Origin of the sequence: Kitasatospora sp. NPDC058162, from assembly GCF_042884005.1 — a bacterium.
GTDB lineage: Bacteria > Actinomycetota > Actinomycetes > Streptomycetales > Streptomycetaceae > Kitasatospora.
In genome coordinates this window covers 57,672-113,358 of the sequence record NZ_JBHVUS010000021.1, presented here as the reverse complement: position 1 = coordinate 113,358, position 55,687 = coordinate 57,672, and the positions used below count along the sequence as shown (strand labels likewise).

The window sequence follows — 55,687 nt, the reverse complement described above, 5'->3', positions numbered from 1 at the left end:
GGATCGATCGCCCGCTCGCAGCACATCTCGGTGCGCTACCTCCACAAGCTCTTCCAGCAGGACGGGATGACCGTGGGCCAGTGGGTGCGGCGGCGTCGGCTGGACGCCTGCCGCCGGGAGCTGGGGCGCCCGTCCCGTCGGCAGGCCAGCGTGTCCGCGGTCGCGCACCGCTGGGGCTTCGTCAGCCACTCCCATTTCAGCCGGGCGTTCCGCGACGCCTTCGGCGTCTCGCCCCGCGAGTGGCAGGCCTACGCCGCCCGGACCGAGAGCCGCGATCCCGCTTCCTGACCCCTCGACCGGGTGCGACCCCGAAGGACACCGGCTGACGATCCGCCCGCCGCCGGGGCCGGAATCCGTGCACGGACAGGCCACTGCGGCGGCCGTCCCGGCAGTACGGTCGAGCGGCGTGCACGTCGTGCTCGTCCGACCATGCCAGGAGCGAAGAGTTGTCCGACACCACCCCCTCGCACGGCCGACGACCGGCGTTCGACCGGACGCTCCAGGAGTTCCTGGACACTGCTGCCGCCAAGGGGGCGACGGAACGACCGGACCTCTCCTTCCTCACCCCGGACCACGAGAAGGACGCCGCCGTACCGGCCACCGCGTCGGTCGCCGGGTCGGTCGTCGCGTCGGTCGCCGGGGAGCTGGACGATCCGTACGGCACCACGGCGGAATGGCTCGCCCTGCCCTGCGGGCCGACCGGGCGGGTGCACGTCCAGGTGACCAGACCCGTCGGCGCCGCCGAGCCGAGCCCCGTGGTGCTGTTCCTGTCCGGGTTCGGCTGGTCGCTCGGCGACGCCGTCTCCTACGGCCGGCTCATCCGGGAGTTCGCGCTGGGGACCGACGCCGCCGTGGTGTACGTGGACTACGCCCGGGCACCCGCGGCCCGCTACCCGGTGGCCCTCGAGCAGTGCTACGCCGTAGCCCGCTGGATCCAGGCGCACGGCCACGAGATCGGGCTGGAGGGAGAGCGGATCGCCGCCGTCGGCGACTCCGCGGGGGGCAACCTGGTGGCGGCCCTGACGCTGATCGCCCAGCAGCGCGGGGACGTCCGGCTGGTGCACCAGGTGCTGCTGTGCCCGGTGACCGACGCGGACTTCGACACCCCGTCCTACCGCCGGTTCGCGACGGGGTACTTCCTGCAACGCGACCACATGCGCCGGTTCTGGGACGACTACCTGCCCGAGGCGCAGCGGCGCCGGGAGGCCACCGTCGCGCCGCTGCGGGCCACCCTGGAGCAACTCGCCGGGCTGCCCCCGGCGCTCGTGGTCACCGCGGAGGCCGACGTGCTGCGGGACGAGGGCGAGGCCTACGCGGCCCGGCTCCGCCTGGCGGGCGTTCCGGTGGTGGCGATGCGCTACCAGGGCGCCCTGCACGGCTTCCTGCTGCTCGACGCGCTCCACCCCACCGGCACCGCGCGGGCCGCGCTGATCCAGGCCGTCGACACCGTGCACATGGCCCTGCACCGCCGTTCCTGGTGAAGCCGGGGGCGGCGTGCGCGGACCGGCCGGAGGACGTGCGCCGTCAGGACAGGCCTCCGGCCTGCGCGTTCCTAGTCTGATGACCACCCCACAGGACGACGAACCCCGAGGTGATCACCATGACCGAGCAGTACGCCGCCGGCACCGGGCCGACCCTGGAGCCCGAGGCCCTCGCCTTCGCCGAGGCCACGGCGAACCCGCCCTACCTGTTCGACCTGGGCCCGGTCGAGGGCCGCAAGGCGGTCGACGAGGTGCAGTCCGGCGAGATCGCCGCGCCGGACGTCGACGAGGAGTGGATCGAGGTGGCCGGCGGCCCGACCGGTCGCGTCCGGGCCCGCATCGTGCGCCCCGCCGGGGTCACCGGCCCGCTCCCCGTCGTCCTCTACATCCACGGCGCCGGCTGGGTGTTCGGCAACGCCCACACCCACGACCGCCTGGTGCGCGAGCTGGCGGTCGGCGCGCGGGCCGCCGTCGTCTTCCCGGAGTACGACCTGTCGCCCGAGGCCCGCTACCCGGTCGCCATCGAGCAGAACTACGCCGTCGCCCGCTGGATCGTGACCGACGGGGCTGCCAAGGGCCTGGACGCCACCCGGCTCGCCGTCGCCGGCGACTCCGTGGGCGGCAACATGAGCGCGGCGCTCACGCTCATGGCCAAGGAGCGCGGCGACGTCCCGCTGGTGCAGCAGGTGCTCTTCTACCCGGTCACCGACGCCGCCTTCGACACCGAGTCCTACCACCGGTTCGCCACCGGCTACTTCCTGCGCCGTGACGCCATGCAGTGGTTCTGGGACCAGTACACGACCGACCCCGACCAGCGCGCCGAGATCACCGCCTCCCCGCTGCGCGCCACCGTCGAACAGCTCCAGGGGCTGCCACCGGCGCTGGTCATCACGGGCGAGGCCGACGTGCTGCGCGACGAGGGCGAGGCGTACGCCGTGAAGCTGCGCCAGGCCGGAGTGCCCGTCACCGCCGTCCGGTTCCTCGGCACCATCCACGACTTCGTGATGCTCAACGCGCTGCGCCCCTCGAAGTCCGCGCAGGGTGCCATCACCCTCGCGATCGAGACGCTGCGCGAGGCGCTGCACCAGGGCTGACTGCCCGCCACCGCCTCCGCCGCGCCGGACCCCGGTGCGGCGGGGGCTCCGAAGAGCCCGGTGAACCCAAGGAACAAGGAATGACGACGAACGACACACCCACCATCGTGCTGGTGCACGGCGCCTTCGCGGACGCCTCCAGCTTCGCCCGGGTCATCCCCGAACTGCTCGCCGACGGGCTGAAGGTGGTGGCACCGGCGGTGCCCAACCGCAGTCTGCTCGGTGACTCGGCCTACCTGGCCTCGGTGGTCCGGCAGATCCCCGGCCCGGTGGTGCTGGTCGGCCACTCGTACGGCGGCGCCGTGATCACCGTGGCGGGCACCGAGGAGAACGTCAAGGCCCTGGTGTACCTTGCTGGTTACGCGCTGGAGGAGGGGGAGAGCCTGGGCGAGCTGCAGGGCCGCTTCCCCGCCTCCGAGCTCGCCTCCGCCCTGGTGTACACACCGTTCCCGCTGGAGGGCACGGACGGCCAGGGCACGGACGGCCAGGGCACCGATGTCTCGGTCGAGGTCGACCGCTTCCCGGCGATCTTCGCCGCGGACGTCGACCCTGCGCTGGCCGGGGTCCTCGCGGTCTCGCAGCGCCCGCTCGCAGCTGCGGCCTTCGGCGAGGCCGCGCCGGCCGCCGCGTGGAGGAGCAAGCCCTCCTGGGGGCTCGTCGCCGCCGCCGACCGGACCATCAACCCCGAGGTCGAACGGTTCGGCTACCGGCGTGCCGGGATGACCACCGTCGAGGTCGACTCCTCGTACCTGGTCATGCTCGCCCACCCCGAGCAGGTCGCTGACCTGATCCGTGCCGCCGTCCGCTCCCTCACCAACTGACCAGGAGAACCATGAGCAGCCAACCGCACCTCCACCGGCACAGCCCCGAGATCCAGACGTTCGGCACCGTCACGCAGCTGCCGATCGCGCTGTCCCACGACGCCCGGCTGTACTCCTGCCAGCGGCTCAACCGCATCCTCGCGGACACCCAGTTCCTGTACGCGCTGTACAAGAAGCACCACTGGGGCATGCACGGTCCGACCTTCTACCAGCTGCACCTGCTCTTCGACAAGCACGCCCAGGAGCAGCTGGCGCTGGTCGACGAGCTCGCCGAACGGGTGCAGAGCCTGGGCGGCGTCGCGGTGGGCGATCCCCGCCACGCCGCCCTGATCACCGGAGTCCCGCGCCCGCCGGACGGGGTCGAGGACGTGCAGGCGATGATCTCGCGGCTCCTCGAAGCCCACGAGATCATCCTCACCGAGGCCCACGACGCGGCCACCCGCACCGCGCAGCTCGGTGACGACGGCACCCAGGACCTGCTGGTCTCCCAGGTCATCCGCACCGGTGAGGCCCAGGTCTGGTTCCTCGCCGAGCACCTCGTGGTCACCCCACAGGCCGGGGCGTGACGCACGGGCGGGGCCCGTCCGCTGACGGGCCCCGCCCGCCGACCCCGCCAGCGGGAAAGCCCGCGGCGCCGACCGGGCACTGTGCCGTACTCGTGCGGCCCCGCTCAGCCGCGGTAGGTCTCCAGCAGGCGCAGCCAGACCTCGCTGATGGTCGGGTAGGCGGGGACCGCGTGCCAGAGCCGACTGAGCGGAACTTCCCCGACGACGGCGACGGTCGCCGAGTGGAGCAGCTCCGCGACCCCGGACCCGACGAAGGTCGCCCCCACCACGGTCTCCCGGTCCAGGTCGACCACGGCCCTGGCCTGCCCGCGGTACCCGTCGGCGTACAGCGCGGCCCCCGCGACATCGCCGATCCGGTAGTCGACCGCCCGCACACGCCGGCCGGCCGCGGTCGCCTCGGCGAGGGTGAGCCCGACCGAGGCGACCTCCGGGTCCGTGAAGACCACCTGGGGCACGGCCGCGCGGTCGGCGGTCGCGACGCCGCGCCCCCAGGGTGCGAGGTCGAGGGCACGGCCGGCCGCCCGGTCGGCGATCACGGCGCCGAAGACCCGGCCCTGGTACTTGCCCTGATGGGTCAGCAGCGCGCGACGGTTGACGTCGCCGGCCGCGTAGAGCCAGCCGCCGGCCACGCCCGCGGCCAGCCCGGTGTCGTCCACCTCGATCCAGCCGCCGGGCTCCAGCCCGACCGTCTCCAGTCCCAGGTCGCCGGTCGCGGGCCGCCGCCCGGTGGCGAACAGCACCTCGTCGGCCCGCAGTTCACCGTGCTCACCGAGGTCCAGGACGACCCCGCCCTCCCGGGCCAGGCCGGCCACCGACGCTCCGAAGCGCAGGTCGACCCCGGACTCCCGAAGCGCCTCGGCCACCAGCTGACCGGCGAAGGGCTCCAGTCGCGGCAGGAGGGCCTGATCCCGGACCAGCAGCGTCACCCGGCTGCCCAGCGCACTCCAGGCCGTGGCCATCTCCACCGCGACGACGCCGCCGCCGACGACGGCCAGTCGGCCGGGGGCCTCGGGCGCACTGGTCGCCTCGCGACTGGTCCACGCACCCGCGTGTTCGATGCCCGGCAGGTCGGGCAGGGCGGCACCGGTGCCGGTGCAGACAGCCACGGCGTGACGTGCGGTCAGGATGCGGCGGCCGGCGTCGGGGAGGTCCACCACCACACGCCGCTCGCCGTCCAGTCGACCGTGCCCGCGGACCAGCGTGACCCCGGCGGAGTCCAGCCAGGCCACCTGGCCGTCGTCCCGCCACAGCGAGGCGAAGTCGTCCCGGCGCCGCAGCACCGCGTCGGCGTCCGGCCCGCCCGAGATCGCAGCCCGCGCGCCGGGCAGCCGCTGCGCTTCCCGCAGTGCGGCCAGCGGCCGGAGCAGCGCCTTGCTCGGCATGCACGCCCAGTACGAGCACTCGCCGCCCACGAGCTCGCGTTCGACGATCGCCACGCTCAGCCCGCCGGCCCGCGCGCGATCGGCGAGGTTCTCCCCGGTCGGACCGGCACCCAGCACCACGAGGTCGAACTCGTCGGTTCCGCTCATCTCTTCGCCCGTTCCCTCACGCCATCTGATGGTCATGCACCGGCAGTCCTGCGGCAGGCAGGTCCGGCCCCTGAAAGACGCTAGGCAGTCCGACCGGGTCGGCGTGTTCTCTGCGTGCTCAGCACTGGCCCCAGGAGGCACGGAGTGTCGTCGGAGTGCTGTGCTGCCCTACTGCCCCTTCATCCGGGGCTGGATCGCCGAGCACCCCGAGTACGCCGACCCGGTTCCCGCCGGCCACCCACCGGGCACGGTTCGGCCACTGGGCCACCGCACACCGGCGTGGCGACTCCGGCGGCGCACGCCGGCCCGGATCCGGCTCATTCCCGGGCCGGCACGGCGTGCGTCACCACCGGCTCGCCCGGCGCGAACTCGCGGGCCGAGCGCTCGAATTCGCGGTCGATCCCGGTGTAGCGCACGTGGTGCTGGGCACAGTGCTCCGCCCATGAGGTCACCGTGACGACCTCGATGAAGCGGTCCGTTTCGGCCGCGTCCCGTTGCGAGACGAACTGGGCCAGTCACAGCGCGCGGAACGCCTTCTCCCGCAGGGGGCTCCAGGCGGAACCGCCGGAGTCCGGGACGGTGTTCGGCTTCAAACTCGGCTTCATGATCGGCTTCATCGACCCTCCTCGGGTGACGAACGGGCGTGGGCCCCGGGGCGGATAGCCGCCCCGGGGCCCACGCGGTCGGGAGGTGCCCGGCGGTCAGGCCCGGTGCAGGGCGAGCCGGGTGGCCAGGCCGCCGCCGACGCCGGCGACCACCGCCACCGGCAGCCACCACAGCGGCCAGTGCGCCAGGCCGAGGGCGCCGTCCAGCGACCACTGGCCGGGGCCGGTGGCGGCCAGCACCGCGCCGATGACGATCAGCACGAGGGGGTACTCGTACCCGTCGTGCTGCACCCACAGCCCGTGCGGCCACTTGACGGTGAGGGCGACGGTCATCACGCCCATCACCCCCGCGCCGGCCAGCGGGGTGAGCAGGCCGAGGGCCAGCATCAGTCCGGCCCCGATCTGGGTGCCGCCCGCGGCCAGCGCGGTGAGCTTCCCGCCGCGGAAGCCGTCGCCGCGGAACTCCGCGGTGCCGCCGGTCAGTCCGCTGCCGCCGAGGCGGAAGCTGACCTTCTGGACGCCGTGACCCGCGATCAGCAGGCCGGCGACCACCCGCAGCAGGAGAAGGCCCGTGTTCATGAGGGACTCCGGTCGAATTCGGTCTGGTTCAGTCGGGTTCGGTCGCGGCCCGTCAGCCGGCGGCGTGCGGGTCGATCATGGCCTGGGCGTAGGCGACGCCCAGGCCGTAGGCGCCGCCGTGCTCCTTGACCAGGTCCGTCACCGCGACGTAGGTCTCGGTGCGGGCCCAGTCGCGCTGGAGCTCCAGCAGCACCTGGACCCAGGTGACGGGCACGGCCCCGGCCGCGGTCATCCGCTGCAGGGCGTGCTCGTGGGCCCGCGGGCTCACACCGCCGGAGGCGTCCGCGACCACGTACACCTCGTAGCCCTGCTCCAGCGCCGAAAGCGCCGGCAGGACCAGGCAGACCTCGGTCCACAGGCCGGAGAGGATGATCTTGCTGCGTCCGGTCGCCTTGACCGCCTCGACCAGCGCCTCGTCCTCCCAGGCGTTCATGCTGGTCCGGTCGACCACCTCCTGCTCGGGGAAGACCGCCCGCAGCTGCGGGAGGAGCGGCCCGGAGAAGGACTCGGCCGCCACGGTGGAGAGCACCACGGGCACGTCGAATATCTTCGCGGCCTTCGCCAGGCCGACGGTCGAATTGATGATGGAGGTGCGGTCGCCGCTGCCGGTGCCGAAGAACATCTGCGGCTGGTGGTCGACGAACAGCATCATCGCGTTGTCCGGGGTGAGCAGATCGGGGCTCGGGGCGGCGTGGACCGTGGCGAAGTCGACCATGGTTCTTCTCCATTCAGGGAGTTGTGGGATGGGCGGGCGCCGGGCTGGGCCGTCGGGGCGCCACGTTCGACGACGCTAGTCCCGGCCGGCCCGACCCGGCTGCTCGCTGCGCGCCCGGGACTGTTCCGAGACTGCACTGCCGGCGCGTCCACGGATCGGCCGCACGCGCCGTGCGCTGCCAGGCAACCGACGATGCGCTGCCGAGGCACTCCGGACGCGATCGGCGGCCTAGGTTCACCGGGCGCCCCACCGGCCCGCCCGAAAGGAATTCCGTTGTCCAGCATGCCCGTCGCCGGCCTCCGCCCCGGCACCCCGGACCAGCCCGCCGACCTGGTCATCCGCAACGCCAAGGTGCACACCAACGACCCCGGCCGTCCCCGGGCGACCGCCCTGGCCGTCCGGGACGGCCTGATCAGCGCGGTCGGCGACGACGCGGACGTCGTCCCGCTGGTCGGCCCGGACACCCGGGTCGTCGACGCACTCGGCCGCCGGGCCGTCCCCGGACTCAACGACTCGCACCTGCACGTCATCCGCGGCGGTCTCAACTACGTGCTGGAGCTGCGCTGGGACGGCGTTCCGACGCTGCGTCAGGCGCTCGCCATGCTCCGCACCCAGGCGGAGCGCACCCCGCCCGGCCAGTGGGTGCGGGTGGTCGGCGGCTGGTCCGCCGACCAGTTCGCCGAGCGCCGCCTGCCCACCCTGGACGAGCTCAACGCCGCGGCGCCCGACACCCCCGTCTTCGTGCTGCACCTCTACCAGTCGGCGCTGCTCAACCGGGCGGCACTGCGCGCCGCCGGCTTCACCAGGGACACCCCGGACCCGGTCGGCGGCCAGATCGTCCGCGGCCACGACGGCGAACCCACCGGCCTGCTGATCGCCGCTCCGGGCGCGCTGCTGCTCTACTCCACCCTGGCCAAGGCGCCGGCCCTGGACGAGGCGGACCGGGCCGGCTCCACCCGGCACTTCCTGCGCGAGCTGAACCGCTTCGGCCTCACCTCGGCGATCGACGCCGCGGGCGGCTTCCAGAGCTTCCCCGAGAACTACGGCACCGTCATGGAACTCGCCCGCCAGGGACAGCTGACCCTGCGGATCGCCTACCACCTCTTCCCGCAGACCGCGGGGCAGGAGCTGGACGACCTCACCCGCTGGGTCAGCACCGTGCGCCCCGGTGACGGCGACGCGTGGCTGCGCCTCAACGGCGCCGGCGAGAACCTCACCTGGGCGGCCGCCGACTTCGAGAACTTCACCGAGCCGCGGCCTCACCTGGGCGGCTACGAGACCGAGTTCGAGAAGGCCGTGCGCCTGCTGATGGAGAACGGCTGGGGCTTCCGGCTGCACGCCACGTACGACGAGACCATCCGCCGCGACCTCGCCGTGTTCGAGAAGCTCGCCGCCGAGGGCCTCTTCCCGCACGGCAACCGCTGGCTCTTCGACCACGCGGAGACGGTGAGCCCGGACAGCCTCGACCGGATCGCGGCCCTGGGCGGAGCCGTCTCCGTGCAGAACCGCCTGTCCTTCCAGGGCGAGGCGTTCGTCAACCGCTACGGCGCCCCGGCCGCCGCGGAGGCGCCCCCGCTGCGCGCCATGCTGAACCGCGGCCTCACCGTCGCGGCGGGCACCGACGCCACCCGGGTCTCCTCCTACAACCCCTGGGTCGCCCTGCACTGGCTGGTCTCCGGCCGCGCGGTCAGCGGGCGGCGGCTCGCGGCCGAACACAACCGGCTCAGCCGCGAGCAGGCCCTGGAGCTCTACACCCTGGGCGGCGCCCGGCTCACCGGCGAGGAGGACGTCAAGGGCCGCCTGACCGTGGGGAGTTACGCAGACCTCACGATCCTCAGCGCCGACTACTTCACCGTGCCGGAGCCGGACATCCCGCACATCGAGTCCGTCCTCACCGTGGTCGGCGGCCGGATCGTCCACGGTACCCAGGAGCACCAGGGGCTGGCCCCCGACCTGCCCGCGGTGACGCCGTCGTGGAGCCCGGTCACCCGGTTCGGCGGCTACCACGCCACCCCCGCGCCCGGCCTCGCCGGCTCCCACCAGGCCGAGCGGGTGGCGGAGGCCGCCGCGGCCTCCGAGGAGCAGCGCGCCTGGCGCGAAGCCCGCGGCCTCGCCCTCCCGGGCCAGGGCGCGGCGCCGCTGGATCCGTGCTTCTTCTGATGATGCGTCGATCCGGACAGGAGACCTCATGACCGCGCCCGCAGGCGACGCCCGCACCGCACCGCCACAGCTCCCCGGACCGCAGGTCCACGACCGTCATCCGCTGGCACTGGCCCTGTTCGCCCTCACCGCGGTCAGCGGCCTGATCGACGCGGTGAGCTACCTCGGCCTCGGCCACGTCTTCACGGCGAACATGACCGGCAACGTCGTCGTCATCGCCTTCGCCCTGGCCGGAGCCCCCGGGTTCTCCGTCGCGGGCTCGCTGACCTCCCTCGCCGCCTTCCTGGCCGGCGCGGTCCTGGCCGGCCGCCTCGCGGGGCGGCACACCACCGCGCGGCGCGGCCGATGGCTGCGCACGGCCCTGGTCCTGGAGGTCGCGCTGCACGGTGCGGCCGCCGCCGTCGCCTTCGGCTGGGGCGCGGACGGATCCGTGCGGTACACCGTGATCGCCCTGGTGGCAGTGGCGATGGGCATCCGCAACGGCACCGTGCGCGGCCTCGGCGTGCCGGACCTCACCACCACCGTGCTCACCCTTACCCTGACCGGTCTGGCGTCCGACTCCCGGCTCGCCGGCGGCACCGCGCCCCGCCAGCGGCGCAGGATCCTCGCGGTCGCCACCATGCTGGCCGGCGCCCTGCCGGGCGCGGTCCTGGTGCTGCACGGGCAGATCGCCTGGGCGCTGGTGGCCAGCGCGGTGCTGGCCGGCGTCACGGTGCTGCTCTACCGGGAGTGATCCACCCGGCGCGCGCCGATCCGCGGACCACCCCGCGCCCTGACACCCGTGCCCCTGACCCCGCACCCCTGACCCCCGCACCCGCCCGTTCCACGTACTCGCCCGTTCCACGTACCTTCCGGAGACCCGATGGCCCCACCGGCCGCCGTAGAACTGTCCAGGTGGCAGTTCGCCATCACGGCGATCTTCCACATGTCCTTCCCGGCCCTCACGGTCGGCCTCTCCGTGCTGCTCGCCGTGGTGCAGACCGCGTACGTGCGCACGGGCAACCCGCTCTACCAGCAGATCTTCCGCTTCTGGAAGAAGATCTTCGCGGTCGGCTTCGGCCTCGGTGTCGTCGCGGGCACCGTCATGACCTTCGAGTTCGGCCTCAACTGGGGTGTCTTCGCGCACGCCGTCGGACCGGTCATCGGGGTCACCATCGGCATGGAGGTCATCACGGCCTTCTTCCTGGAGGCCGGCTTCATCGGCGTCATGCTTTACGGCGAGGGCCGGGTCCGCCCGCGCACCATGGCCTTCGCCTCCTGGATGGTGGCCCTCGGCACCCTGCTGTCCACCACCTGGATCATGTCCGCCAACAGTTGGATGCAGGACCCGGTCGGGTACACCGAGACGGCTGGGCAGTTCCGTCCGGGCGACTGGACCGAGATCCTGCTCAACCCGGCCTTCACCTACCGCTTCCCGCACATGCTGCTGGCCGTGCTGATCAGCGCGAGCTGGTTCGTCGGCGGCATCTCGGCCTGGTACCTGCTCAAGCAGCGGCGGGAGGCCCTGCCGTTCGCCCGCCGCTGCCTGTCCATCGCCCTCGGCGTGCTCGCCGTCCTGATGCCGGTCCAGCTGTACATCGGCGACGCCACCGCCATCTTCATGGCGCAGCACCAGCCCGCGAAACTCCAGGCGTTCGAAGGGAACTGGCGCACCGACAACAACGGCTACAACCTGGTCGTCGTCCCCGACACCGACCGGGGCGCGAACGACCTGCGGATCACCGTCCCGCACCTGGGCGCGGTGATCGGCCACGACCTCACCGGCGAGGCCGCGGTGCCCGGCCTGCTGCAGACCCCGCCCGACCAGCGGCCCAACATGTGGAGCGCCTTCTACGGCTTCCGCGCCATGTACTTCACCGCCCTGGCCATGTTCGCCACCGCCCTCGCCGGGCTGGTGCTGCGCCTGCGCAGACGCCTGTTCGACTCCCGCCGCTTCCTGCGCTGGATGGTCTGGATGACACCCGCCGGGGTCATCGCCATCACCGGCGGGTGGATCACCGCCGAGACCGGGCGCCAGCCCTGGGTGGTCTACGGCAAGCTGCGCACCGCCGACGCGCTGTCGCACCTGACCACCGCGCAGGCCGCCACCACCCTGGCCGCCTTCGTGCTCCTCTACGCGGCCCTGCTGGCCATCTGGGTCCGCTACATCGTCCGTACCGTCAAGGCCGGCCCCGACCTGCCCGCGGACCCCGCCGCGGCCACCGCCCCCGGAACGGAGGCCCCCGTTGCTTGAGTACGCCACCTACGCGCTCGTCCTGCTCTCGCTCGGCATGTACGTCGTCCTGGACGGCTACGACCTGGGAGTCGGCACGCTCAGCCTGTTCGCCAGGGGGGAGGACCGGCGCGAGTACAGCGAACTGATCGCCACCGCCTGGGACGCCAACGAGAGCTGGCTCGTGCTGGCCGGCGTCGCCCTGTGGGCCGGGCTGCCCGGCGTCTACGCGACCGTGCTGCCCGGGGTCTACCTGCCGCTGATCGGCATGCTCCTCGCGATCATCCTGCGCGGCATGGGACTGGAGTTCCAGAGCGCCGCCGCCGGTTACCGGCGCGGCTGGGCCCTGCTGTTCGGCGCCTCCTCCCTCGCCGCGACGCTCTGCCAGGGCCTGGTGCTCGGCGGCGTGCTGACCGGGCTGGAGCAGCGGGACGGGTCGTTCAGCGGCGGCGCCTTCGACTGGCTCACCCCCTACAGCGTGCTGTGCGCCCTCGGCCTGACGGCGCTCCACCTGCTGGCCGGCGCCGCCTGGCTGCAGGACAAGACCGAAGGCGCCGCCCGCGAGCGGGCGGGCCGGGCGGGGCGCCCGCTCCTGGTGGCCACCGCCGTGGCCGCGCTGGTCCTCGGGTTCGGCCTGGAGGTCGCCGATCCGCAGGAGTTCCGGTTCGATGAGCCCGTGCGCGCGGCGCTGTTCTGGACCGCCGTCGCCGGGGCGGCGGCCGCGGGCGCGGTGGCCTGGCACGGCTTCGGACGGCGGCCGGACTGGCGGCCCTTCGCGGGTGTGGTCACGGCCCAGGCCTGCGGCCTGCTCGCCCTGGTGGCCGCGACCGCACCGGTGGTCGTCCCGCCCGGGCTGACGCTCCATCAGGCGTCCAGCCCGCCCGGCTCGCAGGCCTTCCTGGTGGTCGGCGTGGGGCTGTGCATGCCGGTGGTGTTCGGCTACAACGCGTACGCCTGGTGGGCCTTCCGCGGCAAGTTCACGGAACTCCCCGAGGCGCCGCTCGCCCCGCTGCGGGTGCGGGCGGGGGCACTGCGCCAGGTCCGGCCCGAGCCCGGCGGCCTCGTGGTCGTCCTCCGGCGCGTGCTGCTCACCGTGCTGGGCGTCGGGCTGGCGGCGGTGTCCCAGGACGTCTTCGGCGGGGTCGCCGACTGGATCGACCCCGTCGGCATCGCCCTGCTCTCGACGGCGGCCCTGGCCGACTGGCTCCTCGGCGACCGGCGCGACCGGCGGGACGGGGTCTTCGACCTCGACCCGGTCGGCGCCGCGGACCCGGTCGACCCGGTCGACCTGGCAGGCCTGGCGGGTCCGGCCGATCCGAGTGATCCGGACGCGCCCCGGGCCGACGCATGAGTACCTCGGCCGCCCTGCTGACCGAGCTCGGCGACGAGCGCGCCGGGAGCCGGGACGACGAGGTGTCGGCCCGGCTGCACGCGTGGGCCGAACCCGGCCGCGGGGAACTGCGGCGGGCCGGGCTGCTGCGCGGGCTGGCCCCGCTGGGCACCGTGCTCTGGGCGGCCGGACTGGCCTGGGCCGCCCAGTGCGGGCTCACCGGCCGGCCCGGCGGGGGCGTCATGGCGGAGGTCCTGCTCGGTGCCGGGCTGGTGCCGGCCGGCCTCGCGCTCCGGTCCGTGCTGCTGTCCGCCGCCGACGCGGCCGCCGCGCGCGGCGCCCGCCTGGTGCGCGCGGCCCTGCGCGAGCGGCTGCTCGCCGCGGCCCTGCCCGCGCGCGGCCCCGCCCGCCCCGGCGTCGGTGACGCCGCCCTCGCCGAGTCCCTGACCGGCGAGGTCGCGCGGCTGACCGAGTGGCTCACCGAGTACGTCCCGGCCCGGACCACGATGCTGCTGGGCAGCGGCCTGACCCTGGCCGCCATCGCGTCCCGGAGCTGGTTCGTGGCCCTGATCCTGGTCGCCGCCACCCCGCTGCTGCCCGCCAACCTCAAGGTCATCGGCCTGGGTACCCAGGCCGCCGTCCACGCGCAGCTCACCGCGGTGCGCCGGCACGGCGCACGCCTGCTCGACCAGCTGCGCGGCCTGCCCACCCTGATCGGACTGGGCGCCCGGGACACCGCCGCGAGCGCGCTGCGCGAGGACGACGAGGAACTGGCCCGCCGCACCCAGGCGGTGCTACGGGTCGCCTTCCTCTCCACCGCCTGGATCGAGCTGCTGATCACCGGCACCCTCGCCGTGGTGGCGACCTACTGCGGCCTGGTACTCCTCGACTACCTCCAACTGCCGCTGGTGCCGGGCCGGATGAGCCTGGCCACCGCGCTCTTCGTGCTGGTCCTCACCCCCGCCTACTTCGCCCCCGCCCGCGACCTGGCCCGCGGCTACCACGCCCGCGCGGAGGCCCGCGCCGCGGCGGAGCTGATCGACGGGGTCCTCGCCGGAGCCGCCGACGGCGCTGCGGATCCGGACCCGCCCGCGCCGGCCCGGCGCAGCGGCGGTGCCATCGGCGTACGGCTGGACCGCGCGACGGTCCGTCACCCCGACCGTGAAGACCCGGCACTGGACGGCGTGAGCCTCCACCTCGCCCCCGGTGAGCTCCTCGCCGTCACCGGGCCCAGCGGCGCGGGCAAGTCGACCCTGCTCGCCGTCGCCGCGGGACTGGCCGAGCCCACCGCCGGAACCGTCACCCACGCGTGGGAGGGCACGTTCCACCCGCCCTCACCCGCCTCCGTCGCCTGGGTCGGCCAGCCCGCGCACCTGCTGCCCGGCACCGTCCGGGACAACCTGCTGCTCGCCCGGCCCGAAGCCACCGACGCGGAACTCGCCGACGCCTTCCGCACGCTGGGCTTCGGCGCCCTGCTCGCCGACCTGCCCGGCGGACTGGACACCCCGCTCGGCGAGCGGGGCAGCGGGCTCTCCTCCGGACAGTCCCAGCAGCTCTCCCTGGTACGGGCCCTGCTCCGGGACGCCCCGCTGCTCTGCCTCGACGAGCCCACCGCCCACCTCGACCCGGTGGCGGAGGCCCGCGTGCTGGCGGCCCTGCGCACCCTGACCCGCGGCCGGACCGTGCTGCTCGCCACCCACAGCCCCGCGCTGCTCCCGCTCGCGGACCGCACGATCCGCCTGGACCACGGCAGGCCCCGATGAACACCTGGAAACTGCTGCGCCACGCCGTGCCCCGCCGCGACCTGGCCGCTGGCATCGCGCTGGCCGCGGCGGCGGAACTGAGCGCGGCCGCCCTGCTGGGCCTGTCCGGCTGGTTCCTGACGACCTGCGCCCTGGTGACGCTGCTGGCGAACACCACCTGGTCGTGGATGTACCCGTCGGGGACGGTCCGCGCCCTCGCCCTGCTGCGCACCTCGCTGCGCTACCTCGAACGGCTGGTCAGCCACCGGGTCGTCCTCACCACGACCGTGACCCTGCGCGGCCGCCTGGTCCGGGGTGCGGGCGAACTGAGCGCGCGCGAGCTGCGCGCCCAACGGGACGGAACCCTGCTCGCCCGTCTGACCACCGACGTCGAGACGGTGGCCGGCCTGCCCGCCCAGGTCATCGCACCACTGGCCGGCTGCGCCGTCACCGCGGTGCTGGTGGAGGTACTGCTGCTGCGGGCGAGCCCGATCCTCGGCGCGGCCGAGCTCGCGGTGCTCGCGGGCGGCGCCTGGTGGGCGGTCCGCACCGGCCGCCGGGCCCGGCGCCACCTCGCGAGCGCCGCCGCCGCCCGGACCGGCGCGCGGACGGACCTGATCGCCGCCCGGGCCGCCTTCAACGAACTGCGCTGCCTGGACGCGGTGCCGCAGACCCGAGGTGCCGTCGCGGCGGCGCTGGAGCGCGAGGAGGCGGCTGCCGCCGCCGCGGCGGCCGAGCAGCGTTCGGGCCGCCTGGGCCTGCGGCTGCTCGCCGCCCTCGGCCAGGGCCTCGCCCTGCTGCTCGCGCTGCGGGCGGACGGCTGGTCGCAGCCGGTGGCCGAGGTCGTCGGCGAGGTGCTGCTGCTCGCGGCGGTGGGGGACCTGCTGGAGCGCCTTCCGCAGCTGCTCCAGGAGCTGGCCGCCGCCCAGGACGCGGCCGCGCGCCTCGGCCCGCTCGCCGTGACCGCCCCCGACCGGCAGCAGCCCGCCCCCACCTGGGGCACTCCGGTGCTCACCGTGGCGGACCTGCCCACCGCCGACGGCGGACGGCCGCTCTCCTTCACCGTCGAAGCCCCCCGCCTGGTCGTCGTCACCGGCCCCAACGGCAGCGGGAAGTCCACCCTCCTCGGGCAGTTGGCCGGGCGGCTGCCGACCACCTCCGGCTGGGTACAGCTGGGCGGCGCCCCCGTCGCGGACCTGCCCGCCGAGGCCGCCGCCGACGTCCTCACCCTGGTCGAGGCCGACGACTGGCTCGCCGACACGACCGTAGCGGCCAACCTGTGCCTGGCCGCCCCCCGCGCCGACCCGGAGCGACAGCGTGCCGCACTGGCGGCGGTCGGCCTCGCCGCCCTGCGCCTGGACACCCCGGTCGGCCCCGGCGGCCGCGCCCTGTCCCAAGGACAGCGGCGCCGCCTCGCCGTCGCCCGCGCGATCCTGCGCCGACCGCGCATCCTGCTGCTCGACGAACCCACCGCCGGACTCGACCACCCGACCGCCCGCGCCCTGCTGCACGAGCTGCGCCGAGCTCTGCCCGACTCGGCCCTGGTCCTCGCCCTCCAGGACCAGGACCTCGCCCTGCTCCCGTGGCGCCCGGACACCACCGTCTCCCTGACCGGCGCGAGGGCTGACCGCGGGTCCGTCCCGAGCGAGCGCCCGGTGCGTGCGGTCCCGGCGCGGTGACCCGTGGGCGCTGGGTCAACGGCCGGTGCACGAAGAGGGGAGCCGGCGTCCGACGAAGGAGATCCGCTTAGCGCTGCGGGGCGGCGTCCGCCAGGACGCCCGGCGAACGCGTCCCGTTCCTGCCTTCGACCCGCCACCCGACGCCGTCCAGGTCCCGTCGCTCCGCGAACACCGCCGCGACGTTGCTCACCGGCACGGTCGGCGGTTCGCCGGAGGCGGCGTCGGGCGAGGGTCAGCCGACCGGGAAGCCGTCCGTGCCGAGGACGGTCAGCAGCGCCAGCTTGTCGTGGCTGTCGGTGCCGGGCTTCGCGGTGAAGACCAGCAGGGACTGGGCCTGGTCGGGGTCCTGGAGGGTCTGGCAGTACAGGTCGATGCGCCCGACCTGCGGGTGGACGAAGCGTTTGGCGTCGCTCCAGCGCGGGCCGACCTCCTGGCGGTCCCACAGCGCGGCGAACTCCGTGCTCAGGTGCAGCAGGCTCGCCACCAGACGGGCCGCCTGCGACCGGGGGCCTTGCCGGGTGGCCGCCGCCCGCAGGAGTGCGACGTTCACCCGGCTGTTGAGAGCGTGGTCCTCGGGGAGGTACCGCTCGCGGGCGGCCGGGTCGGTGAACCAGCGGTAGGGGGCGCTGCGGTCCTCCCCGGTGTAGTGGGTCTGGTCTCCGAGCAGGGCCACGGCGGGAGGCGTCTGCAGCAAGGTCTCGCCGAGCGGGCCCATGACCTGGGCCGGGGTGTCCCGCAGCCGGTCCAGGATGCGCATCAGCCCCGGGCTGACGTGCTCGTCGAGGATCTGCCGCAGCGGGGTGCGGTGCCCGCACAGGAGGAACAGGTGATCGCGCTCGTCCGGGGTGAGGCGCAGGCCGCGGGCGATGGCGGCCGCCATCTGCTGCGAGGGCTGCGGCCCGTCACCGCGCTCCAGACGGGCGAAGTAGTCGGCCGACATGTCGCACAGCTCGGCCACCTCCTCCCGCCGCAGCCCGCGGGCGCGCCGCCGCGATCCGCGGCGTAGCCCCACGTCCTCCGGCTGCAGGGCCTCGCGCCGGGCCCGCAGGAAGGCGCCCAGTGACGCGCGGTCCACCGTCTGCTCCATGGGTCCGCCCCCAGGGGTCGAGTGCCGTGCCTCCGCCATCGTCGCAGCCGGCGTCGACCGCAACCACTGACTGCCGATCAGTGGTTGAGCGGGTCCTTCACCCGTGCTCCCCGGCGTCGTCCACTGGTGGTGGCGGAACGACGCAGCGCATCCGCGCGGCGGCCGGCACCGCGGCGACCGAGAGGAGAGGAGCCCCATGGCCAAGTGGACAGCTGCCGATCTGCCGGGCATGACCGGCCGGACGGTGCTCGTCACCGGAGCCGGCCGAGGCATCGGCCTGGTCACCGCCCGCGAGCTCGGGCGCATCGGCGCCCGGGTCGTGCTGGGGGTGCGCAGCCCCGAGAAGGCCCGCCGGGCGATCGCCGGGCTGCCCGGCGACTTCGACGTCCGGCAGCTGGACGTCGCCGACCTGGGATCGGTCCGGAGCTTCGCCCGGGCGTGGACCGGCGACCTGGACATCCTGGTCAACAACGCGGGTGTGATGGACGTCCCGGCGGCGCGGACCGCGGACGGCCTCGACGTGCAGACCGCGACGAACTACACCGGCCCGTTCGTCCTGACCAACCTGCTCCTGCCGCACCTGACCGACCGCGTCGTCAGCGTGACCAGCCAGCTGCACCGGCAGTCCAGGCTGAACATCGACGACTTCGACTGGCGCGCACGCCGCTACCACCCGATGAACGCCTACCGGGACTCCAAGCTCGCCCTCGTCCTGTTCTCGCTGGAGCTTCAGCGGCGGCTGACCGGGTCCGGCAGCCCGGTGAAGTCGCTGCTGGCCCACCCCGGCATCGCCACGACGGACCTGGCCGCCCACTCCTCGGCCAACGTGATCAACCGCTTCGGGTTCCTGCTCAACGACCCCGACCACGGAGCCCTGCCCACCCTGTACGCCGCGACCCAGGACCTGCCCGGCAACGCCTACGTCGGCCCGGACGGCCTGGGCGGCATCAAGGGCCACCCCACGGTGCGCAGGCCCGGCAGAGCCGGCCTGGACGGGAGCAAGGCCAATGACCTGTGGCTGGCGACCGCCGCGCTGACGGGCACCGGCCGCTGAACCGTGCCCACGCTCGGGTAGGACCTCAGAGGAGTGGAATCGGTGCATCCGGCGGTCCTCCCAGGCCCCGCAGGCCCCGCAGGCCCCGCAGGCCGCGCAGGCCGCACGGGCACCGGGTTTTCAGTCGATGTGCAGGGTGAGCTGGGCGGTGTGCAGCTGCCCGGCGGTCTGGAACTGGAGGAAGACCCGCCAGTTGCCCGGCTCGGGGAGCAGGGCCTGGAACGTCAGCGTCGGCCCGCCGCCGTCACCGTTCACCGCATCGGCCGGGTGGAGGTGGGCCAGTGCCTGGTCGGCCTCGTGGAAGGCGCTGAGGTGGGCGTAGGCGTCCAGGTACGGCTGGAGGTCGGTGACCGGGCGGCCGTCCTGGCTGATGGTTGCCGTCAACTGCTGGGCGCCGGAGAACGGTTGGGCGTGCAGGGAGACGGTGTAGCCGTCGACCGTGGTGCTGTCGCTCGGGGCGGGCAGGGGCACCGGGACGGCCTCGCCGGGCACCGTGACGGTGCGGCTGAGGACGAGCTCGGCGGCGTGGGCGCCGGTGTTCGGGATGAAGTCGGCGTACAGCCGCCAGCTGCCCGGGGTGAGGGCTGCGAGGTCGGCGGTCCAGGTGCCGTCGTTGGCCGGCTCCGGGTGCAGGTGCTGGAAACCGGTGAGGTCGGTGCGGATCGCGTAGAAGTGCAGCTTCTTGGTCTGGTGGACGGCGAAGTCGGTGACCGGGGCGCCGTCCGGGCCGGTGACGGTGAACCGGAACGCGGTCGGTCGCCCGGCGGGCACGCCGCAGGTCGCGGTGGAGAGCCGGTAGCCGTCCTGCTCGGCGGCGAGCCCGCGGCCGAGACCCTGGGTGGTGCCCGCAGCCTCAGCCATGCCGGGCATCGGCGGCATCCCCGCCGTCGCGGCCCGCGGCGGACCGGAGGGGACGGACGGGACGGCTGCGGCCATCCCGAGCACGAGCAGCACGGGTACGCAGGATGCGAGCAGCCAGCCTCGGGAGAACGGACGAGGAGGCGAAGCGGTCATGGGCAGGCCCTTCCGGTTGCGGGCGCGTCGGAACGGACGCCGTCCGAGACCGAGGGGATTCGGCCTCGCTGCACAGGAGACCGGTGACGCCGAGCGCGATAACCGAAAGCCGGCGTCCGCCTCACCGCCCCGCGGACGGGCGCCCCGCGGACGAGACGGTCGACGGCCTGACCCGGCGCAAGGGTGCGGTGTCCGTTCGTGGGCGGACCGTCGGTGGGCCTCGCCCGGGTTGTGGCTCTGACCAGGGCGGATCCGGTCGCTGGGGGTCTGGCAGGTTGTAGTATCGGGTGCTCGCCGGACGGGTCGGGCAGACCCGAGGGGGCGGTAGTGGCGGACGGTGGGCGGGGCCAGGCCCTGGTCGGGCGGCAGCGGGAGACCGAGGTGCTCACCGCGGCCCTGGTGCAGGCGGTCGACGGCCGGAGCGGTTCCACGGTGCTGCTGCGCGGCGAGGCGGGCGTCGGCAAGAGCACGCTGCTGGCCTGGGTCGAACGCGCGGCGCGGGAGCGCGGGTTCACCGTGCTGCGGGCGGTCGGCGCGGAGGCGGAGACGGACCTCGCGTTCGGCGCCCTCCACCAGGCCTTCTGGCCACTGCTCCGGCGCTCCGGCGCGCTGTCGGACCACCAGCGGGAGGCGCTGGAGAGCGCCTTGGGCGTCCGGTCCGGCACGCCGACCGGTTTCGCCGTCGGCGCCGCCGCGCTCGCGCTGCTCGACGAGGCGGTGCGGACGGCCCCGGTGCTGCTCGTCCTGGACGACCTGCACTGGATCGACTCGTCGAGCGCGACGGTCTTCGCCTTCCTGCACCGGCGCAGCGCCGACCTGCCGCTGGTGATCGTCGGGGCCGGGCGGCCGGACGGCCCGGCCGCCGAGACCTGGTCGGCCGAGGCGTGGTCGGCCGAGGCGCTCGACCTGCGGGCGCTGCCCCGGGCCGACGCGGCGCTGCTGCTGGGCGCCCACCATCCCGACCTGGCGGCGACCACCCGGGAGCGGGTCCTGACCGAGGCGGCCGGCAACGCCCTGGCGCTGGTGGAGCTGCCGCGCCAGCTGGCGGCCGCCCAGCAGCGGGGGACCGCGCCGCTGCCGGAACTGCTGCCGCTGGGGCGCAAGTTGGAGCGGCTGTTCGCGGACCGGCTGGAGGCGATGACGCCGGAGGTCGGGCGGCTGCTGCTGCTGGGCGCACTGGCCACCGGCCCGGAGTTCGGCGGGGCCGCGTGGCTGCGCGCGGTCGCGGACGACGGCGCGCGGGAGGCCCTGGGCCGGGTCGAGGCGGACGGTCTGGCCCGGCTCGACGCGGCCGGCCAACTGGCCTTCCGGCACCCCCTGGTGCGCGCCGCCGTGGTCTCGGCGGCCTCCGACGCCGAGCGCCGAGCGGCCCACCGCAGCCTGGCCGCGGTGCTCGCACCGGACGACCCCCGGCGGCTGAGCCACGAGGCGGCGGCCGCCTGGCTGCCGGACGAGGACCTGGCGGGCCGCCTGGAGCGGGCCGGGCGCGAGCTGGCCCGGCGCGGGGGTGACGCGGAGGGCGCGCTGCTGCTCGAACGCGGCGCCGGTCTCAGCCCGGGTTCCTGCGACCGTGTCCGCCGGCTCACCTGGGCCGCCGTGATGGCCGCCCGCGGTGGTCAACTGCGCCACGCCGCGGCCCTGGTGGAGGAGCTGCGGACCAGTACGGTGCCCCCGGACATCGCCCCGCTGTTCGCGTACGCGGTGGTCTACGTCGACCAGAGCCACCTGGTCGAGTTCGAGTCCTCCGCCACCCTGCTGCCCGCGGCCCTGGACGCGTTGGCCGCGCCGGGCGCCGACACCTTCGGCGGTCTCACGGAGCAGGTCTTCTTCAAGCTCCTGCTGGCCGCCGGCTACACCGACGACCCCCGGATCTGGCGCGCCCTCGAACGGCACCGGGACGACCTCTCGGAGGTGGGGCGGCTGTGCCTGCGGGCCTGGACCGACCCGGGGCCGGACGCGGCCGCCGCGCTGCGGCGGGTGACCGAGGGGATGACGGAGGAGCAGGAGGCGGGCGCGGCCTGGCTGGTGCTGTGGACGGCGTCGGCGCTCGACTGCCCGGAGAGCGACCTTTGGCAGCGCGTCGCCGGGCTGCACGGCTACGCCACCCAGGGCTCGGTGGCGAAGGCCAAGGCCCACCAGGACTTCCTGCTCGGGCACTGGGACCAGGCGCCCGTCAGCCTGCGCGAGGCCGAGATCGCGGACGAACTGGGCTACCACACCAATGCGTTGATGTTCCGGCAGTACCACGCCCACTTCCTGGCCGGGCGCGGCGACGAGGCCGGGCTACGGGCGGTCGACGAGGCCGTGCGGCCCGCCGCCACCCGGGGCCGGCTGCGGTACGTCCTCGACCGCCTGACCCACCTGCGCGGCCTGGCCGCGCTCGCCCACCGGCGCTACGAGGAGGCGTACGGGCACTTCTGCGGGCTCACCCCGCCCGGGCAGCTGCCCGCGGGCCCGCCCTGGTACCACGCGCTGGTCTTCGACCTGGTGACGGCGGCCGTGCACACCGGACGGCGGGACGAGGCCCGGGCCCACCTGGCGGCCGGGCGGGCGGCCCGCTCCGCGGAGATCTCCGACCGGCACGCCTTCCTGTTCGCGGCCGCGCTCGCCCTGGCCGCCGAGGACGACGAGGTCGAGGAGGCCTACCGGGCCGCGTACGCCGTGCCGGGGGCGGAGCGCTGGGCGTTCGACCTGGCCCGGCTTCGGCTCGCGCACGGCTCGTGGCTCCGGCGGCGCCACCGGCCCGGGGCCCGGGAGGTGCTGCGGGTGGCGCACCACGTGTTCGGGCGCCTGCGGGCCGACCCGTGGACGCGGCACTGCGAGGAGGAACTCCGGGCCGCGGGCGACCAGGTGGCCCTGCCGTCGGTCGGCTCGCGTGGCCCGGGTGGCCCGGGCCGACGCGCTGACCCGGTGTCCGCGCTGACCGGCCAGGAGCTGCGGATCGCCCGGCTGGCCGCGACCGGACTGACCAACCGGGAGATCGGGCAGCAGCTCCAGTTGTCGCCCCGTACGGTCGGGGCGCACCTCTACAAGATCTTCCCGAAGCTCGGAATCACCTCGCGGGCCGCGCTCGCGCACGCCCTCGGCACCGGCTGAGCCGCCTGCCCGGGCCGCCCGCTCGGCCCCCGCCGCAGGACGACAGTCAGATGACCTAAGCCCCCGTTCCGACGGTCCGCCACGCTGGTCGTTTGGGAGGTCGGCGGAAGGGCGGTCAGATGGACGTGCGGGTGACGACCGCGTGGGTCGGGGACGAGGAGAGGACGGAGTCCTGGAGCCGGGAGCTGTCGCGGACGCTGGTCCCGGTGGAGGTGGTGCCGCTCACCGGGCGGCCGCTCGACGGACGGTCGGTGTCGCACCGGCTGGGGTGCGTGCGGATCTCCACGGTGGAGGCGGACGCCGCCCGGGTCTCGCGCACCGCCGCGCTGATCGCCCGGGCACCGGGCGGCGAGGCGCAGGTCGGCGTCGCGGTGCAGGTGTCCGGCCGGGCCGTGCTGGAGCAGGACGGGCGCCGGGCCGAAGTGCCGCCCGGCGGGCTGGTGCTGTACGACACCGCGCGCCCGTACTCCGTCGACTACCCGGAGCGGTTCCGCACCCACCTGTTCCACCTGCCCAGCCGGCTGCTGGCCGTACCCGAAGGCGACCTGCGGCACGCGGTGGGGACGGCGGTCGGCCCGGGGGAGGAGTGCGGGGCGCTGCTGCTGCCCTTCCTCGGGGAGCTCGCCGCGTCCGCGGACGACTATTCCGAGCCGGTCGGGGACCGGCTGGCCGGCGTCGTCGCCGACCTGGTGAGCGCCCTCGTCGCCCAGCTGGCCGGGGACCGCCCGCCGCCCGGGACCGGCGGCCCGAACGAGCACCTGCTCCGGCGGGTCCGCGAGTACGTCGAACGCCATCTCGGCGAGCCCGAGTTGACCCCTGAGCGGATCGCGGACGCCCACCACATCTCGGTGCGCTACCTGCACCGGCTCTTCGAGGGGGAGGAGGTGACGGTGAGCCGGCACATCCAGTTGCGGCGGCTGGAGGAGTGCGCCCGCGAGCTCTCCCGCCGCGGCCGCACCGCCCCCACCGTGTCGGCCGTGGCCCAGCGCTGGGGCTTCGTGAGCGCCAGCCACTTCAGCCGTGCCTTCCGGGCCGCCTACGGGGTCTCGCCGCGCGAGTGGCAGGCCGGTTCCGGCCCGGGCTCCGCCCCGTAGGCGGAGCCCGGGCCGCGGTACCGGCCCACCCCCGCCGGGGAGGTCGGTCAGCGGGCGGTGTGGAGCTCCGCGATGTAGCCGCCCGGGAAGCGGACCATCGCGCTGTCCCGGCCGCCCGCCGTGACCGGCCCCCACAGCACCGACGCGCCGGCCGCCTTCGCCCGATCCAGGGTGGCGCCGAGGTCGGGCACGCCGTAGCCGGTGAGCTCGCGGCCGAAGGGGTGCGGCAGGTGGCCGTCCGTCACGGTGACCGTGGTGGTGCCGAAGCCGGAGGTGAGGCGCAGCAGCCGGTAGGTGGTGCCGGGCAGGCCGATCGCGGCGCCGTCGGCCCGGCGGTCGTCGGAGGTGATCCGGCCGCCGGTGAAGGCCAGGTAGCTGTGCAGGAAGGAGCCGACCGCGTCCGGGGACAGGTAGAGCCGGTTCTCCGGCACGCTCGCCAGGTCCGGGTAGGACGGCGGGGTGGTGTGCACGTAGAGCTGGGCGCTGATCCCGCCGGGGAACTGGACGACGGCGTCCCGGCCGATCGGGTCGGCGAACGGGGCCACCGTCACCGACGCGCCCTGCGAGCGGGCGGCCGCGACGGCCCGGTCCAGGTCGGTGACCAGCCAGCCGGTGCGCTCGGTGCCGAACGGGTACGGGACGGGCGTGGTGAAGTCGAACACCGACAGCGTGCCGACGGGGGAGAGCACCAGCTCGGAGAGCGTCCGGCTGGGGGTGGGCGTCACCTGGGTGGCGGTGGGCCCGATCGTCCGGCCGCCGAAGGTGGCGACCCAACTGGCCACGAAGGCCTGCTCGGTGCCCGGTTCGACGTAGACGTGGGTGGAGTCGTACTGCGGGCCGACGGCGAACTGCCGGTGCGTGCCCGCTGGCCGGGCCGCGTCGCCGTAGGCCACCGAGGCGGTGGGGACGGCGGTCAGCGCGGCGATCGCCGCGGCCAGCGGGACCAGCTTGCGGGCGAAGCCCTTCATCATGGGGGGCCTTTCTGGTTCTCGGTGCACTGCGGGAGGTCCTGCGCACGGGGGTCCGGACCGCCGCCCGGTGCGGGCGGCGGGTGGCAGCGGCCGGGCGGGCCGGAGGCGGATCCGGTTCGCCCGGGAACATGACGGAACGTTAGATCCGTTGCCGGGGCGGGAGTTGGCGCACAGCGCACGGCCTCCGGTCCGCCAGCGCACCGGTGCACCGGGGCCGGTTCCGGACGGTCCGCGGAACGGCCTGAGCCCCGGCCTCCTCCCGTCCGGCAGGACGTGGAGGAGCCGGGGCTCAGGGCCGGGAGCGGCCCGCGGTCACTTCGCGAGGAAGGCCAGCAGCGCCTCGTTGACCTCCTCGGCGTGGGTCCACAGCAGGCCGTGCGGCGCGCCCTCGATCTCCACGTATTCGGCGGAGGGCAGCGCGCGGTGGAACGGCCGGCCGGTGTTGTCGATCGGCAGGATGCGGTCGGCGGTGCCGTGCACGATCAGGGCCGGCACGTCGATCCGCGGGATGTCCGCGCGGAAGTCGGTGTACCAGGTGGACGGCGCGGCGGCCGAGGCGTGGGAGCCGCTGCCGGCCGCGGTGTTCCAGCTGTTGCGGACGGCCTCCTCGCTGATCCTGGTCCCGAGGTTCTCGTCGAGGTTGTAGAAGTCGCGGAAGAACTCGGTGAAGTAGGCGTAGCGGTCGGCCTTCACGGCCGCGATGATGCCGTCGAAGAACTCCTGCGGGGCGGCCCCGTCCGGGTTGTCGGCGGTCTTGAGCAGGCAGGGCTCCAGCGAGCCCAGGAACGCGACCTTGGCGATGCGCGCGGAACCGTACGCGGACACGTACCGGGCGACCTCGCCGGTGCCCATCGAGAAGCCGACCAGGACGGCGTCGTGGAGGTCGAGGGTCTCCAGCACGGTCTTGAGGTCGGCGGCGAAGGTGTCGTAGTCGTAGCCGGTGACGGGCTGGGAGGACAGGCCGAAGCCGCGGCGGTCATAGGTGATCACCCGGTGGCCGGCGGCGAGCAGCGCGGCGCTCTGGCGTTCCCACGAGTGCCCGTCGAGCGGGAACCCGTGGATGAGGACGACCGGCTGCCCGGAGCCGTGGTCCTCGTAGTAGAGCTCGATGGGGGCGGTGTTCTCCTGGCCGACGGTGATGAACGGCATGGGTCGTGCTCACTTTCTCTCGCGCGTAGCGGGCAGCGCGTCCGGCTGCGGTGGTCCACACGCTAGGACCGGCCGCACCCGGACGGTTGCCCCTGCGCGCACCGCGTGTCGTCCGAGAACGCCGTCGGCGGGTACCCGGACCCGGCGGGACGTTCCTCGGCTGACCGCCTGCGCCCACGTCGTCGCGAAGCGCGGGTGCTCTCGGGATCGCGCGTCGGCGTCAGGAACGGAGGGGGCGCAGGCCGGTGCGGATTTCGCCGACCAGGATCCCGGGCTGTTCGAAGGCCGCGAAGTGTCCGCCCCGGTCGGCCTCGCCGTAGTGGATCAGATTGCTGTAGGTGTCTTCGATCCAGCTTCGCGGCAGGCGTGGGACGTCCTTCGGGAAGACGGTGACCGCGACCGGAAGGGTCAGCTTCGGGCCGGAGAAGGTGAGCGCCCTGTTCTCCCAGTAGATGCGCGCGGACGACGCCGCGCTGTTGGTGAACCAGTGGAGGGATATCGCGTCGAGCATGTCGTCCCTGCTGAGGGCGTCCTCGGCGAGGCCGTGGTTGTCGGTCTTGGACTGGAACTTCTCGTAGATCCAGGCCGCCTGGCCGGCGGGAGAGTCCGCCAGGGCGAATCCGACGGTCTCCGGCCTCGTGCCCTGGAGGTGGTTCGACCCGCCGAGCTCGCCGGTGTAGCGGGAGAGGGTCTCCACGGCGTGGCGCTGTTCGGGCGACAAGGTGTCGGGTATCCGTGCGGGAAACGCGAGCTGGGTGTTCAGGTGGATTCCGACCAGCCCCTCGGGCTCCATCGCCCCTCGCGCCTCGACCTGGTCCGGACGCTCACGGAGCGAGCCGTCACCGAGATGACAGCCATACTCGGCGCAGTCAACGCCTCCGGCGCGGAAGCGGACGCGGCGTGGGTGGAGTTCGTCGCCCGCGTCTGGCCGGTGGCGCACCGGTACCGCGTGTTGCTGGCGCTGCGCCGTGGCGAGTACGGCGAGGCGATCCACAGCCTGCTCGGGCCGGTCGACGAGCTCCTCGCCGGCATCGTGGAGCGGGGCCAGGCGGGCGAGGTGTTCGCCCGGCACCTGCCGGCGGGCCTGCTGAGCCAGGTCGCCTACGGCGTCGTGTTCGCCATCGCGGACGGCGACCTGTCGAACGGGACCCTCGGCGCCCGAGCGGCGACGATCACGAGCCTGCTGATGCTGGGAGTTCCGGAGGCGCGCGCCATCGCTCTCGTGGATGACCGGCCCTGATCCGGGGCCGGCCCGGCTCAGCGGGCCGACGGCGAGGGGGCGGCGGGAAGGGGCCGGTCGAACATGGCGCAGACGGCGGCGTCGACCAACGCCCGGTGGGCGGCGGCCGCCTGCGGCCGGGCCAGGTCGAAGACGGTGGCGGTGAGCACGGCCACGGTGCGCGTGCCGCTGCCGTCGGTGTAGGTCTCGCTGGAGTAGCCGGCCGCCTGGCCGTCGTGGCCCCAGACCGTGCCGCAGGGGAGGACGACCTTGCGCAGGCCCAGGCCGTAGCCGTCTCCGTTCGGGGTGTCCGGGTCCTCGGGGACGGTGGTGCGCATCTCGGCGAGCTGGGCGGCGGGGAGCAGCTTGCCCGAGAGCAGGGCGCTGTCGAAGCGGGCCCAGTCCTCGGCGGTGGAGACGATGCCGCCGGCGGCCCACAGGGTGCTCTGGTTGACGACGGTGGTGTCCACATCGGCGGGGCCGCGGTGCGGGCCGGCGAACGAAGTCCCGGGCGGGGTGCCCTGGGGCAGCAGCGGGGCGAGGTGGGCGGCGTCGGGTTCGTAGCCGTGCGCGAGGTGCGGGTCGGCCGTGCCGGTGGTGGGCAGGTGGGTGTCGTGCAGGTGCAGGGGGCCGGCGATGCGCTGCTGGATCAGGTCCCCGAGGCTCTGGCCGGTGGCCTTCTGGAGGATCAGGCCGAGGGCGATGTAGTTGGTGTTGCTGTACGAGAAGCGGGCACCGGGGGCGAACAGCGCGGGTTGGGCGGTGCCGGCGGCGAGGAGTTCGTCCGGGGTCCACCGGTGGGCGTCCTGGCCGGTGAAGGCGGCCAGGACAGCGGGGGTGTAGAGGTAGTTGGCCAGGCCGCTGGTGTGGTCGAGCAGCATCCTCACGGTGATCGCCGACCCGTTGGGGACGAGGCCGGGCAGCCACCGCTCGACCGGGTCGGTGAGGGCGAGGCGGTGTTCGGCGACCAGCTGCAGGACGAGCGTGGCGACCATGGTCTTGGTGTTGGAGCCCATCCGGAACCCGTCACCCGCCGTGAGGCGGTGGTCGGCCATCGACCAGGGGGCCTGATCGGCGATCGTGAGCGGGTGGTGGCCGTCGTCGACCCGGACGATGACGCCCGGCACGCCGGCGTCGACGGCCTGCCGGGCGAGCTCGGCCAGCGGACTACGCGGGTGGGCGGGAGCTGCGGTCGCCGCGCAGGCGCTGAGCGTGACGCCGAGCGCGGCGGTGAGCGCCAACGCCAGGATGCGGTGACGGCGCGGCGTGGTCGGGTGGACAGTCATGGCGGTGTGCTCCTCGTTCGGCGGGAGTTCTTCGGGTACGGCAACGAGCCTGCTGGCAGCAGGTGCGGAGCACACGGGTGCTGGGGAGCCGTCCGGAGGTGGAGTAAACCCCACCGGGGCCGGGGGGAAACCCCAGTGTGCGAGGGCGGGTTGATCGGCCAGGCTGGAGGCGGGCGAGAGAAGGAGGTGGCCGTGATGGCCGGATCGGGCGAGGGGTGCACGGTCACCCACCCGGGCGCGGCGGGCCGCTTCGCACTACTGGGCCACGCCCTGCTGTTGCCGCTCGTCTCGACGGTCGGCGCCGTCCTGGGCTGCCTGTGGATCGCGGCGGTGGCGCTCGTCCCGTTCGGGCTCGGGCTGCCGATGACCCTGCTGTGCGCGGTCGCGGTGCGCCGGTTCGCCGACCGGCACCGGCAGTGGGCCGCCCGGCGACTCGGGACGCCGATCGCCCGTCCCTACCTGCCGACCCCGCCCGGGAACCGGCTGACCGAGCTCCAGGCGCTGCTGCGCGACCTGGCGAGCTGGCGCGACTGCGCCTGGCTGCTCGCCAACTCCGTGGCCTGCTGGCTCACTTCGGGGTTGTCGCTGATCCTCTTCCTCGCCGGACTGTTCTACAGCGGCTACCCGCTGCTGGTGGCGGTGACCCCGCCGGAGGTGTTCCGTGAGCCGTTCGGGTTCTTCGCCGTGCACGGCCTCGGCCAGACGCTCCTGGTCGCCCTGGCGGGGCCGGCCTTCCTCGCGGCCTGGTACCTCTCCTGCGAGCCGCTGGTGCGGCTTCACGCCCACCTGGCGCGCGCCCTGCTGGCCCCGACCGGTAAAGCCGAACTGCTCGCACGAGTAGGCGAGTTGACCGAGTCGCGGGCCGACGTCGTGGACGCCGGAGCGAGTGAGCTGCGCCGGATCGAACGGGACCTGCACGACGGCGCCCAGGCCCGCCTGGTCTCCCTCGGGATGAGCCTCGGCCTGGCCGACCGCTTCGCGGACGACCCCGATACGATCCGCAGACTGCTCGCCGAGGCCCGCGCCTCGACCGCCGACGCGCTGACGGAACTGCGCGACCTGGTCCGCGGCATCCACCCGCCGGTGCTGGCCGACCGCGGCCTGGACGGCGCGGTCCAGGCCCTGGCACTGGCCAACCCGGTACCCACCGAGGTCGCGATCCGGCTGCCGGGACGGCTGCCCGCCCCCGTCGAGTCGGCGGCCTACTTCGCCATCGCCGAAACCCTGACCAACGCGATCAAGCACGCCGGGGCCGGCCGGATCCGGATCGCCGTCGCATTCGCCCACCCACCCGGCCGGACCACCGGCGAGCTGACGATCACGGTGACCGACGACGGCCGCGGAGGCGCCGGAATCGACGACGGCGGCGGACTCCACGGCGTCGCCCGCCGCCTCGCGGCCTTCGACGGCACCCTCACCCTCGACAGCCCCGACGGAGGCCCGACCGAAGTGAGGATGTCACTGCCATGCGCGTCGTCATAGCCGAAGACCTCGCCCTCCTCCGGGACGGCCTGGTGCGCATCTTCCAGGCCTACGGCTGCGAAGTCCTGGACGCCGTCCGCGACGCCCCCTCGCTGCGCCGCGCCCTGACCGTGCACCGCCCGGACATCGCCGTGGTCGACGTCCGGCTGCCGCCCACCTTCACCGACGAGGGCCTGCGTACCGCGATCGAGGCCCGCGAGCGCGTCCCCGGCCTCCCCGTCCTGGTGCTGTCCCAGTACGTCGAGCAGCTCTACGCCCGCGAACTGCTCTCCGACCGGGCCGGGGCGGTCGGCTACCTGCTGAAGGACCGGGTGATGGAGGTCGACCAGTTCATCGGCGCGGTCCGCCAGGTCGCCGCCGGCGGCACGGTGATGGACCCGGACGTGGTGACCGCACTGCTCGACCACCGCTCCACCGACCCACCGCTCCGGGCCCTGACCCCGCGCGAGCGCGAGGTGCTCGCCCTGATGTCCGAGGGGCGCACCAACGCGGCCATCGCGAGCCGACTGCTCATCTCGGAGAAGGCCGTCAGCAAGCACAGCAACAACATCTTCACCAAACTCGGCCTGGAGCAGTCCGAGCACGACAACCGCAGAGTGCTCGCCGTGCTCGCCTACCTCCAGGCCTGACGGGCAGCCGGACTCTGCTCGGCCTTACCGATTGCTTACGCCCCTGGTGGGCGCTTGACCTGTCGGCACCCGCTGGATTGACTCGACGTCACCGACATCGGTGCGGGCGGGGGGCGGGGGGATCATGGACTGCCGTGCCGTGCTCGAAGTGGTCGTCGGCGCGGCTCGGTCGGCTGCCGGGCCGCTGGATCCTCAGGAACCATGGAATCACCCTGGCCGGCCCCCCGGTCACGGACCTCGTCGACGTAGTGCCGCCCCAGGCCCTGCGCGAAACGATGCGCGAGATGCTGCCGGGCCTCATGGAAGACCTGCGGACCTGGGCCCGCTTCGACATTGCCTGGAGTCAGCGCTACGCGGTGACCACCTACTGCCGGGCACTGTTCACCCTGCACACCGGCGAGGTGACCTCCAAGCGCGGCGCACTGGAATGGGCGCGCGAAACCCTTGACCCGCGCTGGCGCCCCCTGCTCACGCAGGTGATCCAGGACCGGGAGCTGGGCTGGGACCCGACCGACCCGCCACGACCGGGCAGCCTCGAAGCGATGTACGCCTTCGGCGTCTACGCGGAGTCTTTCGCCGGCTGAACGGAGCCGGGCCGGGCCGGAGGGTGTGCCCGGTGCGGCCGGCGCCGAGCGATTCGGCGGGCGCGTCCGTCAGTCCTGCCGGGTCAGCCCCTGCAGCAGGTAGTGCAGTCCGGCGTCGATGGCCGTTTCGCGCTCCGCGGGGGAGCGGTGCGGCTGCAGGTCGAGCAGAATCGTGGCCAGGCCGTGCACGGTGGCCCAACTGGCCATGACCGCAGCGGCGGTCTCCTCGGCGGGCAGGCGCCCGGCCGCGGTGAGGCGTTGCAGTGCGGCCAGCAGCAGGGCGTCGGGCTTCGGGCGGTGGTCGGCGCCGGGGTCCGGCCGGTCCTCCCCGTGGCCCGGGGTGCCGACTCCGGCGGGGTTGCCGTCCATCGCCATCCGGAACAGGCCTGGTTCGGCGAGCGCGAAGTGCACGTACGCGCGCCCGACGTCGCGCAGGTGCTGGGCGGCGGCCGCTTGCCGGTCGGCGGGCTCGGTCACCCCGGCGAGTTCGGCGGTCATCGCGGCGGCCATGTCGCGCAGTGTGTGCTGGGAGACGGCGGCCTTCAGCTCGGCCAGCGTGCCGAAGTGAGTGTACACCGCGTTGGGCGACACCCCGACGATCCGGGTGACCTCCCGCAGCACGACGGCCTCGGGCCCGCCCTGGCGGGCCAGTTCGGTCCCGGCCGCGACGAGTGCGGCCCGCAGCTCACCGTGGTGGTAGGTGGAACGGGTGCGCGGTGCTCTGGTGGCCATGCCGTCGATCCTGGCACGGATGATCCGGCCGCGGCCAGCGCCCCGGGGTCTGCGCTCCCGGCTGCCGGGTCAGCCTGGTGTGTCGGCGGCCGGGGCGGCCTGGTGGCGGGCGGGGGAGGGGGCCATCCGCAGGCCGGGCAGGCCGCGGCGGCGGATCATGAGTTCGGCCACGACGATGTTCGGCAGCCAGCACAGGAAGGGGACGACGGAGTAGGCGTTGCTGAACATCCGTGCGCCGTCGGCATGGCTGCCGGCCAGGGCCTGGACGCCGATCAGCAGGCCGAGCCAGAGCCGCAGCGTCGGTGCGGCGAAGGTCAGGGCGAAGTTGCGGATCATCCAGGCGCGGTGGCTCGGCAGGTCCCGGTCGCGGATCGCCCGGTAGCCGCGGTAGCCGGTCCAGGCCCACAGCGCGGCCAGGCTGCCGAAGCCGAAGAACCCGGACATCCCGGCGGCGCTGAAGAACGACATCACGAAGCCTGCGGCGGCCGCGAGGCCGACGGTGGTCAGGTAGAGGCGGCCGACCCAGCGGTGCAGGCCGGGGCCGCGGCGGCGGATCGCCCGGACGAACTGGAACGGACCCACCGTCAGGGACAGCCCGGCCGCCACGATGTGGGTGTAGAAGGCGAGTTGGACCGGCAGCGGGCGGTGCGCGTAGTTGTCCGCGAGCCCGACGCGCTGCGCGCCGAGCGTCTCCAGGCTCCCGGTGGCGTACTGGCCGACGAAGTAGCCGGCGATCGCCAGCGAGAGCAGCGTCATCACCGTCCAGTTCAGCCGGGGGCTGCCGCGCCGCGGCCGGTTCCCGGTCGGGGCGGGGGTGGGTATCGGTGTGCTGGTCACGTCGCGAACCTCTCTGCGGGCAGGCGGAGTTGCGCGTGGGAGCGGGGGAGTGCCGCCGGGCGGCGGAGTGGCGCCGACGGGGGCGCGAAGGCCCCCGCTCCCTAATCTGGACACTGTCCAGATTAGGGAGCGGGGAACTCGGGTGTCAATGTGTGAGGGGTGCGCTCGCGCTGTTGTCCGGCGAGCCGTCAGTTGGTGCCCGCGGGACGGCCCGGCTGGGGCGCCGGACGGGCGGCGGCCGTCAGGCGGGCAGTTCGAACCCGAGGGCGCTCAGCGCCTCCTCGGCGGCCTGCTGGTCCTGCTGGTAGCTGCCGCCGGAGACCCCCAGGCCCCCGACGCACCGGCCGTCGTCGGTGATCGGGTAGCCGCCGCCGACCGCCGTCAGGCGCGGGTGGCCGGCCAGCGGTGCGACCTGCGGGTCGGCCAGGTAGCCGTTCCACACGTGGGTCGGGGTGTGGAACGAGGCCGCGGTCCAGGCCTTGTCGAGGGCGACCTCGGCGGTGAGGAACGGCGCGCCGTCGGCGCGGTCGAAGGCCAGCAGGTGGCCGCCCTGGTCGGTGACGGCGACGGCCGCCGTGAAGCCGATCCGGGCGGCGGCCGCGTGCACGGCCGTGATGAGCGCGCCGGCGGCCGCCTGCGTGATCGAGCCGGTCGGGGCTGACTTCTGCGGCAGGTCGGTGGTCATGAACAGTCTCCAGGAGGTGCCCGGCCGGTCGGCCGGTGGGGTGCGGCCCGGCTAGCGCAGCGGCGAGGCCGGGGTGGGGGTGACGCGGGTGACGACGGACTTCTCGGCGATCAGCAGGCCGTGGACCACCGGGCCGATCTCCTTCGTCCAGCGCTCGCTGCCGTAGACCGCCGCGAGGGCGGCCTCGGCGTGGGCCTCGTCCTCGAAGCGCCGGATCCAGACGTAGCCGTCCTCGTCCTCGTCGTCGGTGAAGGAGGCGGTCACGTCCATGCCCAGGGAGGCCTGGAACGGGATGACCACGTCCTCCATGTAGCGCACCCACTCGTCCCGGCGCCCGGGCCGGGCCTGGTAGCGGCGGATCTCGTAGTACACGGTTTCACTCCAACTGTGTTGCGGGGAGGGTCAGTCGGTGAGGGTCAGGACGAGCTTGCCGCGGGTGCGCCCGGCCTCGCCGCGGGTGTGGGCCTCGGCGACGCGCTCCAGCGGGTAGGTCGCCTCGACCTCGACGGTCACCTCGCCGGCGTCGATCAGTCCGGCGATCGTCGTCAGCGCGGCGCCGTCCGGCTCGACCAGGAACGGGCTGACGCGCACGCCCGCGGCCTCGGCCGCGGCGGCCAGCTCCGGGGAGACGCCGGCCGGGACGGTGACCAGCAGGCCGTCGGGGCGCAGGACCTTCAGCGAGCGGGTGCTGCTGTCGTCGTGGGCGTCGCCCACCAGCTCGATGACGACGTCGACGTCGGCGACGACCTCCTCGAAGCGGGTGGTCGTGTAGTCGACGGTCTCGTCCGCGCCGAGCTCCTTGAGCCAGGGGTGGCGGGCGGCGCTGGCGGTGGCGATCACGTGGGCGCCCAGGTGACGGGCGAACTGGACGGCGAAGTGGCCGACCCCGCCAGCCGCGGCGGTGACCAGGACCCGCTGCCCGGCCGTGACGTGGGCGGTGTCGACGACGGCCTGCCAGGCGGTCAGCGCGGCCAGCGGCACGGCGGCGGCGTGCACGTGGTCGATCGTGGCCGGCTTGCGGGCGAACTGGCGGGCCGGGGCGGTGACGTACTCGGAGTAGCCGTTGGCGACGCGCGGGAACCACGGCATGCCGTAGACCTCGTCGCCCGCCTTCAGGGTGGTCACGCCGAAGCCGACCTCCTCCACCACGCCGGACACGTCCCAGCCGAGGGTGAACGGCGGCTCGCCGAGCAGACCGGCCATGCCGGAGCCGGCCCGGGTCTTCCAGTCCACCGGGTTGATGCCGGCGGCGTGCACCCGCACCAGCACCTCGGTGGGCAGCGGCACCGGGCGCGGCGCCCGCTCGACCCGCAGTACCTCCGGGCCACCGAAAGCGTCCTGGACCACCGTGCGCATCATGTCTGCGGACATGCTTCATCTCCTGAAAGAGGACTCTGCGGAGGGCCGTCGGCGGCCCTCCCTCGACGTCGACGAAGCTATCCGGATGGGGGTGGTTACCTTCAAGGTCCAGTACTTCCCATTGGGAAGTGACCTGGTGAGGAGGGGTGCGACCGATGCGCCCCGGCGGGCCCCGGGAGGCCGTCAGCCGTCTCGTCGAAGCGGCGTGCTCGTTCCGGTGCCGCCGTCCTCGTCCGGGGCGAACGCACCGGGGTCGGCAGCGCGGTCCGGCGTCCCCGCTGCTCGGACGAACTCGGTCGGTGTTCGGCCGTACTGCCGCTTGAAGGCGCGGATGAAGTGGCTGCTGTCGGCGAATTGCCAGCGGGCGGCGAGTTCGGAGACAGCGGGACGACCCTGCGGTGCGGCGAGTTCACGTCGGGCGGCTTCGAGTCGGCGACGCCGGATGTACCCGGCGACGGTCTCGTCGGTCGCCGCGAAGGCGCGGTGCAACGTCCGGACGGAGACGCTGAGTTCGCGCGCGAGCAGGGTGGGGGAGAGTTCCGGATCCGCGAGGCGGGCGTCCGCCAGGTTCTGGGCCGCGCGGGCCAGGGCGGGCGCCAACTGGGGCTCGGCGGCATCGGCCTGCTGCCGCAGTACTCCGCCGGCCAGTTCGATCAGGGCATGGTGGGCGGACCGCACACCGGCGGCCGTGAGGTCGGCGAGGTTCTGGCGGACCACGTCCGTGTGCGCCAGGAGCAGGCGCATCTCGGCGGAGTCGGCGGAGGCGGCGATCAGCCGGTCGCCGATCAGCGGGCCGAGCTCGTCGGCCGGAAGGATCAGCACCTTCGCCGCTGCGCTCCGCGCCGCCTCGAACGTCACCGGACCGGCGCGTTGGGCCATGAAGCCTCCTGCCGGTACGGCGATCTGATGTCATCGTGTGCGGCGCGGGTTCGGCGGGATCCACGGTCGCGGGGCTGCTCGCGGCCGACGAGGATCTGCGGGTGCTGCTGCTGGAGGCGGGCCCCGACGACGCCGACGAGCGCGTCTCGGACCCCGACCGATGGTTCGAGAACCTCGGCAGCGAGCGCGACTGGGGCTATCTGACCGCACCGGGCGCCCGGATCGACGACCGGCGCCTGTTCTACTCGATGGGCAAGGGCCTCGGCGGCGGGTCGAGCATCAACGTGGGGGTGTGGTCGCGCGGGCACCGCAGCGACTGGGACGCGTTCGCCGCAGGCTGCGGGGACCCGCGCTGGGACTACCGGTCGGTGCTCGCGGCCTACCGGGACCTGGAGACCTGGCACGGTGAGCCCGACCCCGAGCGGCGGGGCACGGGCGGCCCGATGCACATCCGGCCGGCGCAGCCGTTGCACCCGTTCTTCGCGGCGATGCTGGCCGGCGCGCAATCGGCCGGGCTCGACCGATTCGCCAGCCCGAACGGGGAGTTGGCCGAGTACGGCGCCGGGTGTGCGGTCCGGGACGAGATCGTCGAGGACCGCACCCGGCGTTCGCCCTACCGCGCGCTGGTCGCCCCTCGGATCGGGCAGCGCAACCTGACCGTGCTCACGGGGACGACGGTCACCGAGGTGCTGTTCGACGGCACCCGCGCGGTCGGCGTCGAGGCGGTGCGCGAGGGCCGCCCCGTGCGCTTCCGGGCCGCGCGCGAGGTGGTGCTCAGCCTCGGGGCGGTGCAGACCCCGAAGATCCTGCTGCAGTCGGGCATCGGACCGGCGCGTCATCTGGAGCAGGTCGGCATCGCCGTCCGCGAGGACCTCCCCGGCGTCGGGGCCGACCTGGACGACCACCTGCTGGTCGGCTGCGTGTGGGAGGCCGATGCGGCGGCGGAACTGCCGCCGCCACCGCGTGCCCAGGCGGTCTGCTTCTGGGGCAGTGACGACGGCCGCGCCGACGCCCCGAAGTTCGTCATGTACTCCGGCGCGAGCGCCTTCATGAGCCCCGAGGCCCAGGCGCGGTACGGCAGGCCGGAGGCCGCCTTCACCTTCCTCCTCGGCATGCGCCTGCGGTCGCGCGGATCGGTGCGCCTCGCTGACGCGGACCCGGCGAGCGCGCCGCTGATCGAGACCGGTTACTTCGACGAACCCGGCGACCTGCGCGACGCCGTCGAGGCCTACCGGTTCGCCGAGGAGATCGCCCACACGGAGGCGATGAGCCCCTACCGCGGCTCCCGGGCCATCCCCGGGAAGGGCACGGACGCGGAGCTCGCCGCCTACCTCCGCACCGCGGCCACCACGTTCTGGCACCAGTGCGGGACGGCCAGGGTCGGCACCGACGCCGACGCGGGTGCCGTCGTTGACTCCGAGCTGCGGGTCCGCGGGGTCGAAGCCCTGCGCATCGCCGACGCCTCCGTGCTGCCGCGCGTGACGTCGGGCAACACCATGGCGCCGTGCGTGGTGATCGGACACCGTGCTGCCGAACTGATCCGGGGCGATTGACGGGTGCCGACACCGCCCGCCGCCTCCGGTGGCCGGGGAAACCGGCCCTCACCCGGACGGTCACCCGGGCCCGGCTGGGCTCCGCCGGGGACGGTCACCCGGCCGTGAGCGGTGCGAGGCGACGGCTGAGGCGGTGGACGGCCTCGGCGGTGCGGGGGTCGGTGGCGGCGCGGAAGGGTGTGACCGGCTGTGCCCGGGGGCCGATGACGAGGCCGGTCCGGCCGGTCAGCGAGACGTCGGTCGCCGCGAAGATCGAGGGCCTGGCCGCCACGGAGGCCGGGCCCGAGGTCGAGCGTTCGAACTTCCGCCGGACGAGCGGCCAGAGCAGGCGCAGGCCGGGGGAGACGATCCTGGGGTCGCGCAGGGTGCCGTTGGTCATGTCGGTCGCGGCGCCGCCGGGGTCCGCGGCGAAGACCGATACGCCCGTGCCGTCGAGTCGGCCCGCCAGGTCGAGCGTGTAGGCGAGGTTGGCGAGTTTGGCGCGGCCGTACCAGTGGAAGCCGTAGTACCCGCCGGGCGGCTCGACGGCGTCGAAGGTCCGCTTGGCGACCCCGATCGCGCCCGAGGTCACGTTCACGATCCGGCTCGGCGCGCCGGACCGCAGCGAGGGCAGCAGCAGTTCGGTCAGCAGGTACGGCGAGAGGTGGTTGACGGCGAAGCTCGCCTCGATCCCGTCGACCGAGTCCTGCCGGTCCGCGAACATCGCGCCGACGTTGTTGACCAGGACGGTCAAGGGGCCCTCGGCGGTGATCCGCTCCGCGAGCGTGCGGACCGCGTCGAGCGAGGCGAGGTCGGCGGCCACGAACCGGGCGGGATGCGCCGGTGCCGTGGCGTTGATCCGTTCGACCGCCCGGGCGCCGCGCTCGGCGTTGCGGCCGACCACGGTGACCGCCAGGCCGGCCGCGGCCAGTCCCAGGGCCGTCTCCCCGCCGATGCCGGCGGTTCCGGCAGTGACCAGTGCCGTCCTCCGCATGGCACACCCCTTCCAGCTGTACGAATATCCGGATGACTTATCCGGTTGCTTCACCGTAGCAGATGTGGATGGGCTATCCGCTTATCGATTCGGATGGGCTATCCAGTTAGACTGCTCCGATGACGACCCCACCTCTGCGCAAGGACGCCGCCCGCAACTGGGAGCAGATCGTCGCCGTGGCCCGCGAGCTGGTGGACGCGGGTGTGCCGCTGCAGCTCAACGACGTCGCCCGCCGCGTCGGCATGGGCGTCGGCACCGTCTACCGGCACTTCCCGACCACCGAGGCACTCCTGGAGACCGTCGCCACCCGCAGCCTGGAGCTGCTCGTCGCCCACGGCGAGCAGGCGCTGGCCGACGACGATCCCTGGCGCGCCCTGGCCGGCTTCCTGGCCCGCACCATCGAGGCGCAGGTCACCGACGCCTCGCTGTCCGCGGTCACCGCGGCGCCCACGGACGCCTTGCCGCACACCACCGAACTGAAGCAGACCCTGTGGTCGCTCGGTGGGCGGCTGCTCGACCGGGCGCGTGCCGCGGGAGTCGTGCGGGCCGACCTGACCTCTGCCGACCTGGTCCCGCTGATGTGCGGCATCGCCTACGCCGCGGCCGTCCACGGCGGCGCAGACGATGCCGTTGCCCGCACCGACACCGCCCAGCGCTACCTGACCGCCCTCCTGGAGGGTCTGCACACCGGCTGACCCGGGACGACCCACGGTGGCCGGTGACGGTGTGCGGCTGACCGGGTGCCGGCGACGCGGTGACAGCTGTCACCCAATGGTCCCCAGCGTCAACACCGCGGCGCTGTACGGGGCGAGTGGAACGGCGCAGTCTCCCTGGCGGCATTTCACGTGGTCGGCGGCGCCGGGCCGGATGGTGCCGTCGGCGGCCACCGGCGCGCCTTGGACCCGGACGCCGTCGGTTGCGGACAGGGACGGTCCGGTCAGGTGGAGCACGGCCGCGGTGGTGGCCTCGGTGCCGCGGACGGCGATGCTGGTCGCTCGCGGTGTCAGGTTCTCGACCAGGACCCGGACGGTGCCGTCGGCGCCGAGCAGGGCGTGTGCGGCGATGTTGTCGCCGGTCTTCACGGCGGTCGGCAGCAGGCGGCCGGTGCCGAGGAGGTGGGCGAAGTAGAGCCCGTAGTAGACGGGCATCGCCCGGTACTGGTGCGGTCCCGCCGCGCAGAACGGGGTGTATCCGGCGCAGTGGTCGCCGAGTTGGCCGTGCAGGTTCACGCCCTGGGCGCCGTGTTCCGCGGCGACCAGGGCGTAGTCGGCGGCCCACAGCGCGGACGCGTAGCTGTCGGAGACTCCGGGAATCCCGCTGCACGAAGCGGAGTTCGTCTCGCTGAGCCGGAACGGGACGCCGGCCTTGGCGGCGGAGCGGGCGGCGTCGGCGACGGTGGTCGCCTCCCGCTGGGCGACGCCCCTGGACAGGAGTTCGGCGGCGGTGGCGTTCGGCTCGCTGCAGTGGGACAAGGGGTAGAAGTGGCGGGTCAGCAGGCCGATCCTGCCCTTCTCGGCCGTGGCGTAGTCGGTCAGCCACGCGCCGCCGGCGGTGTCCGGGCCGGCCTGCTTCGCCGTCGGGGCGCCGGACCGCACGGCGGCGAGACACCGGTCGGCCTCGGCCAGGTAGCTCTGCACCGAGTACGTCGGCGGCCGCAGCTTGCGGAAGTAGTAGTCCGGCTCGTTCCCGCACGCGATGGCGGCCAGCCGGTCGCCGAGGGCGGTGGACACCGCCCGGGCGTCCTGGGTGACCGTCGGGGCGTCGAAGTGCCCGAGGTCCTCGCTGTAGAGGACCTTCCAGTCGGTGGCCCTCGTCAGCCGTTCCAGGCCGGCCAGCCCGGCCGGAGTGGCGGCGCGGTAGCCCTCGTCCACGGTGTTGCCGCCGAACCTGAGCACGCCCTGGCCGAGGTTCGTCAGCAGCTGGGGCAGGTTGCCGACGGTGTCGAAGTCACCGCTGTTGACCCCGTAGGTGTTGCTCTCGAACGAGAAGCCGTAGTAGCCGGCGGCGATGCCGCCGAGCGCCGGCCCTTTGGTGTCGATGGTGACGGTGGCCGGCGCCGCGGCCGTTCCGAGTGCCGTGGCGGGTGCCGCTCCGACGGCCATGGCCAGGGCCAGTCCGGCGGTGACGGCGACTGCTCGTGTGATGCCGATTCGCGTGATGTCGATGCGCATGGGCGACAGCTCCGACCTGTGAGGGTTCTCCGGGTTGCCCGAGGGCGCCGGTCCGGGAGGCGACCGGTCGGATTCGACCGTAGGACCGACGCCCTCCCGAGGAGGTGCCGGCGGGCGGGGCGTCACACTTCGGTAATCGCCGCGCTACTGAAGGTCGCCCGGGAAGCCGAGTAGCGTCTCGCACTGCTCAGTCGAATCTACGTCCGTTCGCTTGGCAGGGAAGGCAGTTGGGGCTGCCGGCCTGTTCCGGCGGCGGCAAGGAGGAATCATGGAAAGGCTTCGTCCGCGGAACCGCGCGGTCGCGCTCGTGGCGGTCCTCACCCTGACCGCCCTGGGTGCCTCCACCACCACGGCCCTGGCCGACGACCCCGGACAGGGGCCGGGCGGCTCCAACCCCGGTGACGGTCCTGTCGGGTCGTCGTTCTTCATCGGCAACTGCATCACCGCCAACCACATCACGGTGGCCCCCGACGTGGTCCCGTTCTGCGGCGTCGCCCGCGCGTCCTACAACGCGACCGGGGACGTGCTCACGCGCCACGCGAGGTTCGTCGGCAACGACATCCGCGTCCTGGGCGGCACCCTCCGCATCTCCGGCGGGATCTGGGAGGCCAACCACATCATCGCGGACAAGATCATCATCCAGGGCAACGCGATGTTCGTGGGCAACAACCGGTTCATCGGCAACGTCTACGTCGAGGACATCGACGCGATCGCGAGCGAGCTGGAGAACCTGGAGGTCTGCACCGACCACTTCCTGTCGGACTACACCGCGACCGAACACGACGGCGAGAGCTCACTCCACCCGCGCGAGACCGGGATCCACACCGGCAACATCGCCGCGGCCAGCGAGATCCCGGTGCACGACAGCTTCAGCTACATCCACAGGTCCTGCGCGAGGATGCTGAAGGCGAACGACTTCAGCTACTTCAGCGCGGTCGCGACCGCCCGGCACCCGCGCGCCAACCTCACCTCGAACCCGGTCATCCGGTACGCCGACCTGAAGGCCATGTCGAGCGAACTCAAGAGCTGCCGCGCCAAGATGAGGGCGACGAACATCCGATCCGGCGCGGGACCCGCCCTGCGGGAGCTGCTCAACTGCTCGAACGCGGTCGTGCACGACGAACTGTGACGCAGGGGCGGCGGACCGCCCGCGCCGCCGGGGCCGGCAGTCGCGCTCCTGACCGGGAGCCGCGTTCGGGGCCGTCCACCGGGTCCGCCGTCCATGCTCGCCGGGCCGGCCCGGCCCAGCACGTGCCCGGAAGCCGGACTCCGGATCGGCGCTCCGGCGATGGAGCATCCGCCGAGGCCGGCGCGGTCACCCGTGAACAGATCTCAATGGCGTCCGGGAACCTCGCTGACGACAACGGCGAACGGCCTCCGGCATGAGCTCTGTCACAAGCCGTGAGGGGCGATTTCTTCAATCGTTTTCGGATATTCCGGTGCGTCGTATCCCCACCCTGCGTCGCCGACGACAATGCGCCCCGGATTCGGCGCGGTTCCCGCTCCGTCCTGTCGGGAGGAGCGGGACCGTGCGTCCGTGCGGTGGGGAAGTGCTGTGTCGGGGTGCCTGGCCCGGTGTGTTCTGCCGCATGAGTACGGAGCTGTCGGGGCGCACTGGCAGGTAGTCGGCGGTGCCCTGGCGTCCATGGTGACCACGTACCAGCCGTCGCGGACGAGTTCGGCGACGGCACCGAGAGCCTGCCGGGTTCCCCCGGTGGCCGGCGCGCGGCCTCATGATGCGACCTGTGATCGGCCTCGGTGCCATGCGGCCACCGCAGGCCGCAGGTCAGCCGGTTGCGGGACGCAGGTTGGTCATGAGCCGGCCGAGGGCGAACTCGAAGCGGTCGTGTCCGGTGCCGGAGATCAGCTCGGCGGCATGGCGTCGGGTCTGCGGGAACCTCTCGGCGGGCAGTGCGGTGAAGCGGTCCAGCAACTCCTCCCGACTGAGCACCCATTCCTGATCCTGGTCTGGGTGCCGGCGCCGTTGCCGGACCAGGGACTGCTCCAGCGCGTAGGCGCTGACGTAGAGGGACATCGCGTCGCGGGCCCATCCGGCGGTCCTCGGGTCGACGCCGCCCGCGAGCAGGATCGCCAGGATTCCTTCGCCGACCCGCAGTGTCTCGAGGTTGGTCGGCACCATGGCCAGCGCGGCGCGGGAGACTCCGGGGTATTCCAGGTAGAGGTCGCGGATCTGGGTGTACACCCCGAGCAGCTGCTCGCGCCAGGCGGCCGGGTCCGGTTCGGGGAGCACGACCTCGGCGTAGAGCCGGCCGATCAGCAGGTCGTCGATGTCGTCCTTGTTGACGATGTGCGCGTACAGCGAGGACGGGCCGGTGCCGAGCACGGCGGCGACCCGGCGGATGGTGAGCGCGTCGTACCCCTCGGCGGCGACGACTTCCAGGGCGGCGTCGGTGATCCGCTCGACGGTGATCGGCTTCTTGCGTGGTGCCGACGCGGCGGCCTCCGTCGCGGGTTGGGCGTGGCGGGCTGCGCGGCGTCGGCGGGGATCGGCGGGCATGCCGGCCAGCATACCTTGACACGATCTAAGTTCGTTGCGTAGAACTTAGATCGTCAGGGCGAACTTAGTTCGTTCCGCGGTCCCGTCACGGAGGTGTGAGATGCGAGTGTCCGTCGTCGGAGCCGGGCTCGGAGGCCTGGCCCTCGCGCAGGGTCTGCGCGGTGCCGGGATCGAGACCGACGTGTTCGAGCGCGACCCGGGGGTCGCCGCACGGTTCCAGGGCTACCGGCTAGTGCTGGACCCGGTCGGATTCCAGGCGGTGCGCGACTGCCTGCCCAAGCGCTGGCACCCGCTGCTCGACGAGATCGTCATGGACGCCTCCGCCGAGCAGCTCATCCTGGACCCGCAGCTCAACGAGATCGGCAGGCTCGGCGCGAGCCGGACCGGCATCGTGGTCGACCGGCAGGTGCTGCGACACCTGCTGCTGACCGGCCTCACCGTGCACACCGACGCCGCACTGACCGGCTACGACGTACTCGCCGACGGCAAGGTCCGAGCCCGCTTCGCCCGCCGCGACCCGGCCACCGCCGACCTGCTCGTCGGCGCGGACGGCGTCACCTCCGCCGTCCGCGGCGTGCTCTCGCCCCGGACCACCCCGACCGACACCGGCGTCCGCTTCGTCATCGGCCGCACCCCGCTGACCGACGAGTTCGCCGGCCTCTCCAAGGCCTACGGCTCGAAGATCACGGGCAACGGCGTCAGCCTCCTGCTCGGCGCGATGCGCTTCCGCACCCCACCGAAGCAGGCCGCCGAACAACTGGCCCCCGACGTCACGCTCCCCGACATCGGCGACTACGTGCGCTGGGCCATGATCCTGCCGCCGAACGACTCGCTGGCGGACCTGACCGCGCAGGATGCCGTGCTGTCCAGGATGGAGGGCTGGCACCCCCAGCTGCGCGCGCTGATCGAGCACGCCGACCCGGACAACAGCACCCTGCTGTCCATCCGGGCGGTCAGGCCCGGTGAACGCTGGGCGCCCGGCCCGGTCACGCTGCTCGGCGACGCGATCCACGCCACCTCCCCGACCGGCGGCAACGGCGCGAACACCGCGCTGCGCGATGCCGACCTGCTGCGCCGCCGCCTGATCGAGGCCGACGGAGGCCGCCGGGACCTGCTCGGCGCGGTCGACGACTACGAGCGGCAGATGTTCGAGTACGGCGCCGAGGCCGTGCGCAGCAGTCTCGAGAAACTGCCGGCCTTCGCCCCCGGCGCGAAGCTTTCCTGAGGCCTAAGTTCACCTCAGGCGGCCGGGCCGGACCGCTGGGCCGGGGTGGCTCACACCTGGGCCATGCCGCCGTCCGCGAAGAGCTCGACGCCGGTGATGAAGCTGGAGGCGTCGCTGGAGAGGAAGACCGCGGCCCTGCCCATCTCGCGCGGGTCGGCGATCCGTCCGGTCGGGTTGCCCTCTCCCATGGTCCGGACGGCGGCGTCGACCTGGTCGGCTCCCTGGGTCATCGCCAGTGCGCTGCGCAGGGAGTCGGTGTCGACCGCGCCGGGGCCGAGGATGTTCATCCGGACGCCCGATCCCTTGGTGTCTTGGATCCAGGCCCGGACGAAGTTGCGGACCGCGGCCTTCGAGCCGCCGTACAGGCTCATCCCGCGCGGCGGCTGGATGGATGCGGTGGAGCCGATGATGACGACGGTGCCGCCGGGCGGCAGCAGCGCGAGCGCGGGCTGGACGGTGAAGAGGACGCCCTTGGCGTTGACGTTGAAGGTCCGGTCGAACTGCTCCTCGGTGATGGCGCCGAGCGGGGCGTGTGCGCCGATCCCGGCGTTGGCCACGACCGCGTCGAGTCGCCCGTGATGCTCCTTCACCTGCCGGTAGGCGGCCTCCATGTCCGCGAGCCTGGTGACGTCGGCGACGATCCCCGAGCAGTTCGGCCCGATCACCGCGACCGCCTCGTCGAGCGCCTCCTGGTCCAGGTCGGTGATGACCACGCGGGCGCCGTTGGCGACGAACTCCTGGGCGATGCCCAGGCCGACCCCGGAAGCGCCGCCCGTGATGACGGCGACCTTTTCTGCGAGCGAGAGGCTCATCTTCTTCTCCTCTGATCTGAATGAGTGGATTGCCGTGCGCTGCCTTCGCGGCGGCAGTCGTGCGGATGGGTCGGAGGCAGGCGTGCGCGCCCATGCGCGCCCGTGTGCGGCCGATGCGGGGCCGCATGCCCTAGAGTGGAAGTGGAGACGCCTCCAGTTCCTTCACTGTAAGTGGAGGCGTCGCCGGTTAGCAAGCACGGGATGACGGGAGACTTCGGATGGCCGGCGAGACAGGGCGCCCGCTACGGGCCGACGCGCAGCGCAATCGGGACAAGATCCTCTCGGCCGCGGTGCGCGTCTTCGCCGAAGAGGGACTGGAAGCGCACATGGAGCGCATCGCCAAGGAGGCCGGCGTCGGCTCCGGCACGCTCTACCGCAACTTCCCCACCCGGGAGGTCCTCATCGAGGCCGCCTACCGCAACGAGCTGGTCCGGCTCTGCGACGCGGCCCCCGACCTGCTGGCCGAGCTGCCCCCACGCGAGGCCCTGCGCGCCTGGACGGGCCGCTTCATCGACTACGCGACCGCCAAGCTCGGCATGGCCGACGCCCTGCGCGCCCTCGTCGAGACCGGCGTCAACCCCTACGCCCAGAGCCACGAGATGATGATGGCCGCCCTGACCTCGCTGCTGGCCGCCGGCGTCGAAGCCGGCACCATCCGCTCCGACATCGGCGCCACCGACATGTTCGCCGCCCTCACCGGCATCGCCCTCACCTCGGGAAAGCCGGAGCAGCGGGAGCAGGCCGAACGGCTCCTCGACCTCACCCTGGACGGCCTGAGCACCGACCGGCACTGACCTGCGGCGGGGCCGCGGTCCCGAGTGCCTGTGTGCCGATCACCGCGAGCAGGGCCAGCCGTTCGGCGTCCTCGGTGCCGGGTTCGGCCGTGTAGACCATGATCCGCAGATCGCTGCCCGCGACGCTGAGCACGTCGCAGTCCAGCGTCAGCGCTCCCACCTGCGGGTGGTCGATGGTCTTGCGCGAGGACTCCTGGTGTCCCACCGCGCCGGAGTTCCACAGTTCGGCGAACCGCTCGCTGTTGCCGCGCAGTTCGGCGATCAGTCGCCGCAGCCGTGGATCCGCCGGGTAGCGGCTCGCCGTCGCCCGCAGGTCGGAGACGACCGCGGTCTCCAACGCCCGCCGGGACTCCGGGGTGTGGCGGACCCGGCTGCCCGGGCCGAGGAAGTTCCGCCACGCTCCGTTGCGCTCCTTGCCGTGCCGTTCGCCCATCAGCGCGGTGTAGAGCGGATTGGCCAGCAGCAGCGTCCACGCCGCGTCGTGGACCGCGACGGGTGTGCCGGTCAGCCGGTCCAGGATCCGTTGCACGCCGGCCGGGATGTAGGCGGGCACCGTGCCGCGCCCCGGCGTCACCAGCCCGGCGAGGCGGAACAGGTGTTCACGCTCCTCCGCGTTCAGGCGCAGCGCCCGTCCCAGGGCCTCGACGACCTGCTCCGACGGGTTGGTCGCCCGGCCCTGTTCGAGGCGGGTGACGTAGTCGACCGAGATCCCGGCCAGCAGCGCCAGTTCCTCCCGGCGCAGTCCGGCCGCGCGCCGGTGGCCGCCGGCAGGCAGGCCGGCCGCCTCCGGCGGTACCCGGTCGCGCCAGCGCCGTACCGTCCGCCCGAACTCCGTGGTCGCCATGCCACCACTGTGCACCGCGCCGTCCGCGGGTGCCTGGTACTGGCAGTCCCAGGAAGGCCGGACGCCTGGCTGTCGTCATCGTCGCGCGGCATCGTGGGGGCATGACCACCACATTGATCACCGGGGCGAACAAGGGGCTCGGCTTCGAGACCGCCCGCCAACTCATCGCCGCCGGCCACACCGTGTACATCGGCAGCCGGGACCCCGAGCGCGGACGTCGCGCCGCCGAGCGGCTGGGCGCGCGGCTGGTTGTCATCGACATCACCGACGACGCCTCGGTCGCCGCGGCCGCGAGGACCGTCGAGGCCGACGGCGGCCTGGACGTGCTGGTCAACAACGCCGGCGTGGAGGAGCGGACCGAGGACAACGGCGTCATCGGCGCCGCGGACGTCACCGCCGACCTGATGCGGCGCACCTTCGAGACCAATGTCTTCGGCACGGTACGCGTCATCCACGCGTTCCTCCCGCTGCTCCAGCGCTCCGCCGCCCCTGTCATCGTCAACCTCAGCAGCGGCCTGGCCTCGCTCACCCGCGTCACCACCGCCGGCACCCCCACCTACGCGTACCCCGGCGTCGCCTACCCGGCCTCCAAGGCCGCCGTCAACATGGTCACCGTGCAGTACGCCAAGGCGTTCCCGAACATGCGCGTCAACGCCGTCGAGCCCGGCTTTACCAGGACGGACCTCAACGGCAACACCGGCGTCCAGAGCGTCGAACAGGGCGCCGAGATCATCGTCCGGATGGCAAGCCTCACCCCGGACGGTCCCACCGGGACCTACACCGACGCCTCGGGCCCGCTGCCCTGGTGACCGACCCGCCCGCATCGGCGACGCCGACACCAAGCAAGCCCGCGCAGCGGTGAAGATCGAGATCCACGGTGGATCACCGGGCGGAAACCGGTCCGGTGTCGATGCCCGAGATGCGGCCGGCGGTGTCGAAGGAGACCACGGCGGCGCCGCCGCCGGGCAGCGGCGCGGTGATCCGGTCGGCGGTCTCCTGTGCCGGGATGCCGTGCAGGGCGAACCAGCCGTTCACGCACCCCAACGCCGCGGCCTGATCCGACAAGATCCAAAAGAGAGGACCTGGCCCCCGCCCGGCCGACGGCCTTCGGAGACCCCGGCACCGGGCAGCGTCGCTCCCGGGTGCGGCTGTCCGCGTCCCGTGCGGGGCGCGGACAGCCGGGGTGTCACTCCGATGCTGTCCGTACGGCCAGGGCCGCGTCGCGGACGTCCGGGTGGGGGTGGCGGCGGAGGGTGCGGAGGGCGGTGCGCCAGTGGGGTTGCCAGTTGGTGCGGGGGCCCAGGGCGTGGGTGAGGGCGACGGCGAACAGGCCCTGGACGCAGGTGTTCTGGGCCGTGAGCTGTTCGACCACGCGGTGCAGGACCGCCGGGTCGCCGGGGCGGCGGGTGGCGTTGAGCCGGTTGTGCAGGGCCTCGGCCGTGCGGGTGGCCGGTACCGGGCGGTCGGCGTGCAGGGTGGCCAGTGCGTCGAGCTCGGTGAGCAGGTTGTCGTACGGCGCGTCGAAGTCCAGGGCGGCGGCGCGCAGTTGGAGGGACAGGTGGGCGAAATCGGGTGCGGTGGTGAGGAGTTCGGCGGCTTCCCGGGCCGCTGCCACGGCGGCCGCGGTGGGGCGGTCACCGACGCCCGCGCTGAGTCGGGCCGCCAGGAAGTCGATCCGCTGCCGGGCCGGCCGGTCGCGTTCGGCTGTCGCGTCCAGCTCGTCCCCCGCTTCGTGTTCGCTCGCCAGCAGCCGGGTCAGTGCCTCGGGCAGCCGGCGGCCCGTGCCGCCGGTGGCCAGCACCGCGAGGCCGCTCGCCGAGGCCCGCCAGGAGGAGCGGTTGGCGAGGTCGACGGTGCCCGTCAGCAGGAGGTCCTCCGCTTCGGGGTGCCAGGGCGCCCAGGAGCCCAGCAGGTTGAGCGCGGTCTGGGCGGTCTCCGGGTCGTCACCGCTCGCCACCCGGCTCACCAGGGCGGCGTAGCGGGGGCGGTCGGCGGCGGGCAGGTCCAGCGGGCGGGTGCGCAGCACCGTGGACCGGGCGACGGGCGGGCCCGCCGTGGCGCCGTCGAGCAGCCGCCAGGCCGCGGGCGCGGGGAGCAGGCGGACGGCGGCGGCCACGGCGGCCGCCCGTACGTCGCGGTGCTGTTCGGGCAGGTCGTGTACCTCGGTGAGGAGCGCGAGCGCGGTGTCCACCGGCAGCAGGCGGGCGGCCAGGCGGACCAGTTCCTTGCGGCTGGTGACCTTTGCCCCGCCCCCGGCGGTCGCCCCGTCGTTGCCGGCCGGCTCGGGCAGCAGCGCCTCCCGCAGTACGGGTGCCAGCCGCGAGGGCGCGACGAAGCCGGCGGCCCGCCCGGCCGCGTACAGGGCCACTCGGGCCCGGTCGTCGCCGGCGTGGGCCAGCAGCAGCGGCAGTGCCTCGGCGGGCCGGTCCGTCCAGATCAGGGCCCCGAGCGCGGCCTCGATCAGCACGGTGTCCGGGGACTCGGCGTACCGGCGGACGGCGGCGAAGCCGAGTTCGGGGATCGCCACCAGGGTGCGCAGGTGCCCGGCCCGGGTGTGCGCGGGCAGCGAGGCGTCGTCCGCCGCCGCGGCCAGCAGGCGCGCGGCGGCCGCGCGCTGCCTGGGCACCCAGCACTCGATCCCGTCGACCGGCGGCAGCCAGCGTGAGCCCGTCGGCAGGAAGCGCCCGTACGGCGGGGTGTCGGCGAGCACGGTGTCCAGCAGGTCGGTGCGCTGCCGGGCCAGTACGGCGAGCACCGGCGGCAGGGCGGCGGCCGAGGGCTCCAGTTCCAGGACCCGTGTCACCCGCTCGCCCCGGGTCGCGGGGTCGGCGAGCCAGAAGTCGACGGCCCGCCGGACGGTCGCGTTGTCGCCGAACTGGATGGCCTCCCACAGGAGTTCCTGCAGAGCGGGCAGGCGGTGGGCGCGCCGGCCCAGGGCCCCGGCCAGGGTGAAGGTCAGCGTGTGGTCGACCTTGTCCGCGCCGGCCTCCAGCCACGGCCGCAGCGCTTCGAAGACCTGGACCTCCTGGCCGCGCCGCAGCGTGGTGTCCAGCCCACTCAGCAGAATGCTGCCGATCGCCCCGGAGAGCTGCCGCAGGGTGGCCAAGGCCCAGCCCAGCAGGGCGTGTTCGCCGCTCGCCGCGTGCTCCCGCAGCACCCCGAGAGCGAGCCCGGAGAGTGCGTGTCGGGTCCGCCAGGAGGTGTCCCGGGCCTCGACGGCGTCGGTGACGATCCGGGTGAGGGCGTCGGCCGCCGCGCCGGTGAAGAGCGCGGGCCGGACGGCGGCCAGTTCGACCAGGGCGGGGGAGCGGACCGGGTCCTGCTCGTTGCGCAGCCGCGCCAGCTCGTCGAGCAGTTCCCCGACTGCGGCCGGGTCGCCCGAGCGGGCCGCGTTGCGCACCAGCAGCGGGTAGGCCAGAGCCCGCTCCTGCGCCACGGGGCGGCGGGTGGCCGCGAGCAGCCGCGGCCGGGCCTCGGTCACCGGCAGGTGGGCGACGTGGGTCAGCACGACGGACCACGCGGCGCCGCGTTCGGCGGCCTGCTCGGCCATCCGTCGGGCCTCGGCCTGCGCCCGACGGCGGGGCAGCGCGTCGAGCACGGCCTCGGACAGCTCGTGGTGGCCCTGGTCCCGGCCGGCGGTGGCCTGGTCGTAGAACGCCTCGCGCCGGGACGGCGGCAGGGCGCGCAGCAGCCGGGCGAGCCACATCGGGGCGGTGCTCCAGGCCCGGCCCAGGTCCGCCAGCTCGGGCAGGTCGAGCCGGGCGGCCCGGGTCAGGGCGCTGCGGGAGATGTCCGTGGCGACGGCCCGCTCGGGCACGGTGATCAGCCGGATGGTCCGGCCGGGCGCGGCGGTCAGCAACCGGCCCAGGTACTGCTGCACCGGTTGCGGCAGTCGGGTGGGGCAGTGGCGCTCCAGCAGGTCCAGCACCCGATCCGGTCGGTGCCCGGCCACGGCCGCCAGGGCGTCCCCGTTGCGGTACCACCAGGCGGTGCGGGCCGGCTCGGGCAACTCGGCGAGCTGCCGGGCCACTTCGTCCAGCAGCAGGTCGGGGTGGCGGCGGGCCAGTCGGTGCCAGTTCACGAAGGCGGGGAACAGTTCGGGCAGGAGCTTGGCCACGGTCTCGGGCCCGCAGGCCGGCAGCAGCCTGGCGGCCGCCGCGTCCCCCCACGACTGCCGGAAGGAGTCCAGCAGCCGCTCCGCCAGCTCGGTGCGGCCGCGGGCCACGATCAGGGCGGTGAGCCGGTGGCGCAGGACGGCGGGCGCGTCGGCCAGTGCCGCGGCCAGCGCGTCGTCCGGGACGGGCAGGTGGAGTGCGGCCTTCAGGGCCTGGCGGCTGACGGCCGGGTCGGGATCGGTGAGCCGTGCGGCGACGAAGGCGGCGTCCTCGGCGATCGTGGCGGCGACCCCGGCCAGCCCTCGGCCGTAGGCGCCGCGCGTGTCCAACTCGGCGAGTAGCGACCGGAATTGCTCCGGCCCGCCGTTGTGGCGCAGCTCCTTGGTCCAGGCGGCGAGTCGCCGCATCCGGGCCGGGTGGGCGAGCGGATCGAGCTCGGTGAGGAGGTGGTCGACGGCTTCAGCCGGACTCTGCGGTGCACTGGACATGTCCGCCATTCAACCCGCCCGCCGCCTCCGCTGTCGTACGGTTTTCGGGCGCCTCGGCCGTCTTGGCCCGTCTGTACGGCGGTCGACCCGGGTCGCGGCGGTCAGCGCAGCGAGCGGATCGCCGGGCTGGCGGCGACCAGGGCGGCGCAGCTCAGGACGGCGCTGCCGGAGACCAGGAAGAGCGTCGTCGTGCCGTACGGGAGCAGGGCGCCGGCCAGGACGTAGGAGAACGGGTCGAAGGCCACCGTGGCCAGGACGACGAGACTGAGGACCCGGCCCAGCAGGTGCTCGGGCACCCGCTCCTGGAGGGTGGCCACGACGACCACGCCGAGGAACCCCGAGCCGAGGCCGATGAGGGAGACGACCGCCGTCGCGGCCAGGACGTGGGTGACGGCGGCCAGTCCGGCCATGCCCGCGCCGATCGCGGCGACGCCGCCGACCACGGTCCGGCCGCGCCGGGCGGGTGGTCGCCAGCCGGCCGCTAGGGACCCGGCCAGGGACCCGGCGCCGAAGCCGGACAGCACGATGCCCAAGTCGCCAGCGCCGCCGAGGCGTTGCTCGGCGAGCACGGCGCCGCCCACCAGCACGGGGCCCACGACCGCGAGGTTGATCAGGGCGATGGCCGCCAGCATCCCCCGCACCAGCGGCTCGTGCCAGGCGTACCCCAGGCCGGTGGCGAGGGCGCGCATGCTGCCGGGCGACTCACCGTCGGCAGCGTCCGGGGCGGTGACGTCCGGGCCGGTGACGTCCGGGGCGGCGGCCTGCGCGCCCCCGGCCCGTCGGACCGCGCGGATCAGCGTGCTGAAGGCGGCGGCGGCCAGCGCGGCCAGCACGGTGATCCCCCCGAGCGTCGCGGCGAAGCCGACCGCGGCGATGCACCCGGCGGCCACCGCCGGGCCGATCAGGTCGCCCGCCGACTCCGCGCCCTGCACCAGCCCGTTGACCCGGGAGAGCTTCCCGGCCGGCACCACGGCGGGCAGCAGCGCCAGGGCCGCCGGGAAGTACGCGGCGTCGGCGGCGCCGAGCAGGCCGCCGAGCAGGGCGACGGCGGTCAGCGACGGCGAGGCGAAGGCGACCAGGGCGCCGAGGGCGAGCAGGACGGCGACCCGCAGCCAGGCGGCGCCGGCCACGACCCGGTCGGGGCCGAGGCGGTCGACCAGCACTCCGGCGGGCGGCAGCAGCACCGCTCGCGGCAGTGCCACGGCCACCAGGACGAACCCGGTGGCGAGGCCGGGTGCGGACCGGTCGAGCACGAAGAGCGTGAGCCAGACGATGAACAGCGCGTCCGTCACGGCCGCCAGCCCCTGGCCCATGATCAGGCGCCGCAGGTGGGCGTCGCCGAGTCGGCCGCGGTGCTCGCTGATCGACACCATGAACGCCTCCGCTCAAGCGATGTGGGTGCCCCCGTCGACGGTCAGGGTGGCGCCGGTGATGTAGGAGGCCGCGTCGGAGGCGAGGAAGACCAGGGCCGCCGCGAGTTCCTCGGGCCGCCCGAGGCGGCCCGTGAGCACCCGCGGCATCATCGCCTCCAGGTAGCCCTCGGCGTAGCCGTCGGTCATCGGGGAGGGGAAGAGGCCCGGGGCGAGGGCGTTCACCCGGATGCCCTTGGTGGGGGTCCACTGCTGGGCGAGGTCGCGGGTGAGCCCGAGGAGCCCGGCCTTGGACGCCGAGTAGGCGGCCTGCGGCAGACCGCCGGTGACCAGCGCGAGGATGCTGGAGACGTTGACGATGGCACTGCCGGGCCGCATCACCGCGCCCGCGGCCTGGGCCGTCCAGTAGGAGCCGTGGAGGTTGGTGTCGACGACCTCGCGGAACTGCTCCGGCGTCTCCTCCGTCGCGGGATGTTCGCCGCTGATCCCGGCGTTGTTGACGAGGATGTCCAGCCGCCCGAACGCGCCCACGGCGGCGTCGACCAGGGCCCGGCAGTCGGCCGGCTCGGTGACGTCGGTCGGTACCGCGAGGGCCCGGCGGCCGAGCTGCTCGACGGCGGTGCGCACGGCCGCCAGCCGCTCGGCGCGCCGCGCCGCGAGCACGACGTCGGCGCCGGCCTCGGCCAGCGCGGTAGCGAAGGCGACGCCCAGCCCGGAGGAGGCGCCGGTGACCACGGCGACGCGGCCGTCGAGCCGGAAGCGGTCGAGGACGGTCACGGCCGCCCGACCTCCCGGGTGGCGGCGGCGGTCACCGGTGTTCGGCGACGTAGTCCACCGCATCGCCGACGGTCCGGAGCTCCGCGACCCGGTCGTCGGGGATCCGGACCTCGAACCGGTCCTCGACCGCCACGGCGATCTCCATCATGGCCAGCGAGTCGACGTCGAGGTCGTCGGTGAAGGACGTCTCGGCGCTCACCTCGGCGGAGTCGATGCCGAGGACCTCCTCGACGATCTCGACGATGGCGTCGAGGATGTCGGTGTTGTCCACGTTGTCCACGTTGTCCATCACGGGTTCCTCCCTCGGGGGTTGGGGGCGGGGGATCGGTAACTGCATGGATGTGACGGAGCGTCAGGCGCCGAGCCGCCGCCGGTAGTCGAGGAGGGTGCGCAGGAAGCCGTCCAGCTGCTCCTCGGTGTGGCCCGCGTGCGGGAACAGGCGCAGGAGCGCCTGGTTGCGCGGGACAGCCGGGTAAGAGAAGACGGGCACCAGGTAGCCGTCCCCGACGAACCACTCCCGCATCTGCAGGGCGGCGGCGTCGTTGCCGATCGGCACCGAGAGCATGTACGACTCGGTCGGTGTCGTCGCCGTCCCGGCCTCGTGCATCCGGCGGCGGAGGCGGGCGGCGTGGGCCAGGTAGTCGTCGACGATCCGGGAGTCCTCGGCGAGGGCGGCGATCGTGCGGACGGCCGCGTGGGCGGTCGGCGGCTGGATGGCGGCGGTGAACATCGAGGTGCCGGAGAGCAGTTCGAAGGCGTCGACGGCCGCCGCCGGCCCGGCGATCGCGCCGCCCTCCAGGCCGACGGCCTTGGACAGCGACACCATGACGAAGTCGGCCCGCTCCCGGATCGCGGCCGCCTCGCGGGCGTAGGGGCGGTGCTCCGGTCCGTAGACCATGAAGCCGTTCGCGTCGTCGATCATGCTGACGGCACCGTGCCGGTCGCACTCGTCGAGGATCTCCACGATCGGCCCCATCGTGCCGTCGGCCGAGTAGATGCTCTCGGCGATCACCACGGTCTTGCGGGCGCGGACCCGGTCCAGGACGCGGGCCAGGTCGGCGACGTCGTTGTGCCGGAAGGCGTGGACGGTGCGGCCGTAGCCGAGGCCCTGGAGGCCCTTCCAGATGCTCCAGTGGACGTCGCGGTCGACGACGAAGACGGTGTCGTGGTTGCGGACCTCGATCCCGTCGTCGAAGTGCGCGGAGCTGCTCATGGCGTTGACGAAGCCGATGTTGGCCAGCAGTCCGGTAGCGAAGCTGATGGCGCGTTCCTTGCCGGTGTGGCGGGCGATCGTCTCCTCCAGTACCTGGTGGGGCCGGCAGATCCCCTGGGTCATCCGGGAGCCGCTGGTGCTCAGGCCGTGGGCGCGTGCCCCCTCGGCGAAGTGACGGCGCACCGGGACGTGGCGCTCCAGGTCGAGGAAGCTGATGCTGGCGAAGTTCACCAGCTCGCGGCCGTTGCGGACGATGGTCGGCCCGACGGGGCCGTCCACCACCGGGGGGCGGTACGCCGTGTCGTGGGTGTTCGCCTCGACGAAGGCGGCGAAGGCCCACGGGGCCAGCCGGTCCACGGACGGTGCGGTGCTGCGGGGCGTGGTGGTCACGGTGAGGTGCCTCCTCCACGATGGGCGCGGGGCGGTAGCGGCTCCAGGGTTGCGGCGAGGCGGCCGAGCGAGGCCGTCCCGGTCAGGTCGTCCGGCGCGATCCCGGTGAGGCCGGACCGGTGGAGCAGCGCCAGCAGCGGGGGGACGGCGAGCAGGGTGACGCCGTGCTCGGCGAGGCAGCGGTTCAGGTCGACGGCGTCGGGGCCGTCGGGGCCGTCGGGGCGGGCGCGGCCGCCCGGGACGTCGGGGGAGTCGGTCGGTGGACCGTCGGGTGCGACGGCGGTCACAGCGGCGACGGCTTCGGCCAGCGCCCGTTCGGCCCCCGTGACGGGTGGGCGGCGCGGGACCCGCAGCGTGCGCGTACCGGTCGTCGCGGTGGTGGAGCGGTGGGGCGGGTGGCCGACCGGGGAGAGGACGTAGCGGCCCGGGGCCAGGACGCCGGGCGCCGCGTCGAGGTGGTCCAGGACGTGGCGGTGCAGGTCCTCCGGGGTGACACCGGGGGCGGTGCGGGCGCGGGCGACCAGGTACGGACCGTCGTCCGCCCCCGTGGTGCCCCCGCCGGGTGCCACCGTCACGTCGAGCACCCCGGGGTGGCCGCGCAACACCTCCTCGACCGCGGCCGGGCGCACCCACCCCTGCGGGGCCCGCCACCACCCGGGGGCGGCCGGTGCGAGCGGGCGCGCCGGGACCGGGCACCCGGCACCGCCGGCGAGCGCGCGCAGCAGGGCGCACAGCCGGACGGGCAGCGCCGCGGCCTGGGCGGCGTCGAGCAGG

Annotated in this window: 53 protein-coding genes (2 of these 53 only partly in view); 24 read left to right on the top strand and 29 right to left on the bottom strand. The window is 74.0% G+C overall.

Annotated features, from left to right (window positions below):
* The 5 genes from ACFVXG_RS30235 to ACFVXG_RS30215 form a co-directional block, all read left to right on the top strand.
* Positions 1-288 carry the 3' end of a helix-turn-helix domain-containing protein gene (locus ACFVXG_RS30235; protein WP_387931859.1) on the top strand. 573 nt of this gene lie to the left of the window's left edge, so only the last 288 of its 861 coding nucleotides appear in the window; its start codon lies off the left edge, out of view; its stop codon occupies positions 286-288.
* 158 nt (positions 289-446) lie between these two features.
* Positions 447-1,481, top strand: coding sequence for an alpha/beta hydrolase (locus tag ACFVXG_RS30230; protein ID WP_387931857.1), 1,035 nt, complete (start codon positions 447-449; stop codon positions 1,479-1,481).
* A gap of 119 nt (positions 1,482-1,600) precedes the next feature.
* Positions 1,601-2,575 carry an alpha/beta hydrolase gene (locus ACFVXG_RS30225; RefSeq protein ID WP_387931855.1) on the top strand — a complete coding sequence of 325 codons (975 nt, stop codon included), beginning with the start codon at positions 1,601-1,603 and terminating at the stop codon, positions 2,573-2,575.
* 80 nt (positions 2,576-2,655) lie between these two features.
* Complete coding sequence (locus tag ACFVXG_RS30220) at positions 2,656-3,396, top strand: esterase/lipase family protein (RefSeq protein WP_387931853.1); 741 nt, start codon at positions 2,656-2,658, stop codon at positions 3,394-3,396.
* 11 nt (positions 3,397-3,407) lie between these two features.
* The gene (locus tag ACFVXG_RS30215) at positions 3,408-3,962 is read left to right on the top strand and encodes a Dps family protein (protein ID WP_387931852.1); all 555 of its coding nucleotides are present in this window, start codon (positions 3,408-3,410) and stop codon (positions 3,960-3,962) included.
* Between the two features lie 104 nt (positions 3,963-4,066).
* Here the strand turns inward: ACFVXG_RS30215 and ACFVXG_RS30210 are convergent, their stop codons facing one another.
* From ACFVXG_RS30210 to ACFVXG_RS30195, 4 genes are all read right to left on the bottom strand, one after another.
* Positions 4,067-5,491 (bottom strand): dihydrolipoyl dehydrogenase family protein, encoded by a 1,425-nt coding sequence (locus ACFVXG_RS30210; RefSeq protein WP_387931850.1) that lies wholly within the window; start codon positions 5,489-5,491, stop codon positions 4,067-4,069.
* A gap of 317 nt (positions 5,492-5,808) precedes the next feature.
* Positions 5,809-5,943, bottom strand: a complete 135-nt coding sequence (locus ACFVXG_RS30205; protein ID WP_387931849.1) for a hypothetical protein — start codon at positions 5,941-5,943, stop codon at positions 5,809-5,811.
* Between the two features lie 249 nt (positions 5,944-6,192).
* Entirely contained in the window at positions 6,193-6,675 is a 483-nt protein-coding gene (locus ACFVXG_RS30200; RefSeq protein WP_387931847.1) for a DoxX family protein, read from the bottom strand.
* Between the two features lie 52 nt (positions 6,676-6,727).
* Entirely contained in the window at positions 6,728-7,390 is a 663-nt protein-coding gene (locus ACFVXG_RS30195) for a hydrolase (RefSeq protein ID WP_387931845.1), read from the bottom strand.
* Between the two features lie 282 nt (positions 7,391-7,672).
* Between ACFVXG_RS30195 and ACFVXG_RS30190 the strand changes: the two genes are divergently transcribed.
* The 6 genes from ACFVXG_RS30190 (at position 7,673) to ACFVXG_RS30165 (ending at position 16,513) form a co-directional block, all read left to right on the top strand.
* On the top strand, positions 7,673-9,550 hold the full coding sequence (locus ACFVXG_RS30190) for an amidohydrolase (protein WP_387931930.1): 1,878 nt from the start codon (positions 7,673-7,675) through the stop codon (positions 9,548-9,550).
* Positions 9,551-9,578: 28 nt separating this feature from the next.
* Positions 9,579-10,283, top strand: a complete 705-nt coding sequence (locus tag ACFVXG_RS30185) for a YoaK family protein (protein ID WP_387931843.1) — start codon at positions 9,579-9,581, stop codon at positions 10,281-10,283.
* 129 nt (positions 10,284-10,412) lie between these two features.
* Entirely contained in the window at positions 10,413-11,783 is a 1,371-nt protein-coding gene (locus tag ACFVXG_RS30180) for a cytochrome ubiquinol oxidase subunit I (RefSeq protein ID WP_387931842.1), read from the top strand.
* The gene (locus tag ACFVXG_RS30175; protein ID WP_387931840.1) at positions 11,776-13,113 is read left to right on the top strand and encodes a cytochrome d ubiquinol oxidase subunit II; all 1,338 of its coding nucleotides are present in this window, start codon (positions 11,776-11,778) and stop codon (positions 13,111-13,113) included. The genes ACFVXG_RS30180 and ACFVXG_RS30175 overlap by 8 nt, the downstream gene beginning before the upstream one ends.
* Positions 13,110-14,855, top strand: a complete 1,746-nt coding sequence (locus tag ACFVXG_RS30170) for an ABC transporter ATP-binding protein/permease (protein ID WP_387931838.1) — start codon at positions 13,110-13,112, stop codon at positions 14,853-14,855. Before ACFVXG_RS30175 ends, ACFVXG_RS30170 begins: the two co-directional genes overlap by 4 nt.
* Positions 14,852-16,513 (top strand): ATP-binding cassette domain-containing protein, encoded by a 1,662-nt coding sequence (locus ACFVXG_RS30165; RefSeq protein WP_387931836.1) that lies wholly within the window; start codon positions 14,852-14,854, stop codon positions 16,511-16,513. The genes ACFVXG_RS30170 and ACFVXG_RS30165 overlap by 4 nt, the downstream gene beginning before the upstream one ends.
* Positions 16,514-16,580: 67 nt before the next feature.
* On the opposite strand, the gene ACFVXG_RS30160 is transcribed toward ACFVXG_RS30165, so the two are convergent.
* A complete protein-coding gene (locus ACFVXG_RS30160) occupies positions 16,581-16,703 on the bottom strand; it encodes a hypothetical protein (protein ID WP_387931834.1) in 123 nt (40 codons plus the stop codon).
* A 42-nt stretch (positions 16,704-16,745) separates the two neighbouring features.
* Positions 16,746-17,588 (bottom strand): helix-turn-helix transcriptional regulator, encoded by an 843-nt coding sequence (locus ACFVXG_RS30155; RefSeq protein WP_387931832.1) that lies wholly within the window; start codon positions 17,586-17,588, stop codon positions 16,746-16,748.
* A gap of 208 nt (positions 17,589-17,796) precedes the next feature.
* Between ACFVXG_RS30155 and ACFVXG_RS30150 the strand changes: the two genes are divergently transcribed.
* Complete coding sequence (locus ACFVXG_RS30150) at positions 17,797-18,654, top strand: SDR family NAD(P)-dependent oxidoreductase (RefSeq protein ID WP_387931830.1); 858 nt, start codon at positions 17,797-17,799, stop codon at positions 18,652-18,654.
* A gap of 120 nt (positions 18,655-18,774) precedes the next feature.
* Here the strand turns inward: ACFVXG_RS30150 and ACFVXG_RS30145 are convergent, their stop codons facing one another.
* Positions 18,775-19,608: a hypothetical protein gene (locus tag ACFVXG_RS30145; protein WP_387931828.1), complete on the bottom strand. Its 834-nt coding sequence runs from the start codon at positions 19,606-19,608 to the stop codon at positions 18,775-18,777.
* A 387-nt stretch (positions 19,609-19,995) separates the two neighbouring features.
* Here ACFVXG_RS30145 and ACFVXG_RS30140 point away from each other — a divergent pair, with 387 nt between their 5' ends.
* Positions 19,996-22,764 (top strand): BREX system ATP-binding domain-containing protein, encoded by a 2,769-nt coding sequence (locus tag ACFVXG_RS30140; RefSeq protein WP_387931826.1) that lies wholly within the window; start codon positions 19,996-19,998, stop codon positions 22,762-22,764.
* 131 nt (positions 22,765-22,895) lie between these two features.
* Positions 22,896-23,858, top strand: a complete 963-nt coding sequence (locus tag ACFVXG_RS30135; RefSeq protein ID WP_387931824.1) for a helix-turn-helix domain-containing protein — start codon at positions 22,896-22,898, stop codon at positions 23,856-23,858.
* A gap of 47 nt (positions 23,859-23,905) precedes the next feature.
* Here ACFVXG_RS30135 and ACFVXG_RS30130 read toward each other — a convergent pair whose 3' ends face one another.
* The 3 genes from ACFVXG_RS30130 to ACFVXG_RS30120 all read right to left on the bottom strand — a co-directional run bounded on the left by ACFVXG_RS30130 (position 23,906) and on the right by ACFVXG_RS30120 (position 26,771).
* Positions 23,906-24,829: a VOC family protein gene (locus ACFVXG_RS30130; RefSeq protein ID WP_387931823.1), complete on the bottom strand. Its 924-nt coding sequence runs from the start codon at positions 24,827-24,829 to the stop codon at positions 23,906-23,908.
* Between the two features lie 312 nt (positions 24,830-25,141).
* Positions 25,142-25,978: an alpha/beta fold hydrolase gene (locus tag ACFVXG_RS30125; protein WP_387931821.1), complete on the bottom strand. Its 837-nt coding sequence runs from the start codon at positions 25,976-25,978 to the stop codon at positions 25,142-25,144.
* Between the two features lie 220 nt (positions 25,979-26,198).
* On the bottom strand, positions 26,199-26,771 hold the full coding sequence (locus ACFVXG_RS30120) for a hypothetical protein (protein WP_387931819.1): 573 nt from the start codon (positions 26,769-26,771) through the stop codon (positions 26,199-26,201).
* 54 nt (positions 26,772-26,825) lie between these two features.
* Here ACFVXG_RS30120 and ACFVXG_RS30115 point away from each other — a divergent pair, with 54 nt between their 5' ends.
* Positions 26,826-27,218: a hypothetical protein gene (locus ACFVXG_RS30115; protein WP_387931817.1), complete on the top strand. Its 393-nt coding sequence runs from the start codon at positions 26,826-26,828 to the stop codon at positions 27,216-27,218.
* A gap of 17 nt (positions 27,219-27,235) precedes the next feature.
* Here the strand turns inward: ACFVXG_RS30115 and ACFVXG_RS30110 are convergent, their stop codons facing one another.
* On the bottom strand, positions 27,236-28,483 hold the full coding sequence (locus ACFVXG_RS30110) for a serine hydrolase domain-containing protein (protein ID WP_387931815.1): 1,248 nt from the start codon (positions 28,481-28,483) through the stop codon (positions 27,236-27,238).
* Positions 28,484-28,678: 195 nt separating this feature from the next.
* On the opposite strand from ACFVXG_RS30110, the gene ACFVXG_RS30105 reads away from it, so the two are divergent.
* The 3 genes from ACFVXG_RS30105 (at position 28,679) to ACFVXG_RS30095 (ending at position 31,178) form a co-directional block, all read left to right on the top strand.
* Positions 28,679-29,965 carry a sensor histidine kinase gene (locus ACFVXG_RS30105; protein WP_387931813.1) on the top strand — a complete coding sequence of 429 codons (1,287 nt, stop codon included), beginning with the start codon at positions 28,679-28,681 and terminating at the stop codon, positions 29,963-29,965.
* A complete protein-coding gene (locus ACFVXG_RS30100; protein ID WP_387931811.1) occupies positions 29,950-30,594 on the top strand; it encodes a LuxR C-terminal-related transcriptional regulator in 645 nt (214 codons plus the stop codon). The genes ACFVXG_RS30105 and ACFVXG_RS30100 overlap by 16 nt, the downstream gene beginning before the upstream one ends.
* Before the next feature lie 134 nt (positions 30,595-30,728).
* Positions 30,729-31,178, top strand: coding sequence for an aminoglycoside adenylyltransferase domain-containing protein (locus ACFVXG_RS30095; RefSeq protein WP_387931809.1), 450 nt, complete (start codon positions 30,729-30,731; stop codon positions 31,176-31,178).
* A 69-nt stretch (positions 31,179-31,247) separates the two neighbouring features.
* Here ACFVXG_RS30095 and ACFVXG_RS30090 read toward each other — a convergent pair whose 3' ends face one another.
* The 6 genes from ACFVXG_RS30090 to ACFVXG_RS30065 form a co-directional block, all read right to left on the bottom strand.
* Positions 31,248-31,910, bottom strand: coding sequence for a TetR/AcrR family transcriptional regulator (locus ACFVXG_RS30090; protein WP_387931807.1), 663 nt, complete (start codon positions 31,908-31,910; stop codon positions 31,248-31,250).
* Between the two features lie 69 nt (positions 31,911-31,979).
* On the bottom strand, positions 31,980-32,747 hold the full coding sequence (locus ACFVXG_RS30085; RefSeq protein ID WP_387931805.1) for a DUF2306 domain-containing protein: 768 nt from the start codon (positions 32,745-32,747) through the stop codon (positions 31,980-31,982).
* Between the two features lie 241 nt (positions 32,748-32,988).
* Entirely contained in the window at positions 32,989-33,432 is a 444-nt protein-coding gene (locus tag ACFVXG_RS30080; RefSeq protein ID WP_387931804.1) for a heme-binding protein, read from the bottom strand.
* Between the two features lie 51 nt (positions 33,433-33,483).
* Positions 33,484-33,804, bottom strand: coding sequence for an NIPSNAP family protein (locus tag ACFVXG_RS30075; RefSeq protein ID WP_387931802.1), 321 nt, complete (start codon positions 33,802-33,804; stop codon positions 33,484-33,486).
* Between the two features lie 30 nt (positions 33,805-33,834).
* Positions 33,835-34,803 (bottom strand): NADP-dependent oxidoreductase, encoded by a 969-nt coding sequence (locus ACFVXG_RS30070; RefSeq protein ID WP_387931800.1) that lies wholly within the window; start codon positions 34,801-34,803, stop codon positions 33,835-33,837.
* A gap of 171 nt (positions 34,804-34,974) precedes the next feature.
* A complete protein-coding gene (locus tag ACFVXG_RS30065) occupies positions 34,975-35,670 on the bottom strand; it encodes a helix-turn-helix domain-containing protein (protein ID WP_387931798.1) in 696 nt (231 codons plus the stop codon).
* 35 nt (positions 35,671-35,705) lie between these two features.
* Here ACFVXG_RS30065 and ACFVXG_RS30060 point away from each other — a divergent pair, with 35 nt between their 5' ends.
* The gene (locus ACFVXG_RS30060) at positions 35,706-37,223 is read left to right on the top strand and encodes a GMC family oxidoreductase (RefSeq protein WP_387931796.1); all 1,518 of its coding nucleotides are present in this window, start codon (positions 35,706-35,708) and stop codon (positions 37,221-37,223) included.
* Positions 37,224-37,317: 94 nt separating this feature from the next.
* On the opposite strand, the gene ACFVXG_RS30055 is transcribed toward ACFVXG_RS30060, so the two are convergent.
* Positions 37,318-38,196, bottom strand: a complete 879-nt coding sequence (locus tag ACFVXG_RS30055) for an SDR family NAD(P)-dependent oxidoreductase (RefSeq protein ID WP_387931794.1) — start codon at positions 38,194-38,196, stop codon at positions 37,318-37,320.
* Between the two features lie 119 nt (positions 38,197-38,315).
* Between ACFVXG_RS30055 and ACFVXG_RS30050 the strand changes: the two genes are divergently transcribed.
* Positions 38,316-38,891 carry a TetR/AcrR family transcriptional regulator gene (locus ACFVXG_RS30050; protein WP_387931792.1) on the top strand — a complete coding sequence of 192 codons (576 nt, stop codon included), beginning with the start codon at positions 38,316-38,318 and terminating at the stop codon, positions 38,889-38,891.
* 69 nt (positions 38,892-38,960) lie between these two features.
* Here the strand turns inward: ACFVXG_RS30050 and ACFVXG_RS30045 are convergent, their stop codons facing one another.
* Positions 38,961-40,367, bottom strand: coding sequence for a hypothetical protein (locus ACFVXG_RS30045; RefSeq protein WP_387931790.1), 1,407 nt, complete (start codon positions 40,365-40,367; stop codon positions 38,961-38,963).
* A 268-nt stretch (positions 40,368-40,635) separates the two neighbouring features.
* On the opposite strand from ACFVXG_RS30045, the gene ACFVXG_RS30040 reads away from it, so the two are divergent.
* Complete coding sequence (locus ACFVXG_RS30040; protein WP_387931788.1) at positions 40,636-41,496, top strand: hypothetical protein; 861 nt, start codon at positions 40,636-40,638, stop codon at positions 41,494-41,496.
* 657 nt (positions 41,497-42,153) lie between these two features.
* Here ACFVXG_RS30040 and ACFVXG_RS30035 read toward each other — a convergent pair.
* Positions 42,154-42,885 carry a TetR/AcrR family transcriptional regulator gene (locus ACFVXG_RS30035; protein ID WP_387931786.1) on the bottom strand — a complete coding sequence of 244 codons (732 nt, stop codon included), beginning with the start codon at positions 42,883-42,885 and terminating at the stop codon, positions 42,154-42,156.
* A 100-nt stretch (positions 42,886-42,985) separates the two neighbouring features.
* Here ACFVXG_RS30035 and ACFVXG_RS30030 point away from each other — a divergent pair, with 100 nt between their 5' ends.
* Positions 42,986-44,110, top strand: coding sequence for an FAD-dependent oxidoreductase (locus tag ACFVXG_RS30030; protein ID WP_387931785.1), 1,125 nt, complete (start codon positions 42,986-42,988; stop codon positions 44,108-44,110).
* Between the two features lie 50 nt (positions 44,111-44,160).
* Here ACFVXG_RS30030 and ACFVXG_RS30025 read toward each other — a convergent pair whose 3' ends face one another.
* Entirely contained in the window at positions 44,161-44,922 is a 762-nt protein-coding gene (locus ACFVXG_RS30025) for an SDR family NAD(P)-dependent oxidoreductase (protein WP_387931783.1), read from the bottom strand.
* A 218-nt stretch (positions 44,923-45,140) separates the two neighbouring features.
* Here ACFVXG_RS30025 and ACFVXG_RS30020 point away from each other — a divergent pair, with 218 nt between their 5' ends.
* On the top strand, positions 45,141-45,716 hold the full coding sequence (locus ACFVXG_RS30020) for a TetR/AcrR family transcriptional regulator (RefSeq protein ID WP_387931781.1): 576 nt from the start codon (positions 45,141-45,143) through the stop codon (positions 45,714-45,716).
* Here ACFVXG_RS30020 and ACFVXG_RS30015 read toward each other — a convergent pair.
* Entirely contained in the window at positions 45,682-46,560 is an 879-nt protein-coding gene (locus ACFVXG_RS30015; RefSeq protein ID WP_387931779.1) for a helix-turn-helix transcriptional regulator, read from the bottom strand. The two genes, ACFVXG_RS30020 and ACFVXG_RS30015, sit on opposite strands and share 35 nt — an antisense overlap.
* Positions 46,561-46,661: 101 nt before the next feature.
* Between ACFVXG_RS30015 and ACFVXG_RS30010 the strand changes: the two genes are divergently transcribed.
* Entirely contained in the window at positions 46,662-47,369 is a 708-nt protein-coding gene (locus ACFVXG_RS30010; protein ID WP_387931777.1) for an SDR family NAD(P)-dependent oxidoreductase, read from the top strand.
* 73 nt (positions 47,370-47,442) lie between these two features.
* Here the strand turns inward: ACFVXG_RS30010 and ACFVXG_RS30005 are convergent, their stop codons facing one another.
* The 7 genes from ACFVXG_RS30005 to ACFVXG_RS29975 all read right to left on the bottom strand — a co-directional run.
* Positions 47,443-47,625 (bottom strand): hypothetical protein, encoded by a 183-nt coding sequence (locus ACFVXG_RS30005; RefSeq protein ID WP_387931775.1) that lies wholly within the window; start codon positions 47,623-47,625, stop codon positions 47,443-47,445.
* A gap of 121 nt (positions 47,626-47,746) precedes the next feature.
* A complete protein-coding gene (locus ACFVXG_RS30000; protein WP_387931773.1) occupies positions 47,747-51,163 on the bottom strand; it encodes a hypothetical protein in 3,417 nt (1,138 codons plus the stop codon).
* 101 nt (positions 51,164-51,264) lie between these two features.
* Positions 51,265-52,536 carry an MFS transporter gene (locus ACFVXG_RS29995; protein ID WP_387931771.1) on the bottom strand — a complete coding sequence of 424 codons (1,272 nt, stop codon included), beginning with the start codon at positions 52,534-52,536 and terminating at the stop codon, positions 51,265-51,267.
* Positions 52,537-52,548: 12 nt separating this feature from the next.
* A complete protein-coding gene (locus tag ACFVXG_RS29990; protein ID WP_387931769.1) occupies positions 52,549-53,310 on the bottom strand; it encodes an SDR family NAD(P)-dependent oxidoreductase in 762 nt (253 codons plus the stop codon).
* A 31-nt stretch (positions 53,311-53,341) separates the two neighbouring features.
* On the bottom strand, positions 53,342-53,599 hold the full coding sequence (locus ACFVXG_RS29985) for an acyl carrier protein (RefSeq protein WP_387931767.1): 258 nt from the start codon (positions 53,597-53,599) through the stop codon (positions 53,342-53,344).
* A gap of 63 nt (positions 53,600-53,662) precedes the next feature.
* Positions 53,663-54,913 (bottom strand): aminotransferase class I/II-fold pyridoxal phosphate-dependent enzyme, encoded by a 1,251-nt coding sequence (locus tag ACFVXG_RS29980; protein ID WP_387931765.1) that lies wholly within the window; start codon positions 54,911-54,913, stop codon positions 53,663-53,665.
* Positions 54,910-55,687 carry the final stretch of a condensation domain-containing protein gene (locus ACFVXG_RS29975; RefSeq protein WP_387931763.1) on the bottom strand. The gene runs 1,292 nt beyond the window's last position, so the window shows 778 of its 2,070 coding nt (coding positions 1,293-2,070); its start codon lies off the right edge, out of view — the gene reads right to left on this strand; the stop codon is at positions 54,910-54,912. Before ACFVXG_RS29975 ends, ACFVXG_RS29980 begins: the two co-directional genes overlap by 4 nt.

Bases quoted from the DNA above. Each gene is read 5' to 3' on its own strand.
- ACFVXG_RS30015 (WP_387931779.1), bottom strand. From the start codon at position 46,560: ATGGCGACCACGGAGTTCGGGCGGACGGTACGGCGCTGGCGCGACCGG.
- ACFVXG_RS30045 (WP_387931790.1), bottom strand. From the start codon at position 40,367: ATGCGCATCGACATCACGCGAATCGGCATCACACGAGCAGTCGCCGTC.
- ACFVXG_RS30020 (WP_387931781.1), top strand. From the start codon at position 45,141: ATGGCCGGCGAGACAGGGCGCCCGCTACGGGCCGACGCGCAGCGCAAT.
- ACFVXG_RS30010 (WP_387931777.1), top strand. From the start codon at position 46,662: ATGACCACCACATTGATCACCGGGGCGAACAAGGGGCTCGGCTTCGAG.
- ACFVXG_RS30130 (WP_387931823.1), bottom strand. From the start codon at position 24,829: ATGATGAAGGGCTTCGCCCGCAAGCTGGTCCCGCTGGCCGCGGCGATC.
- ACFVXG_RS30105 (WP_387931813.1), top strand. From the start codon at position 28,679: ATGGCCGGATCGGGCGAGGGGTGCACGGTCACCCACCCGGGCGCGGCG.
- ACFVXG_RS29985 (WP_387931767.1), bottom strand. From the start codon at position 53,599: ATGGACAACGTGGACAACGTGGACAACACCGACATCCTCGACGCCATC.
- ACFVXG_RS30195 (WP_387931845.1), bottom strand. From the start codon at position 7,390: ATGGTCGACTTCGCCACGGTCCACGCCGCCCCGAGCCCCGATCTGCTC.
- ACFVXG_RS30065 (WP_387931798.1), bottom strand. From the start codon at position 35,670: ATGGCCCAACGCGCCGGTCCGGTGACGTTCGAGGCGGCGCGGAGCGCA.
- ACFVXG_RS30200 (WP_387931847.1), bottom strand. From the start codon at position 6,675: ATGAACACGGGCCTTCTCCTGCTGCGGGTGGTCGCCGGCCTGCTGATC.
- ACFVXG_RS30225 (WP_387931855.1), top strand. From the start codon at position 1,601: ATGACCGAGCAGTACGCCGCCGGCACCGGGCCGACCCTGGAGCCCGAG.
- ACFVXG_RS30185 (WP_387931843.1), top strand. From the start codon at position 9,579: ATGACCGCGCCCGCAGGCGACGCCCGCACCGCACCGCCACAGCTCCCC.
- ACFVXG_RS30125 (WP_387931821.1), bottom strand. From the start codon at position 25,978: ATGCCGTTCATCACCGTCGGCCAGGAGAACACCGCCCCCATCGAGCTC.
- ACFVXG_RS30100 (WP_387931811.1), top strand. From the start codon at position 29,950: ATGCGCGTCGTCATAGCCGAAGACCTCGCCCTCCTCCGGGACGGCCTG.
- ACFVXG_RS30180 (WP_387931842.1), top strand. From the start codon at position 10,413: ATGGCCCCACCGGCCGCCGTAGAACTGTCCAGGTGGCAGTTCGCCATC.
- ACFVXG_RS30090 (WP_387931807.1), bottom strand. From the start codon at position 31,910: ATGGCCACCAGAGCACCGCGCACCCGTTCCACCTACCACCACGGTGAG.
- ACFVXG_RS30220 (WP_387931853.1), top strand. From the start codon at position 2,656: ATGACGACGAACGACACACCCACCATCGTGCTGGTGCACGGCGCCTTC.
- ACFVXG_RS30035 (WP_387931786.1), bottom strand. From the start codon at position 42,885: ATGCCCGCCGATCCCCGCCGACGCCGCGCAGCCCGCCACGCCCAACCC.
- ACFVXG_RS30165 (WP_387931836.1), top strand. From the start codon at position 14,852: ATGAACACCTGGAAACTGCTGCGCCACGCCGTGCCCCGCCGCGACCTG.
- ACFVXG_RS30070 (WP_387931800.1), bottom strand. From the start codon at position 34,803: ATGTCCGCAGACATGATGCGCACGGTGGTCCAGGACGCTTTCGGTGGC.
- ACFVXG_RS30190 (WP_387931930.1), top strand. From the start codon at position 7,673: ATGCCCGTCGCCGGCCTCCGCCCCGGCACCCCGGACCAGCCCGCCGAC.
- ACFVXG_RS30080 (WP_387931804.1), bottom strand. From the start codon at position 33,432: ATGACCACCGACCTGCCGCAGAAGTCAGCCCCGACCGGCTCGATCACG.
- ACFVXG_RS30040 (WP_387931788.1), top strand. From the start codon at position 40,636: ATGGAAAGGCTTCGTCCGCGGAACCGCGCGGTCGCGCTCGTGGCGGTC.
- ACFVXG_RS30025 (WP_387931783.1), bottom strand. From the start codon at position 44,922: ATGAGCCTCTCGCTCGCAGAAAAGGTCGCCGTCATCACGGGCGGCGCT.
- ACFVXG_RS30055 (WP_387931794.1), bottom strand. From the start codon at position 38,196: ATGCGGAGGACGGCACTGGTCACTGCCGGAACCGCCGGCATCGGCGGG.
- ACFVXG_RS30000 (WP_387931773.1), bottom strand. From the start codon at position 51,163: ATGTCCAGTGCACCGCAGAGTCCGGCTGAAGCCGTCGACCACCTCCTC.
- ACFVXG_RS30110 (WP_387931815.1), bottom strand. From the start codon at position 28,483: ATGACTGTCCACCCGACCACGCCGCGCCGTCACCGCATCCTGGCGTTG.
- ACFVXG_RS30150 (WP_387931830.1), top strand. From the start codon at position 17,797: ATGGCCAAGTGGACAGCTGCCGATCTGCCGGGCATGACCGGCCGGACG.
- ACFVXG_RS30170 (WP_387931838.1), top strand. From the start codon at position 13,110: ATGAGTACCTCGGCCGCCCTGCTGACCGAGCTCGGCGACGAGCGCGCC.
- ACFVXG_RS30215 (WP_387931852.1), top strand. From the start codon at position 3,408: ATGAGCAGCCAACCGCACCTCCACCGGCACAGCCCCGAGATCCAGACG.
- ACFVXG_RS29995 (WP_387931771.1), bottom strand. From the start codon at position 52,536: ATGGTGTCGATCAGCGAGCACCGCGGCCGACTCGGCGACGCCCACCTG.
- ACFVXG_RS30115 (WP_387931817.1), top strand. From the start codon at position 26,826: ATGACAGCCATACTCGGCGCAGTCAACGCCTCCGGCGCGGAAGCGGAC.
- ACFVXG_RS30030 (WP_387931785.1), top strand. From the start codon at position 42,986: ATGCGAGTGTCCGTCGTCGGAGCCGGGCTCGGAGGCCTGGCCCTCGCG.
- ACFVXG_RS30210 (WP_387931850.1), bottom strand. From the start codon at position 5,491: ATGAGCGGAACCGACGAGTTCGACCTCGTGGTGCTGGGTGCCGGTCCG.
- ACFVXG_RS30120 (WP_387931819.1), bottom strand. From the start codon at position 26,771: ATGGAGCCCGAGGGGCTGGTCGGAATCCACCTGAACACCCAGCTCGCG.
- ACFVXG_RS30050 (WP_387931792.1), top strand. From the start codon at position 38,316: ATGACGACCCCACCTCTGCGCAAGGACGCCGCCCGCAACTGGGAGCAG.